At 39.8% G+C, this 57671-nt stretch carries 58 protein-coding genes (2 of these 58 running past the window's edge); 45 read left to right on the top strand and 13 right to left on the bottom strand.

Features of this window, described 5'->3' with window-relative positions; translation table 11 throughout:
* From SULBA_RS10055 to rpsI, 12 genes are all read left to right on the top strand, one after another.
* Window positions 1-333: the 3' end of a response regulator transcription factor gene (locus tag SULBA_RS10055; RefSeq protein ID WP_014770188.1), read on the top strand. The gene continues 348 nt to the left of window position 1, outside the view; only the last 333 of its 681 coding nucleotides appear in the window; its start codon lies beyond the left edge, outside the window; the stop codon is at window positions 331-333.
* 157 nt (window positions 334-490) lie between these two features.
* On the top strand, window positions 491-1957 hold the full coding sequence (gene ccoN, locus SULBA_RS10050; RefSeq protein ID WP_014770187.1) for a cytochrome-c oxidase, cbb3-type subunit I: 1467 nt from the start codon (window positions 491-493) through the stop codon (window positions 1955-1957).
* 15 nt (window positions 1958-1972) lie between these two features.
* The gene (gene ccoO / locus SULBA_RS10045; protein WP_014770186.1) at window positions 1973-2638 is read left to right on the top strand and encodes a cytochrome-c oxidase, cbb3-type subunit II; all 666 of its coding nucleotides are present in this window, start codon (window positions 1973-1975) and stop codon (window positions 2636-2638) included.
* A 10-nt stretch (window positions 2639-2648) separates the two neighbouring features.
* On the top strand, window positions 2649-2864 hold the full coding sequence (locus SULBA_RS10040) for a cytochrome c oxidase, cbb3-type, CcoQ subunit (protein ID WP_014770185.1): 216 nt from the start codon (window positions 2649-2651) through the stop codon (window positions 2862-2864).
* Between the two features lie 13 nt (window positions 2865-2877).
* Window positions 2878-3726 carry a cbb3-type cytochrome c oxidase N-terminal domain-containing protein gene (locus tag SULBA_RS10035; protein ID WP_014770184.1) on the top strand — a complete coding sequence of 283 codons (849 nt, stop codon included), beginning with the start codon at window positions 2878-2880 and terminating at the stop codon, window positions 3724-3726.
* Between the two features lie 9 nt (window positions 3727-3735).
* Window positions 3736-3948 carry a DUF4006 family protein gene (locus tag SULBA_RS10030; RefSeq protein WP_014770183.1) on the top strand — a complete coding sequence of 71 codons (213 nt, stop codon included), beginning with the start codon at window positions 3736-3738 and terminating at the stop codon, window positions 3946-3948.
* 111 nt (window positions 3949-4059) lie between these two features.
* Window positions 4060-4668: a hypothetical protein gene (locus SULBA_RS10025; protein ID WP_014770181.1), complete on the top strand. Its 609-nt coding sequence runs from the start codon at window positions 4060-4062 to the stop codon at window positions 4666-4668.
* The gene (locus SULBA_RS10020) at window positions 4661-5155 is read left to right on the top strand and encodes a FixH family protein (RefSeq protein WP_014770180.1); all 495 of its coding nucleotides are present in this window, start codon (window positions 4661-4663) and stop codon (window positions 5153-5155) included. Before SULBA_RS10025 ends, SULBA_RS10020 begins: the two co-directional genes overlap by 8 nt.
* 80 nt (window positions 5156-5235) lie before the next feature.
* A complete protein-coding gene (locus SULBA_RS10015; protein WP_014770179.1) occupies window positions 5236-7578 on the top strand; it encodes a PD-(D/E)XK nuclease family protein in 2343 nt (780 codons plus the stop codon).
* Complete coding sequence (locus tag SULBA_RS10010; protein ID WP_014770178.1) at window positions 7575-10304, top strand: RecB-like helicase; 2730 nt, start codon at window positions 7575-7577, stop codon at window positions 10302-10304. The genes SULBA_RS10015 and SULBA_RS10010 overlap by 4 nt, the downstream gene beginning before the upstream one ends.
* A gap of 72 nt (window positions 10305-10376) precedes the next feature.
* Window positions 10377-10805 (top strand): 50S ribosomal protein L13, encoded by a 429-nt coding sequence (gene rplM, locus SULBA_RS10005; RefSeq protein ID WP_014770177.1) that lies wholly within the window; start codon window positions 10377-10379, stop codon window positions 10803-10805.
* 1 nt (window position 10806) lies between these two features.
* Window positions 10807-11196: a 30S ribosomal protein S9 gene (gene rpsI / locus SULBA_RS10000; protein ID WP_014770176.1), complete on the top strand. Its 390-nt coding sequence runs from the start codon at window positions 10807-10809 to the stop codon at window positions 11194-11196.
* A 58-nt stretch (window positions 11197-11254) separates the two neighbouring features.
* Here the strand turns inward: rpsI and SULBA_RS09995 are convergent, their stop codons facing one another.
* Complete coding sequence (locus SULBA_RS09995; protein ID WP_014770175.1) at window positions 11255-11539, bottom strand: hypothetical protein; 285 nt, start codon at window positions 11537-11539, stop codon at window positions 11255-11257.
* Between the two features lie 132 nt (window positions 11540-11671).
* Between SULBA_RS09995 and purT the strand changes: the two genes are divergently transcribed.
* The 3 genes from purT (at window position 11672) to SULBA_RS09980 (ending at window position 14769) form a co-directional block, all read left to right on the top strand.
* Window positions 11672-12832, top strand: a complete 1161-nt coding sequence (gene purT, locus SULBA_RS09990; protein WP_014770174.1) for a formate-dependent phosphoribosylglycinamide formyltransferase — start codon at window positions 11672-11674, stop codon at window positions 12830-12832.
* A gap of 69 nt (window positions 12833-12901) precedes the next feature.
* On the top strand, window positions 12902-14299 hold the full coding sequence (locus SULBA_RS09985; RefSeq protein ID WP_014770173.1) for a chloride channel protein: 1398 nt from the start codon (window positions 12902-12904) through the stop codon (window positions 14297-14299).
* Window positions 14296-14769, top strand: coding sequence for a 2-thiouracil desulfurase family protein (locus tag SULBA_RS09980; protein ID WP_014770172.1), 474 nt, complete (start codon window positions 14296-14298; stop codon window positions 14767-14769). The genes SULBA_RS09985 and SULBA_RS09980 overlap by 4 nt, the downstream gene beginning before the upstream one ends.
* On the opposite strand, the gene SULBA_RS09975 is transcribed toward SULBA_RS09980, so the two are convergent.
* Window positions 14766-15122 (bottom strand): MmcQ/YjbR family DNA-binding protein, encoded by a 357-nt coding sequence (locus SULBA_RS09975; protein ID WP_014770171.1) that lies wholly within the window; start codon window positions 15120-15122, stop codon window positions 14766-14768. The two genes, SULBA_RS09980 and SULBA_RS09975, sit on opposite strands and share 4 nt — an antisense overlap.
* Window positions 15123-15373: 251 nt before the next feature.
* Between SULBA_RS09975 and SULBA_RS09970 the strand changes: the two genes are divergently transcribed.
* Window positions 15374-16879 (top strand): peptide-binding protein, encoded by a 1506-nt coding sequence (locus SULBA_RS09970; protein WP_014770170.1) that lies wholly within the window; start codon window positions 15374-15376, stop codon window positions 16877-16879.
* A 65-nt stretch (window positions 16880-16944) separates the two neighbouring features.
* Complete coding sequence (locus tag SULBA_RS09965; RefSeq protein ID WP_014770169.1) at window positions 16945-17952, top strand: OmpA family protein; 1008 nt, start codon at window positions 16945-16947, stop codon at window positions 17950-17952.
* Window positions 17953-17994: 42 nt separating this feature from the next.
* Here SULBA_RS09965 and SULBA_RS09960 read toward each other — a convergent pair whose 3' ends face one another.
* Complete coding sequence (locus tag SULBA_RS09960) at window positions 17995-18795, bottom strand: DUF4197 domain-containing protein (protein ID WP_014770168.1); 801 nt, start codon at window positions 18793-18795, stop codon at window positions 17995-17997.
* Between the two features lie 70 nt (window positions 18796-18865).
* Here SULBA_RS09960 and SULBA_RS09955 point away from each other — a divergent pair, with 70 nt between their 5' ends.
* The 3 genes from SULBA_RS09955 to SULBA_RS09945 all read left to right on the top strand — a co-directional run bounded on the left by SULBA_RS09955 (window position 18866) and on the right by SULBA_RS09945 (window position 24062).
* The gene (locus tag SULBA_RS09955; protein WP_014770167.1) at window positions 18866-19504 is read left to right on the top strand and encodes an HAD family hydrolase; all 639 of its coding nucleotides are present in this window, start codon (window positions 18866-18868) and stop codon (window positions 19502-19504) included.
* Window positions 19505-19623: 119 nt separating this feature from the next.
* Window positions 19624-23187 carry a pyruvate:ferredoxin (flavodoxin) oxidoreductase gene (gene nifJ, locus SULBA_RS09950; RefSeq protein WP_014770166.1) on the top strand — a complete coding sequence of 1188 codons (3564 nt, stop codon included), beginning with the start codon at window positions 19624-19626 and terminating at the stop codon, window positions 23185-23187.
* Window positions 23188-23363: 176 nt separating this feature from the next.
* Window positions 23364-24062, top strand: coding sequence for a superoxide dismutase (locus tag SULBA_RS09945; protein ID WP_014770165.1), 699 nt, complete (start codon window positions 23364-23366; stop codon window positions 24060-24062).
* A gap of 45 nt (window positions 24063-24107) precedes the next feature.
* On the opposite strand, the gene SULBA_RS09940 is transcribed toward SULBA_RS09945, so the two are convergent.
* The 3 genes from SULBA_RS09940 to SULBA_RS09930 form a co-directional block, all read right to left on the bottom strand.
* Entirely contained in the window at window positions 24108-24302 is a 195-nt protein-coding gene (locus SULBA_RS09940; RefSeq protein ID WP_014770164.1) for a hypothetical protein, read from the bottom strand.
* 70 nt (window positions 24303-24372) lie between these two features.
* The gene (locus tag SULBA_RS09935) at window positions 24373-24648 is read right to left on the bottom strand and encodes a DnaJ domain-containing protein (protein ID WP_014770163.1); all 276 of its coding nucleotides are present in this window, start codon (window positions 24646-24648) and stop codon (window positions 24373-24375) included.
* A gap of 2 nt (window positions 24649-24650) precedes the next feature.
* Entirely contained in the window at window positions 24651-25004 is a 354-nt protein-coding gene (locus tag SULBA_RS09930) for a DsrE/DsrF/TusD sulfur relay family protein (protein WP_014770162.1), read from the bottom strand.
* A gap of 185 nt (window positions 25005-25189) precedes the next feature.
* Here SULBA_RS09930 and SULBA_RS09925 point away from each other — a divergent pair, with 185 nt between their 5' ends.
* The 9 genes from SULBA_RS09925 to SULBA_RS09885 all read left to right on the top strand — a co-directional run bounded on the left by SULBA_RS09925 (window position 25190) and on the right by SULBA_RS09885 (window position 35525).
* Window positions 25190-25663, top strand: a complete 474-nt coding sequence (locus SULBA_RS09925; RefSeq protein ID WP_014770161.1) for an RNA polymerase sigma factor — start codon at window positions 25190-25192, stop codon at window positions 25661-25663.
* Complete coding sequence (locus tag SULBA_RS09920) at window positions 25660-26628, top strand: FecR family protein (protein WP_014770160.1); 969 nt, start codon at window positions 25660-25662, stop codon at window positions 26626-26628. The genes SULBA_RS09925 and SULBA_RS09920 overlap by 4 nt, the downstream gene beginning before the upstream one ends.
* Window positions 26629-26744: 116 nt before the next feature.
* Window positions 26745-29096, top strand: a complete 2352-nt coding sequence (fhuE, locus tag SULBA_RS09915) for a ferric-rhodotorulic acid/ferric-coprogen receptor FhuE (RefSeq protein WP_014770159.1) — start codon at window positions 26745-26747, stop codon at window positions 29094-29096.
* Between the two features lie 119 nt (window positions 29097-29215).
* A complete protein-coding gene (locus SULBA_RS09910) occupies window positions 29216-29686 on the top strand; it encodes an RNA polymerase sigma factor (protein ID WP_014770158.1) in 471 nt (156 codons plus the stop codon).
* Window positions 29687-30673 (top strand): FecR family protein, encoded by a 987-nt coding sequence (locus tag SULBA_RS09905; protein WP_014770157.1) that lies wholly within the window; start codon window positions 29687-29689, stop codon window positions 30671-30673.
* 80 nt (window positions 30674-30753) lie between these two features.
* The gene (locus tag SULBA_RS09900) at window positions 30754-33084 is read left to right on the top strand and encodes a TonB-dependent siderophore receptor (protein ID WP_014770156.1); all 2331 of its coding nucleotides are present in this window, start codon (window positions 30754-30756) and stop codon (window positions 33082-33084) included.
* Between the two features lie 47 nt (window positions 33085-33131).
* Complete coding sequence (locus SULBA_RS09895; protein WP_014770155.1) at window positions 33132-33458, top strand: hypothetical protein; 327 nt, start codon at window positions 33132-33134, stop codon at window positions 33456-33458.
* Window positions 33458-35020 carry a PepSY-associated TM helix domain-containing protein gene (locus tag SULBA_RS09890; RefSeq protein WP_014770154.1) on the top strand — a complete coding sequence of 521 codons (1563 nt, stop codon included), beginning with the start codon at window positions 33458-33460 and terminating at the stop codon, window positions 35018-35020. Before SULBA_RS09895 ends, SULBA_RS09890 begins: the two co-directional genes overlap by 1 nt.
* Before the next feature lie 13 nt (window positions 35021-35033).
* A complete protein-coding gene (locus SULBA_RS09885; RefSeq protein ID WP_041671847.1) occupies window positions 35034-35525 on the top strand; it encodes a hypothetical protein in 492 nt (163 codons plus the stop codon).
* 42 nt (window positions 35526-35567) lie between these two features.
* On the opposite strand, the gene SULBA_RS09880 is transcribed toward SULBA_RS09885, so the two are convergent.
* The 3 genes from SULBA_RS09880 to SULBA_RS09870 are packed head-to-tail and all read right to left on the bottom strand — an operon-like array spanning window position 35568 to window position 38390.
* Window positions 35568-36332 (bottom strand): hypothetical protein, encoded by a 765-nt coding sequence (locus SULBA_RS09880; protein WP_014770152.1) that lies wholly within the window; start codon window positions 36330-36332, stop codon window positions 35568-35570.
* On the bottom strand, window positions 36325-36570 hold the full coding sequence (locus SULBA_RS09875; RefSeq protein ID WP_014770151.1) for a hypothetical protein: 246 nt from the start codon (window positions 36568-36570) through the stop codon (window positions 36325-36327). Before SULBA_RS09875 ends, SULBA_RS09880 begins: the two co-directional genes overlap by 8 nt.
* Complete coding sequence (locus SULBA_RS09870; protein ID WP_014770150.1) at window positions 36567-38390, bottom strand: Na/Pi cotransporter family protein; 1824 nt, start codon at window positions 38388-38390, stop codon at window positions 36567-36569. Before SULBA_RS09870 ends, SULBA_RS09875 begins: the two co-directional genes overlap by 4 nt.
* Window positions 38391-38470: 80 nt before the next feature.
* Between SULBA_RS09870 and luxS the strand changes: the two genes are divergently transcribed.
* The gene (luxS, locus tag SULBA_RS09865) at window positions 38471-38977 is read left to right on the top strand and encodes an S-ribosylhomocysteine lyase (RefSeq protein ID WP_014770149.1); all 507 of its coding nucleotides are present in this window, start codon (window positions 38471-38473) and stop codon (window positions 38975-38977) included.
* A 70-nt stretch (window positions 38978-39047) separates the two neighbouring features.
* Window positions 39048-40253 carry a serine/threonine transporter SstT gene (gene sstT, locus SULBA_RS09860; RefSeq protein ID WP_014770148.1) on the top strand — a complete coding sequence of 402 codons (1206 nt, stop codon included), beginning with the start codon at window positions 39048-39050 and terminating at the stop codon, window positions 40251-40253.
* Window positions 40254-40267: 14 nt separating this feature from the next.
* On the opposite strand, the gene SULBA_RS09855 is transcribed toward sstT, so the two are convergent.
* Window positions 40268-40693, bottom strand: coding sequence for a pyridoxamine 5'-phosphate oxidase family protein (locus SULBA_RS09855; RefSeq protein WP_014770147.1), 426 nt, complete (start codon window positions 40691-40693; stop codon window positions 40268-40270).
* 95 nt (window positions 40694-40788) lie between these two features.
* Between SULBA_RS09855 and SULBA_RS09850 the strand changes: the two genes are divergently transcribed.
* Window positions 40789-41463, top strand: a complete 675-nt coding sequence (locus SULBA_RS09850; RefSeq protein ID WP_014770146.1) for a rhodanese-like domain-containing protein — start codon at window positions 40789-40791, stop codon at window positions 41461-41463.
* A 14-nt stretch (window positions 41464-41477) separates the two neighbouring features.
* Here the strand turns inward: SULBA_RS09850 and SULBA_RS09845 are convergent, their stop codons facing one another.
* On the bottom strand, window positions 41478-41906 hold the full coding sequence (locus tag SULBA_RS09845) for a bacteriohemerythrin (protein ID WP_014770145.1): 429 nt from the start codon (window positions 41904-41906) through the stop codon (window positions 41478-41480).
* 115 nt (window positions 41907-42021) lie between these two features.
* Here SULBA_RS09845 and SULBA_RS09840 point away from each other — a divergent pair, with 115 nt between their 5' ends.
* From SULBA_RS09840 to SULBA_RS09830, 3 genes are read left to right on the top strand one after another with little or no spacing between them, the layout of a single operon-like run.
* Entirely contained in the window at window positions 42022-43158 is a 1137-nt protein-coding gene (locus SULBA_RS09840) for an efflux RND transporter periplasmic adaptor subunit (protein WP_014770144.1), read from the top strand.
* A complete protein-coding gene (locus SULBA_RS09835) occupies window positions 43155-46280 on the top strand; it encodes an efflux RND transporter permease subunit (RefSeq protein ID WP_014770143.1) in 3126 nt (1041 codons plus the stop codon). Before SULBA_RS09840 ends, SULBA_RS09835 begins: the two co-directional genes overlap by 4 nt.
* Before the next feature lies 1 nt (window position 46281).
* Entirely contained in the window at window positions 46282-47676 is a 1395-nt protein-coding gene (locus SULBA_RS09830; protein ID WP_014770142.1) for an efflux transporter outer membrane subunit, read from the top strand.
* Window positions 47677-47696: 20 nt separating this feature from the next.
* Here SULBA_RS09830 and SULBA_RS09825 read toward each other — a convergent pair whose 3' ends face one another.
* The gene (locus SULBA_RS09825) at window positions 47697-49205 is read right to left on the bottom strand and encodes an MFS transporter (protein WP_014770141.1); all 1509 of its coding nucleotides are present in this window, start codon (window positions 49203-49205) and stop codon (window positions 47697-47699) included.
* Between the two features lie 250 nt (window positions 49206-49455).
* On the opposite strand from SULBA_RS09825, the gene SULBA_RS09820 reads away from it, so the two are divergent.
* From SULBA_RS09820 to dut, 4 genes are read left to right on the top strand one after another with little or no spacing between them, the layout of a single operon-like run.
* On the top strand, window positions 49456-50853 hold the full coding sequence (locus SULBA_RS09820; RefSeq protein WP_014770140.1) for a PhoH family protein: 1398 nt from the start codon (window positions 49456-49458) through the stop codon (window positions 50851-50853).
* The gene (locus SULBA_RS09815; RefSeq protein WP_014770139.1) at window positions 50850-51617 is read left to right on the top strand and encodes a UDP-2,3-diacylglucosamine diphosphatase; all 768 of its coding nucleotides are present in this window, start codon (window positions 50850-50852) and stop codon (window positions 51615-51617) included. The genes SULBA_RS09820 and SULBA_RS09815 overlap by 4 nt, the downstream gene beginning before the upstream one ends.
* Window positions 51602-52375 carry a patatin-like phospholipase family protein gene (locus SULBA_RS09810; protein ID WP_014770138.1) on the top strand — a complete coding sequence of 258 codons (774 nt, stop codon included), beginning with the start codon at window positions 51602-51604 and terminating at the stop codon, window positions 52373-52375. Before SULBA_RS09815 ends, SULBA_RS09810 begins: the two co-directional genes overlap by 16 nt.
* Window positions 52376-52399: 24 nt before the next feature.
* Entirely contained in the window at window positions 52400-53098 is a 699-nt protein-coding gene (gene dut / locus SULBA_RS09805; protein WP_014770137.1) for a dUTPase, read from the top strand.
* 16 nt (window positions 53099-53114) lie between these two features.
* Here dut and SULBA_RS09800 read toward each other — a convergent pair whose 3' ends face one another.
* Window positions 53115-53657, bottom strand: coding sequence for a 6-carboxytetrahydropterin synthase (locus SULBA_RS09800; protein WP_014770136.1), 543 nt, complete (start codon window positions 53655-53657; stop codon window positions 53115-53117).
* A gap of 121 nt (window positions 53658-53778) precedes the next feature.
* Between SULBA_RS09800 and SULBA_RS09795 the strand changes: the two genes are divergently transcribed.
* From SULBA_RS09795 to SULBA_RS09770, 6 genes are all read left to right on the top strand, one after another.
* Window positions 53779-54357, top strand: a complete 579-nt coding sequence (locus tag SULBA_RS09795) for a 7-carboxy-7-deazaguanine synthase QueE (protein WP_014770135.1) — start codon at window positions 53779-53781, stop codon at window positions 54355-54357.
* On the top strand, window positions 54357-55025 hold the full coding sequence (gene queC / locus SULBA_RS09790; RefSeq protein ID WP_014770134.1) for a 7-cyano-7-deazaguanine synthase QueC: 669 nt from the start codon (window positions 54357-54359) through the stop codon (window positions 55023-55025). Before SULBA_RS09795 ends, queC begins: the two co-directional genes overlap by 1 nt.
* Window positions 55026-55118: 93 nt before the next feature.
* Entirely contained in the window at window positions 55119-55955 is an 837-nt protein-coding gene (gene phnX / locus SULBA_RS09785; protein WP_014770133.1) for a phosphonoacetaldehyde hydrolase, read from the top strand.
* The gene (gene phnW, locus SULBA_RS09780) at window positions 55916-57052 is read left to right on the top strand and encodes a 2-aminoethylphosphonate--pyruvate transaminase (protein WP_014770132.1); all 1137 of its coding nucleotides are present in this window, start codon (window positions 55916-55918) and stop codon (window positions 57050-57052) included. The genes phnX and phnW overlap by 40 nt, the downstream gene beginning before the upstream one ends.
* Complete coding sequence (locus tag SULBA_RS09775) at window positions 57046-57576, top strand: hypothetical protein (protein WP_041671846.1); 531 nt, start codon at window positions 57046-57048, stop codon at window positions 57574-57576. The genes phnW and SULBA_RS09775 overlap by 7 nt, the downstream gene beginning before the upstream one ends.
* A 56-nt stretch (window positions 57577-57632) precedes the next feature.
* Window positions 57633-57671, top strand: the 5' portion of a protein-coding gene (locus SULBA_RS09770) for a putative 2-aminoethylphosphonate ABC transporter substrate-binding protein (RefSeq protein ID WP_014770130.1). It continues 978 nt past the right edge of the window; the window shows 39 of its 1017 coding nt (coding positions 1-39); its start codon is at window positions 57633-57635; its stop codon lies off the right edge, out of view.

Here is a 57671-nt window from a genome sequence, read left to right as displayed (position 1 = left end):
GTGCTTCATTTCCTTTCTGCAGAATTGTTCAATGAGGATGCGTGTGTGGATTTAGGATTTGATTACCAATTTGATAAAAACAGGCGTGTGCTGGTTAAAGAAGGCAATACAATTTTCTTAACAAAAAAAGAACTCCTTTTTATCTCTATCTTAGTTAAAAATTTAGGAGTATTTGTTTTGCACGATGAGATTAAAAAACATGTTTGGACAAACAAAAAAGTAACAGATTCAGCCATTAGAACCTTTATTAAACGAGTTCGTGAGAAAACGGACAAAGATTTTATTAAAAATATTCCAGGACTTGGGTATAAAATTAATACGCAAGAACGATAATTTCATTGTTCTTGCTTTCTTCCTATTTAAAGATTTTCTTCATATTTTCTATTTAACACTAATTTAATCTTCTTAAGCTTTATTGCAGATTCTCTTCACTATAATTTCTCCATTATGTGATATTTTTGTGACATAAAAACACAAACAGGAGGAATTGATGCAGGCTAATCATGCATTGAACTATGATTACTCAGTAGCGAAATGTTTTACATACGCAACGATTCTATTTGGAATTATTGGTATGTTAATAGGCGTAGTTATTGCCTATCAGATGGCTTTCCCTGAGTTGAATTACTTGGCGGGTGAATACGGAACATTTAGTCGTTTACGACCCCTTCACACGTCTGGTGTCATCTTCGGCTTTTTGTTAAGTGGGATTTTTGCGACATGGTACTATATCGGGCAGAGAGTACTAAAGGTTTCCATGGCAGAATCACCGTTTTTGATGATTATTGGAAGGCTTCATTTTTGGATTTACATGTTGACAATTCTTACGGCTGTTGTCACCTTGTTTATGGGTATTGGTACGTCAAAAGAGTATGCAGAACTTGAATGGCCATTGGATATTGCTGTGGTTGTTTTATGGGTACTTTGGGGTATTAGTATTTTTGGACTTATCGGTATTCGCCGTGAAAAAACACTCTATATCTCTATGTGGTATTTTATCGCTACCTTTTTAGGTGTGGCAATGCTGTATTTGTTTAATAATATGGCTGTACCTACGTATTTTGTTGCAGGTGTGGGTAAATGGTATCACTCTGTTTCAATGTATGCAGGAACCAATGATGCGATGGTACAATGGTGGTATGGACACAATGCGGTAGCCTTCGTTTTCACGGTGCCTATTATTGCGATGATTTATTACTTCTTACCAAAAGAATCAGGTCAGCCTGTTTTCTCTTATAAGCTATCACTTCTTTCTTTTTGGGGTTTGATGTTTGTTTACCTTTGGGCAGGTGGTCACCACTTACTTTATTCTACAGTGCCTGATTGGGTTCAAACCATGGGATCTATTTTTTCAGTTATCTTGATTCTTCCATCATGGGGTAGTGCAATTAATATGCTTTTAACCATGAAAGGACAATGGGGCCAACTTAAAGAAAATCCATTGATTAAGTTTATGATTTTTGCTTCAACCTTTTACATGTTAAGTACACTAGAAGGTCCGATTCAAGCAATCAAATCGGTTAATGCGTTAGCACACTTTACAGATTGGATTCCAGGTCACGTTCATGATGGTACATTAGGCTGGGTTGGATTTATGACCATGGCAGCACTCTATCATATGGCACCACGTATGTATAAACGTGAGCTTTACAGTAAAAAATTGATGGAATCACAATTTTGGCTTCAAACCACAGGTATTGTAATGTACTTTACCAGTATGTGGATTGCAGGAATTACACAAGGAATGATGTGGAGAGCCAGTGATCAGTATGGCAATCTTGCGTACTCCTTCATTGATACAGTAACCGTACTTATCCCTTATTATGCCTTACGTGCAACGGGTGGTTTATTGTATTTAATTGGTTTCTTTATGTTTAGTTATAATCTATATAAAACGATGACTGCAAGTAAAGCAATTGAGAGAGAACCTCAAAATGCTTCACCTATGGCAGCGTAAGGGGAGGGTAAAATTATGTTTCATTGGTTAGAAAAAAACCCATTCTTTTTTGCGGTAGGTGTCTTCTTGGTGATTGCGTATGCAGGTGTTGTAACCATTCTTCCAGATTTTATGGAGAGTGCACGTCCTGTTACGGGAACAAAACCGTATACAGTCCTTGAACTTGCAGGTCGTCATGTTTATATCAAAGATAGCTGTAATGCCTGCCATTCACAGCTTGTTCGTCCTTTCAAATCTGAGACAGATCGTTATGGTATGTACTCTTTAAGTGGCGAATATGCGTATGATAGACCATTCCTTTGGGGTTCAAAACGAACAGGCCCTGATTTGATGAGGGTTGGAAATTACCGAACAACGGATTGGCATGAATACCATATGTTAGATCCAATTAGTGTGGTTCCAGGTTCTATTATGCCAGCATACAAGCACATGTTTAAAAACAATGCAGATATTGACACGGCGTATGCTGAAGCATTAACTGTCAAAAAAGTCTTTAATGTTCCTTATGATCAGCCTGACATGCCAACATTGGGTAGTTATGATGAAGCAAAAAAAGCACTGATGGAAGAAGCTGCTTTAATTGTCGCAGACATGAAAGACCCAGGGGTTAAAGAAGCGTTTAAACGTGGTGAGATCAAAGAGATAGTAGCAATCATTGCCTATCTTAATAGCTTAAAATAAGGTGCTTACGGTGGATATGGAAACAATAAGAGAGCTTCAAGCGTATGGGTATATCTTTTTTACAATTTTTTTAGCCGTGATTTTGTACAGCTATTTATACCACTTGTATAAGTCTGAAAAAAACGGTACAAGAAATTACGAGCAATATTCTAATATTGCTCTACATGATAACCTTGATGATGCTCCTGTTGAGTCCCGTACACCGTCAAATAAAGAGAAAGAATAAAGAGGAGCAATAGATGAATTGGCTGAATGACAATGTAAACGTATTGGCATTGCTTGGTGCGGCAGCAATTTTAATTCTGACTGTTGGTGTGTCTTGGAAGTACATTCAACAGATGAAAACCGACAAAAGCAGTGGAGAATTAGCAAAAGAGAATTGGGATGGTATTGGTGAGTATAAAAATCCTCTACCTATTGGTTGGGCACTTTCCTTTTTAGGAACTATTTTATGGGCATTATGGTACTTTTTCATCGGGTATCCGCTTAATTCATATTCTCAAATTGGTGAGTACAATGAAGATGTTAAAAGCCACAGTACACGATTTGAAAGTAAATTTGCCAATCCTGATAAAGCAACATTGATGGCAATGGGCGAGGGTGTCTTTTTGGTTCAGTGTGCACCGTGTCATGGCGTTACGGGAGATGGCATTAATGGTAAAGCAGCGAATTTTGAGAAATGGGGCGATGAAGAAGCCGTTGTTCTTTCTATTTTAAATGGGGCTAAAGGCTCAGAGTATCCTTTGGGTGAAATGCCAGCAGGTTTATTGGATGAGCAAAGCGCTAAAGCGGTTGCTGCTTTTATGATGCAAGAGATTTCAAGCGTGAAAAAGAGCAAAAACTCAGCCCTTGTTGAAGAAGGACGTGCACTTTGGGCAACATGTTCAGCGTGTCATGGTGAAGATGGCAAAGGAATGGAAGGAAGTGCTCCTGATTTAAGTACTTATGGCAGTGCACAATTTGTTGTTAATGTTTTAGGTACAGGCAAGAAGGGTGCTATTGGTAACATGCCAAAATTCAACGATGGTCGTCTAACCAATGTCCAAAAAACTGCAGTTGGCACGTATGTCAGCTCTTTAGCTAAGTAAGGATAGAACATGGAAAATACCAATCGAAATCTATTTGGTTTGCATGGCATTACGGGCATGTTAATTGCTACGGTGTTGTTGTTGTCTATTTTAGCAGGATTGACAGTATGGGGAATTTCTGCACAACAAAATGTGGCAAATAAACCGTATAAAATTACAGACCCACAGGCAATTAAGATGAGAGATACGCAAAATGCGACTCAAAAAGTTATAGAAAAGTAAGGGGCATATTATGGTTGAAAATATGGACAAAATCATTACCGTAGGACTTGTCATCTTAGCTATTGTGAGTGCTTGGGCAGTTGTAACATCCAATCATTTGTTTATTGGTTAATGAAAAGGTTTTTACATGTAAAGGTCAAAGGGGCATTTTTTCTCTGCCTCTTTGCCTTTTTACCGCTTTTTGCATTAGAAAAAGAGTTTGTTATTTACGATACAATTTTGGAAGAAAGAGCTGCTCAAAAGATAGAAGAGATGGGCAGTGAACTTTTTACTAAAAGTGGTATTAAAGTCATACTGGTTGCAAAAGAAAAGGGCGGGGAAGATATAAAAACGTTTCAGCAAACTTTTGCACAAACGCAAGTTACTCCTTTTGTTCTACTCACCCTCTTTCTTACTGAGCAAAAGGTAGATATTTACCATTCAGAAGGCCTTGAAAAGCTGTTTGATAAAGAGGCAATTCTTTCGCCCTTACCGTGGCGTGGGACGATTATTCCTTTATTGACTACAAAGAAAACGGAAGTGGGCGTTAGCCCTGCATTGCTGAATGGTTATGCTGATATTGTGGATCAAATTGCAGCTTCACGTAAAATCGAGTTAGAAAGTTCTATTGGAAGCTCCAATAAAACGACAATGAGTGTTGTCAAAAGTTTAATTTATGGTTTTGTAGCGATCTTAGTGTTACTTGCATTTTATAGAAGGATGAAAAAACGCCATGTCTAAAGTAAAAACAGAGAGAAATTATTATCCACATGCCGTAATTGCAATGATTGTTGGTTGTGTGATAGCGTGTGGGTATACGATTAAAATAGCGCTGGATAATCCTGTCGAGATGGATACGTACTATATGGAAAAATACCAAAAAGTGGATGAGAATATTAACCATATTTTGGAACTTCAAGAAAAATTTAATGCTAAATTTGACCTTTCGTATTCTACTGAGAAGTTTCAGATAGGGGAAAATAGCGTGAGTATCCTGCTTCAAGATAAAGAGGGAAATCGTATTGAGAATGCACATGTAACGATGATGCTCTCACGTCCTGAAACCAATAAAGAAAACCGTACCCTAAGCCCTTCTCGTGTTGAAAATGGCGTGTATAGCTTTGGACCATTTGATATTTCAAAAGAGGGACGATGGCAAATTCTTAGTAAAATTGAAGTGGGTGAATTGAAAGGCTATCATAAAAATGAAGCCTATGCCGTAAAATAAAATCATTTCACTCTGACATAAAAATCTTTCTCATATTTTTGCTTTGTTATAATCCTCCTAATGATTAGGAGGCGGTGTTTATGGTAGAAGTTTTTGCAACGAGTCGTGCGATACGTGTATTTTATGAGACATTTATACAAAGCAATACATTGCTTCCAAAAGCCATGACTATGGCTGAATTAGAACAAAAAGCTATCCTTGTGCCTCATCACTCTTTGGTTGATGAGGATATGCGTGTCCTTTTAATGCAAGAAGCTTCACGCTTTACTCGTTTTGAACTTCTACATATTGATCGTGAATTTTTTACCTTTTTAAAGAACTCCTCATACCTTTTTCGTTTTTTTGAAGAGCTCGCTCATGAACGTGTAAGCTTACAAACACTTAGGGGTGTGGATACCTATGAGCATTACGCAGAGCATTTAGAAATATTGCAAATGCTTTTAAAACAATACCAAGCACTCCTGTCTAAACACGCTTTGTATGACCGCATTACCTTACCTGAATTGTACACCATTAATGAGGACTATGTTCGCTCACTGGGAGCTGTACGTATTCATTTAGAAGGGTTTTTAAGCCAATTTGAATGGGCGATTTTATGCCAAATAGCAAAGCTTATTCCTTTACATGTAAGGGTATGCATAACACCTTACAACCAAAAAATGAAAGATCATTTTCATGACTATGGCATAGCATTAGAGTTCAATAAAAGCTATGAAATTAATTTTTCAACCAAAACTATTTTACATGTAAGCCCACAAATTCCTTTGGATCAAAATATTGAAAGTTATGGCTTTAGCTCTAGGTTACCACAAATAGCGTATGTGCAAAACTCCATTGCACGCTTTGTACACGAAGGACTTTTGCCCAATGAAATAGTGGTGGTTTTACCTGATGAGCATTTTGCACAAAGCCTTTCTCGTTTTGATAGTTGGAAAAATCTCAATTTTGCGATGGGAATCAGCGTTAAACAAAGTTCGTTTTTTCAAAAACTTGGTGCACTTGAAAAAGCCATGCGAAACGATGCGATTGAAGATTATCTTAGGTTGGATCGTTTGGGGATTGATGAGCAGATACGTTTTACATGTAAAGAAATGTGGTATCAAAAACTCAAAGCTCAAGAAGCAATGGCGTTTTATGAACGCTTGCTGAGTGAACAAGAAACAGAAAAAGCACTTTTTAAAGAGGCATTTTTTGCGTTTGAGCATTTTCTAAATCATGCACCTATGTTACGTTTTGAGCAAATCTGTAAACTTTTTTTAAACCGTTTGAGCGTCTTGAGTGAAGACGATGTAAAAGGGGGAAAAGTGACGGTTATGGGCGTTTTGGAAACTCGTGGAGTGGCTTACAAGGGTGTTATCGTTGTTGATTTTAATGATGAATATGTGCCAAAACGCTCTTCCAAAGACCTTTTTCTCTCTTCACATGTTCGTTTTCATGCAGGGCTTCCTACTAAAAAAGATCGAGAGAATTTGCAAAGATATTATTATCATCAGCTTTTTTCCAAAGCAAAAATGATAGCGATTTCTTATGTAAAGAATGAAACCTCAATGCCCTCACGTTTCCTAGATACATTAGGCTTTCAGAGCACTAAAATGGCGGATGAAAAAGCTCTCTATACGCTTTTATTTGAACCAAAGGCATCAAAAATACCTTATTTTGAAGCCTTTATTGATGCCCCGTATGACTTAAAAGCCCATCCGCTCTCTGCTACAAAACTCAAAATATTGTTGAGCTGTAAACGTCAATTTTACTTTCGTTACATCGCAAAATTGAAAGAGGCAAAAATGCCCAGCCATGTTATTAATGAGCAAAGTATTGGTGTCTCTTTGCATAAAGTTTTAGAAGAAGCTATTTGCCATGAAGCGCTTTTGGATGAAAAAAAACTTTTTAGTACCATTGAAAGGCTATTAAAAGAACAAAATACTCACGAAGTATGGGGCTATTTTGTGGACGTGTGGTTGGAAAAATTGCGTCCTTTTATTCGCAATGAGATTCAACGATTTGATGAGAGATTTCGTGTGTTTAAAAAAGAGTTTATACACGCTATTTCGTATGAGGGATTCGTACTCGAGGGACAAATAGATAGGATGGATGAAAAAGAGGGAAATCTTTTTGTGATTGATTATAAAAGCGGAAAAATTCCTACCAGTACTGAAAAAACTTTAGAGGCTACGGTGGATTTTCAATTGGTATTTTATGCGCTCATCGCAGCTACGTTGGGGCGGGTTGCGGGGGTTTATTATTATGACCTTAAAGAGGGTATTTTGGTACCTGAAACGTTTTTAGAAGAGAAAACAGCACGTTTAGGGGATATATTAAAGGAGCTCTCTGCGCCATTAAATGGATATGAACTGTGCGAAGACATTAAGCATTGCAGGCTGTGCCCTTATACACTGCTGTGTGGGAAAGAGGATCTGGTATGAATTTTTCACCTTACTTAGCGCTAGAAGCCAGTGCAGGAAGTGGCAAGACGTTTGCTTTAAGTGTGCGCTATCTCTCTTTACTTTTTATGGGAGCTAATCCTCAAAAAATTGTCGCTCTCACTTTTACGAATAAATCTGCCTCAGAGATGAAAATACGTATTTTTGAGACCTTAAAGCATTTACAGAACAAAGATGAGTTAGAGGCAATTTCGATTCAAACAGGCATGTCTAAAGAAATGTTACTTTATGAAAAAGAGCGTGTGTTGAAGGATTTTTTAGAAGCAGATATTAAAATAGCTACATTGGATTCTTTCTTTTCACTTATTTTACGTCATTTTGCATTACATGTAGGCTTACAACCCGATTTTAAAGTGGGACAAAATACATTGGATGAAGTTTTGGTGGAGCGTTTTATCGCTCAGTGCAAACGTCACAATCTTTATCATGCATTGATTGCTTTTAGTCTTTATGAAGATAAAAAATTGAGCGATATTTTCTCCTTATTAAACATGCTCTACCAAAAGAAATCAGAACTGAATATACGTGCGTTTCATGAGGCGAAATATCCTTCTTTGCAACCGTGTTTAGAGCTTTTGGCACGTATACGAGAGCATTTTGAACGCAGTGGTCTGTCTGAGCGTGGGATGGCAACACTCAAAGCTCAAACGTTGCGTGATTTGTTGGCTAAAAAATATTTGGAAAAAGAAGATTTTGGCTATTGGGATTATAAAAAACATGCCAATGAAGAGGTTAATGCACTTTTAGGTGAACTAAAAGAGGCACTTAGTGCGCATGTTAATGCCAAAGAAGCGTATATTTTAGGAGAGCTTGGAAAACTTTTTAGCGTTTATGATGAGAGTCTTAGTGTACTCATGCGCGAATACGGCGAGTTAGCATTTGATGATGTCAGCAATGTGCTTTACACGCTTTTACGAGAAGAGATTAGTCGAGCGTTTCTCTATTTTCGTTTGGATGGTTCCATTGAGCATCTTTTGATTGATGAATTTCAAGACACAAGTATTGTGCAGTACCAAATTTTGTTACCTATTATTGAGGAAATACGAGCAGGACAGGGTGTGAAAGCATTTAAAACACTCTTTTTCGTTGGCGATGTGAAGCAGTCGATTTATCGTTTTCGAGGGGGTGCTAAAGAGCTGTTTGACTATGCGAAAGAGACATTGCATTTAGACGTAAATTCACTCGATACAAATTATCGAAGTACGTATGAAGTGGTGCAGTTTGTGAATGAAATATTTACAGGCAAGATTAAAGGTTATACTGCTCAAAAGGTGGCAAAAGAGCAGAGGGATGGCTACATTAATGTGCGCATGGATGAGCGCATTGAATCTTTCGTTTTAGAGGCAATCGAGCGTTTGTTAAAAGAGGGTGTTATGCCCAAAGACATTGCTCTTTTAGTGCACACAAATAAAGATGCAAACGTGCTTAAAGGCTTAGTACAAGAGCATTTTCCTTTTTTACATGTAAGGCTAGAAGCCACACTAAAATTAATTGAGGTACGTTCTATTAAAGCACTAATTTCTTTGCTTAAATACCTGTATTTTGGTGATGAACTTTACAAGGCGGCATTTTTTGTTTTATCGGGTAAAAGGTGGGATACCCCTCTTCATCGAAACCTTTGGAACGTGAATGAATCTCCTTATGTTTTGATGGAAAAACTGATTCGAAGTTTCGAACTTTTTGATGGGAGTAGCGATTGTTTAGCGTTTTTAGAGGTCGCTAGCAGGTATGAAGAGATTGAGAGTTTTTTATTTGATTTAGAGACTCTAAGCACTGAAGCTAAGAGTGAAGACACAGATGGGTTACGTATTTTGACGGTTCATAAATCTAAAGGCTTAGAGTTTGAACATGTTATTTTGTGTGATAAATTGGGGCGTGATAATAACCGAAGCGATACCTTGTTGTTCAGTTACGATGAGGTAAATCTTCAAGGGCTTTATGTGAGTATGAGTGGAAGAGAATCGGTAGATACGTTGTATGCCACTGCCAAAGATAAAGAGAACTTGTTAAATGATGAAGACAGACTCAATGCTCTTTATGTAGCGTTTACTAGAGCCAAACATTCCTTATTTGTGTGTGCAAAATCAGAGCATAGTGCGTTTGAAATACTCAATCTTACACCCCTTGAAAGAGGTGTGTTACATGCTTCATTTAAAGAGCTGCCTCAAGCTGTACCTCCCATGAGCCTCTTTTTGCCTGAGCGTTATGGTTCACAAGATATTTATAAGGCAGAAGAGGAAGAACGTGAATGGGAAGTGAGCTCAATGACCTTTGGTATAGCTCAACATTATCTCCTTGAAATGCTTGATGATTTTAATGAAAAAGCATTAGAGCGTGCTTACCTTGCTTTACAAAATCGCTTTGCACCTTTGTTGGATGAAACAGCCTTGAAAAGTCTTTATAAACGAGCACTCAATCTTGTGACATGTAAAGAGTTTTTATCTTTATTAAAGGGAGCAAGAGTCCATAAAGAACAGCCACTCATTTATCAACAAGAACGTAAACAGATTGATCTTTTATTGGAATTTTCCGATAAAATCATCGTTATTGATTATAAAAGTTCTAAAAAACAAAGTGCAAAACACCATGCACAAGTCAAACTCTACCAAGAAGCACTTATGGAGATTTATTCTTTGCCTGTAGAAGGGTATATATGTTATTTGAGCGAGGAAAAAGTCGAGTTGATTAAAAACTTATATAACACTTAATTTAAGCTATATGTAAGCATAGTTTAACTACACTTGCACTTCGTTAAATAAATACGTCAAAGGTTATGACACATGAAAGCTACACAAGCGATAAAGCCTAGCGAAGTTAAACGCGACTGGATCGTAGTGGACGCTGCTGGTAAGAGATTTGGTAAACTCCTTACAGAAGTAGCAACACTGCTCAGAGGCAAACATAAACCTTACTTTACTCCAAACGTTGATTGTGGTGATTTTGTTATCATCATCAATGCGGAAAAAGTAGAGTTTAGTGGAACAAAATTAGACACAAAATTGTATCACAGACACACTGGATATTTCGGTGGTGTTAAAACTGAAAAATTAGGTGATCTTTTGAACAACAACCCAGCGAAATTGTACAGACTTGCGGTAAGAGGCATGTTACCTAAAACAAATCTTGCTAAAGAGATGATCAAAAAGCTAAAAGTTTATGCTGGTAATGAGCATCCACATACAGCGCAAGTTAAAGTAGAGGGAAAGTAATATGGCAAAAGTATACGCAACTGGTAAAAGAAAAACAGCTATCGCTAAAGTATGGGTTGCACCTGGTAAAGGCTCAATCACTGTTAATGGTATTGATTTTGAAGCGTGGTTGGGTGGTCATGAGACCATTAAAAAACGTGTTCGTCAACCTCTTGCTCTTACCAAACAAGAGACAAGCTTTGACATTGTAGCAAGTACATTAGGTGGTGGTTACTCCGCTCAAGCGGACGCACTTCGTCATGGTATTTCTAAAGCGCTTGCTTCTATAGATGCAGACTTTAGAGCAATCTTGAAACCACACGGCTTATTAACACGTGATTCACGTGTTGTTGAGCGTAAAAAATACGGTCGCAAAAAAGCACGTCGTAGTCCACAGTTCTCTAAACGTTAATCGTTTACATGTAAAAGCCTATCAAGGCTTTTACATCTTCCATAATCCCTTTAGAAATTCAATACCCCGCCAACTCTTTCATCAACGCTTGAACATCACTTTTATCAAAAAAGAGGTTAAACTCCAACTCTTTAGCAAATTCTTTAAGCAGAACAATTTTTTTCGCTTGTCGTTCATCTGGATTTTGGATGCGTTCAAGCTCGGCGTGAAGTCGCTGTCGGTACATTTGGCGAATTTCTTCTTGTTTTTGAGGGTTTGGTTTGGGCTTCGTACGTGGTTTGAACCAGAAATAACCAAAGAGAAGAAGGGAGCTTAGCAGGAGAATTTGGGGAAGAAATTCCATAAATAACCTTTACATGTAACGTCAGATTTTGACACACAGTATACCCAACTACAAGCGATAAAATTTAGACTTCTTTCGTTTCTTAAACCACTTTTGTGTAAAATTGCTTAAACTAACACAAAGAGGAATTTCATGAAGTTTACAACTCCCCTTAAAAGCAATAGCACCAAAATCATGCTCATCGGAAGCGGAGAGCTTGGCAAAGAAGTGGTCATTGAAGCCACACGTTTAGGCATTGAAACCGTAGCGGTGGATTCGTATCCGCAAGCACCTGCGCACCTTGTGGCTAATCGTAGCTATGTCATCAACATGAAAAACAAAGAAGAACTTTTAGAAGTGATTCGCCGTGAAAAACCTACCTATATCTTGCCAGAAGTTGAAGCGCTGAGCATCGAGGCACTTATCGAGGCGGAGAAAGAGGGTTTTTGCGTGATTCCCAATGCGGATGCGGTCAAAAAGACGATGAACCGTAAAAATATTCGTGAATTTGCCGCTGAAAAATTGGGGCTTAAAACCAGTGGCTATGTGTTTGTTAAAACGCTTGAAGAGCTACAAGAAGCGACCAAAAAGCTAGGCATTCCGTGTGTGGTTAAGCCTGTGATGAGCTCTTCTGGACACGGTCAAAGTGTTATCAGAAGCGAAGCGGACATCCAAAAATCGTGGGAAATCGCCAAAGAAGCCAGAGGCGATGCGAGCGAACTTATCGTCGAAGAGTTTGTTCCATTTGATTATGAAATTACGTTGCTCACCGTTCGCAATGGCAAAGAGACGGTCTTTTGTGAGCCGATTGGGCATATTCAAGAAAATGGGGATTATGTGCTCAGTTGGCAACCCGTACCGATGAAGCCAGAAGTGTTAGCTAAAGCACAAGTGATGGCCAAAACAGTGACCGATGGCTTAGGTGGGCGAGGACTTTTTGGTGTGGAATTTTTTGTCAAAGACGATGAGGTTTACTTTAGTGAACTAAGCCCTCGTCCGCACGACACGGGAATGGTCACACTCATCACGCAATCTCAGAGCGAATTTGCTTTACATGTAAGAGCCGTTTTAGGTCTACCGCTTGATTTTACCTTTTATGGAGCGGGTGCGAGTGGGGCGTTTAAAAGCTTGAGTGAAGCGCATTTGCCCGCACTTGAAATTCCTGAAAGTGCCTTTTCAAAAAACTCCTTTGTGCGTGTTTTTGGAAAACCCATCAGTCATGTGGGGCGCAGAATGGCGGTTGCACTGGTGCTTGATGAGGTAGAAGCGGCGAAGAAGAGAGCCAAAGAAATCGTGGGTGCAATGGTAGGATGAGTTAAAAGGTTTATATACAATTTATCAAAGAGGGCTATAATAAACGTAGCCCAAATTGAAAGAAATTTTATGAACAAACATGTTGTCGAACAAACGGTCATCTTTTTTAGTGTTTCAAAATGGCTTCTTCTCTCTTCTGTGGTTGGTATTATGATAGGAGGACTGATGTCCATCTTTCTTAATATTCTCTCCCGTGCAGAACACGCACGAGACCTTCTTCCCTTCCCCTTTTATTTTACGCTTCCTTTTGCCTTAATGCTTACCACATGGATTGTACGAACATTTGATCCTAATGCTACGGGGCATGGGACGGAGAAAGTGATTGAGGCGGTGCATAAAAAAGATGGGTATATTAATGCTAAAGTGATTCCTGTCAAATTAGTGGCTACAGTGTTGACGATTTTTTCAGGCGGTTCGGTAGGCAAAGAAGGACCTGGGGCACAAATGGGGGCAGGTGCGGCGTCGTTTGTGGCAACATTGCTTAAATTTTCAAAATCAGATCGTAAAAAACTGGTGATTTGTGGTATTAGTGCAGGGTTTGCTTCGGTGTTTGGTACGCCTATTGCAGGGGCTATTTTTGGTATTGAGGTGTTGATTATTGGGGTGATTATGTACGATGTGCTTTTGCCTTCGTTTATTGCAGGTTTTGCGGCATTTACCACGGCACAATTTTTGGGCGTAACGTATCATTATTATGACATCAATGCCTACAGAGCGTTTAGCTTAGATGTGACATTAATTGTACAAGTGGTGGTTGCGGGTGTTTTTTTTGGTATTGTTTCTGATCTTTTTATTACCACGGTCAATACTTTGGAAAAATGGATTAAAACCATTCCCTACAATCGCTATTTAAAAGCGTTTGTTGCGGGATTGATGATGGTGGTTATCTCTTATTTTCTTTCTGAAAACTATTTAGGATTGGGATTAGGCACTATTCGTGATGCACTGAGTCCCAATGCGCTCATTTCCGATAATGTACATTGGTATGATTTTATTTTTAAAACACTGTTTACGGCTATTACCTTAGCCTCAGGAGGAAGCGGGGGGATTATTACCCCTGTGTTTTATGTGGGTGCAACCAGTGGGGTGGTATTTGGCAATTTGACAGGAGATCATGTAGCCCTTTTTGCAGCCCTTGGATTTGTGAGTGTTTTAGCAGGTACGACAAACTCTCCTATCGCTTCTATCATTATGGCAGTAGAGCTTTTTGGTGTGCATATGGCAAATTATGCCGCACTTAGTGTGGTGATTGCTTTTTTAATTACAGGACATCGAAGTGTGTTTGGGTCTCAAAAGTTGGCATTAAATAAAGCGGATAATATTACGATTAAAGAGGGAGATGATTTAGAAGAGAGTTCGATTAGCATTAATATGAAAGATATAGATAAAGTCAAACGTCTCAAAAATAGGTTACGGTATAAGCAGTTGCGTTGGCAAGTGAAAAATGCAAAGGATGATTTTAAGTGAGCAGCGAAAAAATTTTAATCAGTGCGTGCTTAATGGGTGAAAACGTGAAATACGATGGTGGCAATAATGCTTTACATGTAAAGATTTTGGAACAGTGGAAGGACGAAGGGCGTTTGGTGTTGGTATGCCCTGAAGTCTTAGGGGGACTGAGCACACCTAGGCATCCTTGTGAGGTGGTGCATGGGGAAAATCGCGTGGTAAATACCCAAGGAGAAGATGTGACAGATGCCTTTTTAAAAGGGGCGGGTGAGGCACTGTTGGTGGCACAAAAACAAAGCGTATGCATGGCAATTTTAAAAGCCAGAAGCCCTTCGTGTGGCAAAGATGTTATTTACGATGGGACATTTTCGCATACCCATGTGCGTGATTCTGGGTTTACATGTAAAGCTTTACAAAAAGCAGGAATCACCGTTTTTAGCGAAGAAGAGTTCGTAGAAGCAGAGGCTTTTTTAAGGGCAAAAGAGGCTTAGCTATTGGAAATGAACGCTTTCATTTTTTGAGAAAGACCTTTGTAAACCAGTTCATACGAGTCATCAATCCAGCCTAAAATTAAAGCATCCTCAAGGTTTCTATCGCAAATAATGGTATTCCAATGTTTTTTATTCATGTGATAGCCTGCTGTGACATTCTCGTACAGTTCTCGTAATTCTCTGGCGTAGTAAGGGTCGCATTTAAGATTGATGCGTGGAGGATTGCGCTCTTCATCAATCAGGGCAAAAATTTTGTTGCCCACTTTATACACAGCAGTGGTATCGTCGAAAGGGTACTCTTTTAAGGCCCCTTTAAAACTCAAGCAGTAGTCGTTTAAAATCGTTAATGTCATGGTATTTACCTTTGAGTGAGTGTTAAAAGTATACTCTTAAAGCCTAGAGTTTTAGATAAAAAAAGAGAAAAAAAGTCTTATTAACTTTTTGTTTACGAAAGGTTAATAGAGCGTTTAAACAACTGCTCTATACTTTCACTACCAAGACAATTACCTCCTTTTTGTAAATCACTCAACCTTTTTATAAAGCTTCCAGATTTGCCCGATCTGGAAGCTTTTTTTTTACCCCAAAATTGACTATAATCTCCTTCATGAAAACACTCTTTTTACTCCTTATTTTTTTAACATCGTATGTGTATGCAAGCACCTTGCATTTGGCTATCTCGGCAAATCCTAGCCGTCTTAATCCTCTGCTTGCAACGGATGGGACAAGCTCTGAAGTCTCACGATGGCTTTTTAATGCCTTACTTGCGTACAATAAAGATGCAAAGGTTGTGCCTGAACTTGCGAATGATTACTTTTTTGTGGATGATACAACACTGATTTTTAAACTCAGACAGGATGTCACATGGAGTGATGGTGTTCCTTTTAGTGCGAAGGATGTGCTTTTCACGTATGAGACTATTCTTTCTCCTAAAATTTTCACCCCTTACTCTTCGAGTTTTATGCATGTTTTACATGTAAAGATGTTGGATGAATATACGGTGGAAGTGAAATACAAATATCCCTATTTTAAGGCTCTTGAAATTTGGATGATGGAGGTGCTGCCTGAGCACATCTTACGCCACGATAAGGATTTAATGACCAGTAAATTTAACCAAAATCCTATTGGAACAGGGGCATATACCCTGAAAACATTTGAGCTTTCTAAAAATATTCTCCTGAATGCCAATCCCAATTATTTTATTCATAAACCGTATCTTGATAACATCATCTTTCACTATTTACCTGATCGTGCCAGTGAATTTTTAATGTTAAAATCTAAAAAATTGGATGTAGGAACACTCAGCCCTTTGCAGCTAGAGCGTCAGATTGATGCAGATTTTCGTAACTATTACGCTATTTACGAAGAGATTTCGCATACGTATTCGTATATTGGCTTTAATCTTAAATCAGAAAAATTTAAAGATGCGAGGGTGCGAGAGGCACTCTCGTTAGCAATTGATAGAGAGGAATTGGTCAATATTCTCTCTTTTGGGCATGGTAAAGTGTGTACAGGCCCTTTTTTACCAGGCACAGGAGCATTTAATGCGAGTGTGCAAGCACCTAAAAGAGATATAAATAGAGCAAAAGCCCTTCTAAAAGAGGCAGGATACGATGAAAACCATCCTTTTACTTTTGAGCTCTCAACCAATGCTAGTGGAAGTGGGAGTTATGCTGCGCAAATTATCCAACATCAACTCAAAGATGTGGGGGTGGTGATGAAATTAAAGGTTATGGAGTGGCAAGCTTTTTTAAATACAGTGATTCTACCCCGTCAGTTTGAAGCCGTGTTAATGGGATGGTCTTTGGGCTTAAAATCAGATGCGTACACCATTTGGCACAGTGAGTCCCAGCGTAAGGGGGGATTTAATTTTGTTGGGTACGAAAATAAAAGAGTCGATGCTTTGATTAAAGAGGCAGAACAAACCATACAGCAAGAAAAATTTGATGCACTCTATCAAGAAATTTTTGCTTTGATTGTGGCGGATAATCCTTATTTATTTTTAATTATTCCCAATACCATTACCGCTGTGAATAAAAAAATCAATCCTGTTTCAACGTCCATTATTGGGATTATGCACAACAGTATCGAGTGGATGAAACCTGAATTTTAATCTCCTTTTGTTAGGGAATGTGTTACAATGCATTTTTAAAAACGAATTTTACCAAAGGAAAAATTATGAAAAAATCGCTATTTTCATTGGCAGCGTTGGCAACGCTGGTTTTTGCAGCACCTGTAGCTTATAATTATGAGGTGACACCAACTATTGGCGGTGTTTTACCAGAGGGCAATCTTAACTTAGATGGTCAATTAACCTATGGTTTACGATTTGGCATCAATTTAGATGATTCTATTATCAGTCAAATTGAGCTAGGGTATGACAGAAGTGACAATGTTGATTATAAACACAGTACAAAAGAGACTGATTTTAACCGTTATTATGCCAACCTTGTCAAAGAGTACAAAATGACACCAGAAACAGCTTTGTATGCATTGGTGGGCTTGGGATATGAAGATATTACCAATGAAGCATTTAAAAATGATGACAGTATGTTTGCACAATACGGCGGTGGTGTAAAGTATTGGGTCACAGACACGTTTGCACTTAAAGCTGAAGTACGTCATGCGATTAAATTTGACCATGGCGATAACAACCTATTTTATAGCCTAGGTTTTACCATTCCATTAAGTCCAAAAACAGCACCTGTCGTTGCAAAAGTTGAGCCAAAACCAGCGCCTGTTGCAGCACCTATTGCCCCAAAAGATAGTGATATGGATGGTGTGTATGATGATAAAGATAAATGCCCAAATACACCAGCAGGCACTGTAGTTGACGCTGATGGTTGTACGAAAATTATTCGTTTACATGTAACATTTGATTTTGATAAATCAACCGTAAAATCAGAATTTATGCCTCAGATTCAAAAGGTGGCAGATTTTATGAAACAAAATCCAGGTTATCGTGTTGTTTTAGAGGGTCATACAGACTCTAAAGGCAGTGATGCTTACAATATGAAACTTTCTGATCAACGTGCAAAAGCGGTTGCTAAAGCCCTTTCAAGTTTAGGTGTTGTCGCAGCTAAAGTAAGTACAGAAGCATACGGCGAGAGTAAACCAGTAGCGACAAACGATACAGAAGCAGGTCGTGCTGAAAACAGAAGAGTAGACGCACTCTTTAAAAAATAATACCCATTCCATCTAGCCTAGGGCTAGATGGAATCCCTCTTTTTACTTTCCAAACACTTGTTGAATAATCGAACTACCACTTGCGAGTGGATTACTACGCAACGCTTTTTCTTTTTCTGCTATCATATAAAAAAGACCATCGAGGGTTTTTCGCCCAACGTAGCTCTCAATGTCCTCATCTTCATTTGGAACAACATCGCCCATTCCTAATCCTTTAGCGAGACCTGAAGCTTGCGTGACAAGCGCATGATTACCAATAGCTTGGGTTGCACTACTCTTTCCTGCAAAGTTTTTAAGACTCTGGTATGAGTTCATTACTTGACTCTCACCAATACTCTCTTTAATGATGGGCATAATGGCACTTAAGAGTTTACTGCCTGCTTTATTTTTAAAATAATCCGTTGCGGCGGTATTGCCACCACTGACAATAGCTTGTGCATCTTCAACACTCATCGAAGTGATAGTGTCGCTTAAAATGGAGGCTGTTTTTGGGACGGATTTGGTTGCTGCGGTATTCATCGTTTGAACAAAATCATCGACATACCGTTTGCCTCCCAATTTTTCAGCTGCTGTGGCAACGGGTTGCATGGATGAAGGCAAAGGAATTTTAACCGCACTGTTGTTTAAGTAACCATTCTCTTTTCCTAAAAGAGAAACAGCTTGTTTAGCACCTAAACTAAGCGCTTCTTTCACGCCTGAGGTGGCGGTACTTTGAGAGGTTGTGTTTGCCTTTGTGGTCGTTTGCGTGCTGGAAGCGGCATTGACTGCGGTATTAAGTGTATCTTGCCAATTGGCGGCACAGAGCAAAAGAGGGGTGAGCATGATAAGGCTTTTTTTAAGCATGTGGTTTCCTTTTTAATGGTCTTGAAGCTATAATATAGCTTTACATGTAAAAGCTCTATTAAGGTCAATGATGAAAACAATTTTATTTGATTTGGACGGAACACTGATTGATTCGACCGATGCTATTTTGGAGAGTTTTGGTGTTGCGTATGATACCTTCGGGCACGTAGCACCAGAGGATGATACCATTAAAAAACTCATTGGACATCCTTTGGATGTGATGTTTATGATGCTGGGGGTCTCCGCTTTTGAAGCAAATGATTATGTGGCTGCGTATAAGGAGCATTATCGTTTGATTTCACGTCAAAAAACGACGTTACTTCCTTTGGCACGTGAGGCGATTGAGAGGGCATCTCGCATCGCAACCCTAGGCGTTGTGACGACAAAAACAGCACGTTATTCTGAAGAACTTTTGGAGCATATGGGTGTGATGCATCATTTTAAAGTGCTGATTGGACGGGAGTCTATTACACATCCAAAGCCTCATCCTGAGCCAATTCAAAAGGCTTTGCAGGTGTTGGATAAAGAGGCAATGCATACGTGGATGATTGGTGATACCCCGATGGATTTGATTTCAGCAAAAGAAGCTGGTGTTGAGGGTATTGGTGTTTTGTGTGGATATAGCACACATGCTGAACTTTTAGTACATACGAAAAACATTCTTCCAGATGCGTTTAGTGCCGTAAAATGGATAGAAGAGCATCGTTAAAAATTTATTAAAGAAATTCTATGAGGGTTTCATTTATGAGTTATTAAGAAAATGCTAAGTAGAATCAGGAACTTTTCACATTATACGTCAAAAAATTAAACTAATATAAGGGGATTTTAATGGCTAAAGTCATGAAAACGATGGATGGTAACGAAGCTGCTGCGTATGCGTCGTATGCGTTTACGGAAGTGGCGGGTATCTATCCTATTACACCTTCTTCACCAATGGCGGATTTTACGGATATTTGGGCTTCTCAAGGTAAAAAAAATCTTTTTGGTATGCCTGTTAAAGTGGTCGAAATGCAAAGTGAGGGTGGCGCTGCTGGAACCGTTCATGGTTCACTTCAAGCAGGTGCACTTACCACAACTTACACGGCTTCTCAAGGCTTGTTACTTAAAATCCCAAATATGTACAAAATGGCAGGTCAATTATTACCAAGTGTTATTCATGTGAGCGCACGTACCCTCGCAACCCATGCCCTTTCTATTTTTGGAGACCATCAAGATGTTTATGCCGCACGCCAAACAGGTTATGCGATGCTTTCATCTGGTTCGGTTCAACAGGTTATGGATTTAGCAGGTGTGGCGCATTTATGTGCGATTAAAGGGCGTGTTCCTTTTATGCATTTTTTTGATGGTTTTAGAACATCCCATGAGATTCAAAAAATTGAAGTGATGGATTATGCGGTTTTTGATAGACTCCTCGATAAAGAAGCCGTTCAACGCTTCCGTGATGAGGCGTTAAACCCTGAATCTCCAAAAACACGTGGTACAGCACAAAATGACGATATTTATTTCCAAGGCAGAGAAGCACAAAATAAATTTTATGACGCATTGCCTGATATTGTTGCGCACTACATGGCTGAAATTTCAAAAGAGACAGGACGTGAGTATAAGCCTTTTACCTATTATGGTGCAAAAGATGCTGATAGAATCGTTGTAGCGATGGGTTCAGTGACAGAGTGTTTGAAAGAGACGATTGATTATTTAAATGGCAAAGGTGAAAAAGTAGGTTTAATTACACCCCATCTTTACCGCCCATTTAGCATCAAATATTTAATGGATGTGATGCCAGAGTCCGTTAAAAAGATTTCTGTTTTAGATAGAACCAAAGAGGCTGGCTCTATTGGTGAACCATTGTATCTTGATATGAGAGCAGCGTTTTATGGACATGCTAATGCTCCTATTATTGTGGGTGGTCGTTATGGTCTTTCATCCAAAGATGTTGATCCTGCGCAAATGTTAGCGGTGTTTGAAAATTTAAAACTTGCTGATCCAAAAAATGATTTTACCGTAGGTATTGTAGATGATGTCACGTTTAAATCGTTGAGTGTTGGCGAAAAGATGAGTTTGGGTGAGCCTGAGACAAAAGAGTGTTTATTTTACGGATTGGGTGCGGATGGTACGGTTGGTGCGAACAAAAGTTCAATTAAAATCATCGGTGATGAGACAGACATGTACGCACAAGCCTATTTTGCTTATGACTCTAAAAAGTCAGGTGGATTTACACGTTCTCACCTTCGTTTCGGAAAACATCCGATTCGCTCTACCTATCTTGTTTCCAACCCGCACTTTGTCGCCTGTTCAGTAGCGGCGTACCTTGAGTTGTATGACGTCATCGATGGCATTAGAGAGCATGGTACTTTTCTTCTAAACTCCATTTGGGATGCTGATGAGACGATTAAGCGAATTCCTAATAAGGTCAAGCGCATTTTAGCGACGAAAAAGGTTAATTTTTACATCATCAATGCGACCAAATTAGCACGTGATATTGGTTTGGGAAATCGTAGTAATACTATTATGCAGTCTGCTTTCTTTAAACTTGCCGAAATCATTGATTTTGAAAAAGCCCAAGAATTTATGAAAAAGCAAGCGTATAAAACGTATCACAAAAAAGGGGAGCAAATTGTTGAGCTTAACTACAAAGCGATTGATGTAGGAGCGAATGGTTTGATTAAAGTTGAGGTTGATCCATCATGGGCAAATCTTAAAGACGAAGTAAAAACTCAAGAAATCACGACCTATAAAGGTACCCCATTTGTTGAAGCAATCGCAAAACCAGTCAATGCAGCACGAGGTGATAGCTTACCTGTTTCTGTTTTTAATGGTTATGAAGATGGTACGTTTGAGCATGGAACTACAGAGTATGAAAAACGTGGTGTTGGTGTTATGGTTCCTAAATGGATTGAAGAGAATTGTATTCAATGTAATCAATGTGCATTTGTCTGTCCACATGCTGTTATTCGACCATTTCTTATTAATGATGCAGAGTTTGCAGCTGCACCTGAGGGTGTTAAAACGCATGCCCTTGATGCCAAAGGTAAAGAGTTAAAAGGCTTAAAATACAAAATTCAAGTCTCTTCATTGGATTGTACAGGATGTGATCTGTGTGCAGAGGCATGTCCTACAAAAGAGAAGTCTTTGGTCATGGTTCCATTGCAAGAGAGTCTTGAAGCAGGGGAGCAAATTAACGCAGATTACCTCTTCAAAAAAGTGACCTATAAAGATGATATTCTCTCTAAAAATACGGTAAAAGGTGCTTTATTTGCAAAACCACTTTTTGAGTTTCATGCTGCATGTCCAGGCTGTGGTGAAACGCCATACATTACCCTAGCAACACGTCTTTTTGGTGATAGCATGATGATTGCTAATGCGACAGGTTGTTCTTCAATTTATGGTGGTTCAGCTCCTTCAACACCGTATCGTAAAAATGATGCTGGTCATGGTCCTGCTTGGGCGAACTCACTGTTTGAAGACAATGCAGAGTTTGGTTTGGGTATGCATGTAGCAAATGAGACGATTCGTCATCGTATTCACTCTGTCATGGAAGCTTCTTTAGAAAAAGCACCCAATGCCATTGCAGCACTCTATAAAGATTGGATTGAGTTTAGAGATGATAGAGTAAAATCTGCTGAAATTCGTGATCTTTTGGTTCCTCTTTTACAAGCCAATCCAACAGCACCTGGTGCAGATATTATCTTAAGCCTCAAACAGTACATTGCTAAAAAATCACAATGGATTTTTGGTGGTGATGGTTGGGCGTATGACATTGGTTATGGTGGACTCGACCATGTTATTGCCAGTGGAGAAGATGTAAACATCCTTGTTCTTGATACTGAAGTGTACTCTAACACAGGTGGTCAAAGTTCAAAATCATCACGTGCAGGTTCTATCGCTCAATTTACTGCCGCTGGAAAACCGAGTCAGAAAAAAGATTTGGGGTATATTGCAATGACATATGGCAATGTTTTTGTTGCGCAAATCAACTCAAATGCCTCTGCAGCGCAAACCATTAAAGCGTTTGAAGCAGCAGAAGCGTATCCTGGCGTATCTTTGATTATTGCTTATTCACCGTGTATTGCACATGGTATTAAAGGTGGTCTTGGTAAATCAGGCAATCAAGGAGAACTCGCAACCAAATGTGGTTACTGGCCAATTTATACCTATGATCCACGTTTGGAAAAAGAGGGTAAAAATCCTGTTAAAATTACAGGCAAAGAGCCTGATTGGTCATTGTATGATGAGTTCTTGATGAATGAGGTACGTTATGCGTCCCTTAAAAAATCCAATCCTGAACATGCACAAGCCTTGTTTGATCATAATAAAAAAGATGCACAAAGAAGATGGAGACAACTCAACCGTTTAGCAATGGCTGATTTCTCTAATGAGCTAGAAGAGGCTTAAAAATCTCTTTTCTTAAGGAGCAAAATTTTTTGCTCCTTTTTTCTTCTCTTTTCTTTGACGTTTTTTATCTCCTTTTTTTCTCAGCGTATTTTAATTTCAACCCCTATAAAATGTAGTCAAAGTTGTGATATTTTTGTGATAAAATCAACTTTATTAAATCTTCTAGGAGGCATCATATGTTTCAAAAATCGTTTGTACAGAAGAGTTTGATGGCACTTGTTTTCTCATGGTTTTTTGTTCCTGCACTCATGGCCGCAGATGCGTTTAGTTTAGCACCTTTACCTTATGGTTACGATGCTTTAGAACCTGCTATTGATAAAGAAACGATGCAGATACATCATGGTAAACATCATCAAGCGTATGTCTCAAATCTTAATGCGCAAGTGGCAACGTATCCTGAACTTGCATCTATGAATTTAGAAGCTATCATGGCAAGCATCTCTAAATATAACGCAGCAGTACGTAACAATGGCGGTGGACACTATAACCATGCTCTTTTTTGGAAGTTAATGGCACCTATGGGAAAAGGGGGAATGCCTTCAGCTACGCTTTCCAAAGCAATTGAGCGTGATTTTGGAAGTCTTGAGAAGATGAAAGAGGCGTTTGAAAAAGCAGGAGCTACTCGTTTTGGTTCGGGCTGGGCATGGGTAGTTGTAACGTCCGATAAAAAATTAGCGGTGACATCAACACCCAATCAAGACAATCCTTTAATGGATGTGGCTGACATCAAAGGAACTCCTATCTTAGCGGTGGACGTATGGGAACATGCGTATTATCTCAAGTATCAAAATAAACGAGGTGATTACCTCAAACAGTGGTGGAGTGTGGTGAATTGGAATGAGGTCAATGCACGCTTTGATGCGGCAATGAAATAAAAAGTACCTTTACATGTAAGGAAATTTCCTTACATGTAAATTCGTTTACCTCTGAAGTTCGAGTGAGACTTGAGCATTAGATTTTGCAACATCACCACTTCCGTGAATGATGTGTGGAATACAGCCTGTGCAGACATGAATCTCTTCGCCATTTTTCATCGCTTTAATAAAAACTGCACCACTGTTCTCTTCACTGCTGCGTAGACAGACATTGCATACTTGAATGTTGTTGATTTCCATAAAAACTCCTTCTTGATTTTGGCGTATTATAATCAAAAAGTGTCTTCAAAAGATTGAGATAGATCAAGGATTAAATTTTAGTATGCCAATCAGAGTGAGAATCATCCCAAAAAGGGAACTGTTCTTGAAACTCTTGTTGGCTAAAACGAAAGCGAAAATTTTCCGCATAATCCATCAAGAGTGTGTAGGCTTCATGAATTTCTTGAAATTTTCCACTTTCTTGCGCATGAACATCAGGATGATATTTTTTGGATAAAGCAAGATAACATCGACGAATCTCTTTTTTATCCATTCCTCCAATCACGCCTAAAGTATCGAGGGCTTTTTGAAATGTTTCGTAGCACATGGCTAAAAGCTTAGTACTTTGTCTGCTTCAATGCTCCATTCAGTCAGCATCCCCATAGTGCCTTTAATGGTATCGTTAAAATAGGGTTGATTTTTATAAATACCACAACGTGTTAAACATGTTCCGCACACACCTAATGCTACGCCACTTTCATACAATTCTTTAAGCAATGCGACTAAATCATAGTCGTAAACATCAGGTTTTCGTGCGGCTTCACGTGCCATATCAACCGCATCGCTCATCAAAAATATTTTTACTTTTTCACCTTTTACATGTAAAGATTTTGCAAGGCGTAGAGCGTTGTATGTTTTGTCGCTTCCATCATAGGGTTGGTTGTTAAAAATGAAGAGTATCATCAATTTTCCTTAGCTTTGTGTATCAGAGTTATTTGCTCTCATTATAGTACATATTTTCTTCTGATATAGTAAGCCTTCGAGTGCTTTTTAGGCAAGCTTTTTTAGGCTAAATGTTAATAAAGTTTAAAGTTAAAATAGTTTATAAGTTTCATTATCAAAATAAAATATTTTAAGGTTTTGGTTGAATGTTGGAATATTATGATGAAATTTTGTGCTACACTCAAAGGCTGACAGGCGATAAAGTTTTAGCACAAGATTTAACGCAAGAGACGTATATCAAAGTTTTAGAAGCACGTAAAAAGTCAAATATGATTATTCAAAAAGCGTTTCTTTATAAAGTGGCACGCAATCTTGTGATTGATAAAGTTCGAAAAGATAAGATTGTTCATCAGATGCCTTACGAAGAAGAAAAGCATTGTGGGGAGGTTTTAAGTAACACACAAGAGCGAGTGGATGAACAAATAAGGCAAGAGACCTTAAAAGCGTGCATCAAAAACCTCTCACCTCAAAATAAAAAAGCGTTTGTTTTGTACTATTACAAAGGCTACTCAAGGCAAGAGATCGCTCAGATGATGGGCATTAGTACCAATGCAGTTGAAAAAAATATCACCAGAGCGGTTTTACAGCTTAAAGAACAAATAGCAAAAGAGCATCCATGAAAAAAACAACGATGATGTATGAAATCGCACACCAATGGCATATGCGATCACGTGAAGGGCTAAATATTTTTGAGCAAGAAGCATTTGAGCAATGGATGGAAGATCAAAAACATAAAAGCGCTTATGAAGAAACAGAGCATTTTATAGCATCATGTTTAAAGGTTGATGATGCATTTATTCAAGAACTTGAAGCGGATGTTTTAAATGACGAAGTCGTGGCAACGTCAAAAGCATTGTATCAAAGGCGCTCATTTTTCACTTCTTTGGTTGCTGCCTGTTTGGTTTTATTTTTAGGTGTTGGGCTTAATCAGTACTATTTTCAGCCAATTTTTGATCAACACTATGCTACAACGGATCAAAAACTACTCAATATCACCCTTCCTGATATGACCACCGTAGATTTGGACATCAAATCTACCATAGACATTGCCTATTACAATCACAAACGAACGGTGGCGTTTAGAACAGGCAAGGCACTTTTTAGCGTCGCTAAAGATGTCCATAAACCATTTATCATTAAAGCGGGCGATACGGTCATTGAGGTGGTAGGTACGAAGTTTGAAGTCTTACATGTAAACGACCTGACTACGATTAGTGTGTTAGAAGGTGTTGTGAAAGTGAGCGACAAAACCCAAAGTACTTTTTATCAGCTCAAACAAGCCGATTCGATTACGTTTAACGAGGTGGGCAAAGTGCTCAATTACGGTCAGATTAATCCTCAAAAAATTGCTGATTGGAAAGAGGATGCGCTCTTTTTTGACAAAACAACGCTAGGAGACGCTGCGGCACACTTTGCATATTACACCAACCAAACAATTATCTTTGAAAGTGATGATCTCTCTTTTTTAAAACTTTCAGGAAAATTCTCAACGCAACATTTTCAAGGTTTTATTGAAGCGATGGAGACAATTTATGGGCTAAAAGCTAAAAAAGAAAAAGAGGGCATCACGCTTATTCGAAAATAAATTTTAAAAATTTTAAAATTGATGTCCGTTTTGTGCAGCTTCATTCGTTTTAATGCTAAAGATATTCGTTCTCAAAAAATGAACGTCTCTCTTTGCGCATCTAAAAGGAGTGAACTATGACATTGGCACAAAAAGCACTGGCTACGGTTAGCCTCGCTTTGGTTTTCAACACAAGCTTGTTGGCGCAGGCTTATACGATTCAAAATAAAACCCTCAAGGAAGCTTTAGAAATTATCGCTTCGCAATCTAAACTCTCTTATGCGGGTGATTCCGCTTTGCTTGATTCTAAAAAAGCGAATAACATTAGTAACATTGAAGGGCTTGAAAAAGCGTTGGAGCAGTTACTTAAAGGCACGGGGCTTGAAGCGGTGGTTAAAGATAACACGATCATTATCATAGAATCTAATGACGTTTCGATGCTAAATGCGATTGCGATTAGCGCAAGCCAAGATGCTACCACGGAGGGCACAAGCTCATACACAACAAAAAGTACACATACGGCAACACGAATGAATTTATCGATTAAAGAGACACCTCAATCGGTGGTGGTAGTCACACAGCAACAAATCGAGGATCAAAAGCTAGAAACCATAACCGACGCTATTAAAAACATTACAGGCGTGAGTACAAAAACTTTTGATAGTGAACGTCAAAGTTATGCTGCGCGTGGTTTTGACATAACTAATTATCAGATTGATGGTGTTCCTACCACATGGGAAGCGGGTTGGAGTGGAGGAGAGACAAGTCAAGATTTGGCGATGTATGATCGTGTGGAAGTCATTCGTGGAGCCAATGGTCTCATTAGTGGAGCGGGAAATCCTTCGGCAGCGATTAACATGGTGCGCAAACACGCCACAAGCAATGAGTTTAAAGGAAGCATAGAAGGGGACGTAGGGCGTTGGGATAGATATGGCACGACAGTTGATATGCAATCTCCTGTGAATGAAGACAAGACGATTCGTGCACGTGTGGTGGGAAAATATCAAGAGAGTGATTCATTTATTGATTTTTATGAAAACAAACGCAATCTGTTGTATGGTGTTGTAGACGTGGATGTGACAGATGATACACTCTTTTCTGCAGGATTTAGTTATCAAGAAAACGAGCCAACTGCAAGTATGTGGGGTGGGTTACCTTCATGGTATAGTGATGGTTCCAAAACCAACCTAAGTCGCTCTTCCACCACAGCGCCTAAATGGAGTGCATGGGAAAGCGAAGCTCAGACCTACTTTTCATCACTTGAGCACTATTTTGCCAATAATATTAAGCTTTATGGCGCTTATTCTCATAGTAAAAATACCGCCGATGCAAAATTGTTTTACATGTTTGGGCAATTAGACAAAACAACAGGGCTGGGATTGAGCGGGTCTGCTGGCTGGTACGACGTGACCAGAGAGCAAGATAATGTGGATATTTACACATCCATTCCTTTTGAACTAGGAGGGTTAGCGCATGAACTTGTGGCAGGTATGATGTATAACGAACAAACATTAACATCGTATGCTAGAGCAGGATCAGGTTTGGCGGCTATTGGTAATTTTTACGCATGGGATGGCTCATACGCAGAACCTACATGGGGAAATAGTATCCTTGCGACTAAGGGAAAAACCAAACAACTTGGTGGTTATACCGCAGGTAAACTTTCACTCACAGATCATTTGAAATTGATAGCAGGAACACGCATAAGCAATTGGGAAACAGACGTTTATTCGTATGGCACGACTTACTCTTATGAGCATACCAATGTGATGACTCCTTATGCGGGAGTTGTGTACGATTTGGATGCCAACCATGCGGTGTATGCGAGTTATACGGAGATTTTTCAACCCCAAAACTATCGCAACAAATCAGGAGGCTACCTTGACCCTATTGAGGGCAAAAACTATGAGACGGGTATCAAGGGGGAGTATTTTGATGGTAAACTCAATGCAACGTTATCAGTCTTTCGTATAGAACAAGACAATGTGGCACAACCTGATGGGATTAATATGGTTCCAGGTTCGAGTGATCAAGCGTATTATGGTGCTTCTGGAACCGTTAGCAAGGGGTATGAAATTGATGTGAATGGTGAAATCTCTGAAGGGTGGAGAGTAAGCCTTGGATGGTCTCAGTTTGAAGCCAAAGATGCGGATGGGGTTAACGTAAATACAACCCATCCTCGAAAAATTGCGAAAATCTACTCAACGTATACGCTTGGTAAATTTACCTTAGGGGGCGGTGTCAATTGGGAGAGTGAAACGTATACTGCTGCCACTAACCCTGTCACAGGAGTTTCTGAAAAAATCTCTCAAAGCGCATACACACTTGTAAATCTTATGGGTCGTTATAAAGAGTCTAAAGACCTTACGTTTCAAGTGAATGTTAACAATCTTTTTGATAAAAAATATTACAGCAACGTAGGATTTTACAATCAAGTCTCTTATGGAGAGCCTTTGAATGTTATCGCCTCAGTGAAATACAGCTTTTAGTGCAAAAGAGGTCTTTTGATCTCTTTACATGTAAAAAATAACGTATTTTCTACAAAGAAATTTCTACATGCTTTAAGTATAGTCATGATAATCTATATCAAAAAATTATAGGCCTTTAAATGCTCAAGTATTATAATGAACTTTTATATTTTGCTCAAAAACTCATTGGCAATAAAGAGGATGCACGAGATCTGATTCAAGAGACTTACACTAAAGCAATTGCGATTAAAGATAGAATTGATATTGCCAATGAGAGAGCCTATCTTTATAAAATTGTCAAAAATCTTGCCATCAAAGAGTCTATGGGAAAGCAAAAGTATGAAAGTGTTATTTTTGAAGAGCTGATACATTTTGAAGAGAGTCCGCATCCAGAAGAATTGCTCATGCAAGAAGAGCATGAGGTAGCGTTTTTGAGTGTTGTTCATGCTCTACCATCCAGAGCCAAACAAGCGTTTATTTTACATACCGTTGATGGTTATAGTAGAAAAGAGATCGCTTCAATGATGGGCATTACCACAAATGCTGTTGAAAAACTCATTAAAAGAGCAAGCATTAGTATTGAAGAAGAACTTGCCAAGAAGGGATTTTAAGTGAATATTGACGTTAAAATTAAAGAAGAAGCGACTTTTTGGGTTACCTGTGAGAAGGAGGGGTTGAGTGCTTTTCAAAAAGAGGAATTACACCATTGGTTGGCTCAAAATCCATTACATGTAAAAGCGTATCAGCGCATTAGAACTATTTATTCCATGTCACAATCTCTTTTAAAAGAGAATGCAGAACAACTCAGCATAACGGCTCACAAAGAGGCACAAAAGATAAAACTTTTTGAGAAAACGAAGTATTTTGCCCGTGTTGCCACTATTTTACTTGTTATAAGCGTGGGAACATTTGGTATTTATGACACAGTTTATGCTTTAAAATTCACAGACATATTAAGCTCAGATACGCATCCTCTTCTTACGCATGTGCTTCCTGATGGGAGTCGTATCTCATGTGATGCAAAAACAAACATGCGTGTTGCTTTTTATGCTAACAAAAGGGTTGTTACTTTAGATAAGGGAGCAGCGATGTTTGAAGTCGCTAAAGATGCGAAGAGAGCCTTTATTATTCAAAGTGATAAAATCAACATCGAAGTGGTGGGGACGAAATTTGAAGTGATTCATGCAGATGATTCGACCACCATTAACGTGGAAGAGGGAATTGTGAGAACATACTATGATGCTTCATGGCGTGAGAAAAAGAATGAAGTTCTTCTTTTAAAAGCAGATTCTATTACGTATACTCATGAAGGGGTTGTGCGTCATTATGCAAAGATTAATCCAACAAAAATAGCACTTTGGAGGGATAATCTTATTAATTTCAATCAAGTGACACTCAAACATGCGATGGATGAGTTCGCTAAATATACCACAATCGCATATAGCTTTGGGGAACCTGAGTTGGAAAATTATGTGATTACGGGAGAGTTTTCTTCAAACCAGTTAGATATATTTTTACAAAATCTTACAAAAATATATCCCTTAAAAATCGCAAAAAATGACGAAAAAATAGTAATTTCAAAAAAAAGTCAAAAGTAATGTCCGTTTTTTGTTTTTTTACACTCTTATATAGTTAAGAACAGTTATCAAAATTGTTTTAGAATATATGGGAGAATGAAATGAATCTACTAAAAAAAAGCCTTTTAAGTTCAGCGGTTGCATTACTTATGAGTACACATATGTATGCCGATGAAATCATCTACAGCTTACAAAGCCAGCCACTTAAAGATGCAATTGAGCGAATCTCAAAACAATCTAAAACCCCTTATATTGTGAAAGGCGCACTTTTGGAAGGGAAACAATCTAGGGAAATCAAAGAGGTTAAGGGTACAAAAAACGCTTTAAATAAACTTTTGGAAAACAGTGGTTTAGAGGCGGTGATTGAAGATGGGGCAATCATCATTCAAGAGAAAAAAGATGTCTCTACGCTCAATGCGATTTCGATTAGCGCAAGCCAAGATGCAACGACAGAAGGCACGGGGTTGTACACGACTAAGAGTACGAACACCGCAACGAAACTCAGCCTTTCTATGCGTGAGACCCCCCAATCAGTTACGGTTCTGACACAACAGAAGTTAGAAGATATAGGTGTCACGTCTTATCAGGATGTGTTGGGAAGCATTACAGGCATTACCCTAAACCGATGGGATGAAAGGATTAATTCTAGTGCAAGAGGATTTGATTTAGATTATTACAAAATTGATGGATTGCCAATTTATTCAACGTGGAATGATCGGGATATAGACTTGTCTATGTATGACAGAATAGAAGTGGTAAGGGGTGCAAATGGGTTAACAACAGGGTATGGCAATCCTGCGATGAGTATCAATATGGTTCGTAAAAGGGCAAACAGTAAAGAACCCACGGGGAGTGTTGTTGTAAGTGGAGGTTCGTGGGATGCTTATAGTGCAACCACTGATATTAGTTCAGGTATTAATGAAAGTGGAAGTGTCAGAGGTCGGCTTATTGCTAAGCATGAAGATGAAAAATCATTTATGGATGGATATACAAGAGAGAACAATCTTTTTTATGGAGTTATTGATGCAGATGTAGGAGATTTTACGTACATCTCTGGTGGATTTTCGTATCAAAAATTGGAAAGAGATGGTATCCGTTGGGGTGGTCTACCTGCGTTTTATACAGATGGAACAAGAACACACTTTAGCAGGTCGCTTACGGTATCAGAAGATTGGACATATTGGAATACCGAAGAAAAATCTGTTTTTATGGACTTAGAACACGTCCTGTATAAGGACATAACGCTTAATGCAAGGTACTTATACAGTGAAATAGATACAGATACGGCGTTGTTGTATTTTGCGGGTGCAGTCAATAAAAGCACTGGCGGTGGGTTGCGGTACATGGATTGGGAAGGGCAAACCAAAAAAAAGCAACACACCTTTGATGTAAATGTGAATATCCCGTTTGAATTGGCTGGATTGGCACAGGAAATAATTACTGGTGTTTCGTACAATATCGATAAAACTACCAAATACGATGCACGCTATCCCAATGGGTATTATACGCCATTGGGTAATTTTTACAACTACACGTTAAATCTACCTGCTCCTTCGGGAACGGATGTTCCCTATACATTAAAACCTGAAGAGATAGAACAAAAAGCGGTTTATTTAGCAGGTAATTTTTCGTTGATGGAGGACTTGAAACTTATTACGGGGGCTAGGGTCTCTTCTTGGGAATACTCCAGCGATGATACAACCAAAGAGACGAGAAAATTTGATAACGAACTGACTCCTTATGTGGGCTTAGTGTATGATTTAGATCAGCACCACTCTGTGTATGCAAGTTATACTAACATCTTTAATCCTCAAGATAAAAAAAATGCGAGTGGGAGCTATCTTGATCCCATTGTTGGCAATAATTATGAAGTAGGTATTAAAGGTGAATATTTTGGTGGTCTTTTAAATACGTCTTTTTCATTGTTTAAAATCAAGCAAGACAATGTTGCTCAAGATGATCCGTTAGGTGTTTTTGTACCAGGCACAACGACAGTGGCCAGTGTTGAAGCGAGTGGTGTTACAAGTAAAGGGTTTGAGTTTGATGTCATTGGACAAATTACGGATAATTTTAGTTTAGATTTTGGGGTTGCAAACTTTAAAGCAGAAGATGCTGATGGAGAAACGTATAACACCAAGGCATCTCGAACTACCGCTAATTTATTTGCAAAATATGAGTTTAATGCTTTAACATTAGGTGGCGGATTGAACTACAAAAGCAAATATTATACAGGCAGTGGCGCAACAAAAATTACGCAAGATGCTTATACATTAGCAAGCTTAATGGTTGCCTATGCTATTGACAAAAATATGAAACTTCAACTCAACGTCAACAATCTTTTTGATAAAAAATATTATGAAGGTATTGGAAATAATTCGATGGTTTACGGTGCCCCACGTAATGCTACCCTTAGTTTTAAGTATACCTTCTAACCCAAAAGAGCTCTTTTGAGCTCTTTACATGTAAAGGATGTTTATCTATGTTTTATTTTTTAAAACAGCGTTTTTCTCATCTTGCTATTCCTGAGAAAAATGCTAAGCGTATTGGGATGTTTCGTACACTCTGTGCTATCTTTGGTGGTTTATGTGTGGCGTATTTGGGTATGACATTGCTTCTTTTTATTTTACCCGTAAGCCCTGGGGAGTCTTTAGTGATTCCTTTGTTATTTAACACTTTAGCATGGGCGTTGGCTTCGCTTTGGATTGTGTTAGCACCAACACGCTTGCGTGCCTTATGGCGAAGTGTCCTTCCTACACTTTGTTTTGCTGTGCTGATTGTTTTTTTCTTTTTTAAGGAAAGTATGTGATGGAAGAAGCGAAAAAGATTTTTAAACAACGGCTTCGTCGTATTCACGTTGCTGTAGGGATTAATGTCTCTTTATTACTGTATGTATCGGTGTTTTTTGGTATTTTCGCGATCTTGCTGCCTTTTATTCAGGTCTGGGAAAAACCCTCACGCCATTATGCTATGCCTAATATCGAAAACGTAGATTACTCTGCGATGATTGATTCTGTGCTTGGCGATCCTGATTACCCTCAAATTAATGGCATTACCATTAACCTTCCAGGTTCTATGCACGATCCCGCACTTCGTATTTCAACCATGTTTATGAAGACAAAAGTCTTCAATCCCAACACGACGCAAGAGGTTGAGAATGAAGACGAACAGTCCCAACTTGCCATGTTCTTAAACGGCATGCACTATGGTAGACCTTTTAAGCTCTTTGGTTACATCGTGTTTGGTTTGATGGCTGTTGCGACCATGTTTCTTCTCATTGGTGGATTGATGCTGATTTGGAAAGTGTCTTATAAAAATAGTGGCAAAAATGCGCAGAGTCGGTTTTCCAAATGGCACCGTAAAATTTTCACATGGGTGTTTCCCCCTTTTATTATTATTACGTTGACAGGAGCACTGATGAATATTGGATACACTACGTCTGCACCCATGACATTTCTTGCTTCCAAAGGAGAGACGTTTAATACGTGGAAACTGGTAGGTCCTATACTCTATCCCTCTCTTGAACGCATTGAAAAAAAGCACGATAGGGTTTCAATGCTTTCGATGAATGAAATTTTGGAGCACGCTAAAGCAGCTATGCCTGAAGTATCGATTCAAAAAATAACCCTCAGCAATTGGAAAGATTCACGTGCACAAGCTAAAGTTGAGGGATACAATCCGTACATGCCTTTTTTAAACGGTATATCCAATCTTCCTAGTGTGACACTCAGTGGGGTTGATGGTCGTGTGTTGCATCAGCATAAGGTGATGGATAAGCATTGGTCGGGGCTTTTTTATGAGGCTATGTTTTTTTTACATTTTCTTTTTGGCGTGGATATTTTTACCAGACTTTTGATGGCAATTTTGATGGTGTTTGCTGGAGGTGCTTTAGGATTTGGTGTGCTTCTTTATATGGAAAAAGAGGCTCGAAAGTTTCCACAGAACATACCCGTATACCATTGGTTTGGCAAACTCTCCTTAGCGGTTATGGTAGGTGTCTTCCCTGCAACAGGGCTTTTATTTGCTTTGCAATGGAGTTTGCCCTTTGAGCTGTCTGATCGCTTTTTATGGCAAAAAGGAGCTTTTGCATTGATGTGGTTAGCCACCCTTACATGGGCATTTTATCGCCTTAGTTCGTATCAAGCAGCCAAAGAGTTTTTAAAACTCGGTGGAATATTGTTTTTGATAGCGCCTTTGATGCACTTCTATAACAGTGGCTTTTCTCCTCTTCGCCTTTGGAATGAGGGAATGATAAGCATTTTAAGTGTGGATTGTGGCTTGTTTGTTTTGGGAAGTATTTTACTCTTGATTGGGTTTAAGCTTCCACAAGAGAGAGCAAAAGTCATGGCATTTTGGACGCAAAAATTTTAAGAAAGGTACACGAATGAAAAAAATATGGATACTCATGGCTTTAGGCATCGTAGGAACGTGCCTACAGGCTCATACGCTTTTAATGAATATACTGAATAATGATGACAATACGCTTACCGTTCATGGTGAATTTAGTACTGGGGAGTTGGCATCAGGAGCACTGATTCGACTTGAATCTTTAATCAGTGGTGAGGTTTTGTTTCAACAACGCCTACCCGAATCAAGTGAACTGCTAATAGCTATTCCTAAAGAGCCCTATCAAGTTGTACTTGATGGTGGCCCTGGTCATACCGTGGTTAAGGAAGGATTTGCTCCTAATGAAGGGTTTAGTGTTACGGCAAAGGCATCTCAAAAAGGTACACTTTCGCAAGCTCAAAATGGCAATAAAGAGTGGAGCATGCCTATGATTTTTCTGTTATTAGGCGCAGGTATACTTATGGGTTTAACACTTTATTTTAGTTATAAAAATACCCGTTTGATTTTAATTGAACTGCAAAAACGCTAAAGAAAGAAAAGCTTTTTTGCAGCGTATGTTTTACATGTAACGCTATAAAAAGAGTACCAAGCTGATCATCGCATCAATGCCAATATCCACAGGTTCTTTGCCGATTTGTTTGGCGCTATTTTTCACTTGATCAATGATTTGGGTAAGGATGACTTCAAAGTTAAAGTTAGACGCATCCAAAATGCTTTCACGTTTTGTTCTCAAAGAAGGGAGGTTTTGAATCATCTCCCATGAGAGCATTTCTCCTTTGAGCAGCTTTTGGTGAAGCTCTACTTGCCAGTTATTTTGCCATGTGATAAATAGGAAATTTCCATTAGTATCTTTGGCAGTTTTAACTTTCCATCGAATGACCTCAAGGTAGTAATAGAGCTTTTTAAACTCCTCTTCTTTGTAACTTAGCGTGGTTATTTGATGGCCTTCACCAATTTTGTAACTCTCCCAAAGCAGTTTATGTAAGCCCAAAATAAGAAAATCATTGCGTTCAGGAATGTTGGGATTTTTATCAAAAGCAATGCGAAGGTAGTCATCATATGTTTTAAGCAGGTTTCCATTGTAGTGCATACGAATGCCATTTTGTGCGTATTTAATTTCATGAAAAATGTAGGGTTGTGACGCTTTGTTAAAGGCTTTGGGATTTCGTATGTCAAGTTTTTCTTTGTAAGTGTAGAGGTATTGGGTGATTTTTTTATAATCTTGCGTTAGATTGGTAGCCCCTCTGGATTGTAAAATTTCGCTCACTTTTTCTTGAGGACTTGTTCCACACCCTATGAGCAAAAAAAGAAGTAAGAGGCTGAGTATTTTACCCATGATTGAGGAAGTCCTTCCCTTTTTTCAGTTGTTCTTTAATAATTTTGAGCGTCTCTTTGAGGTTTTCTCTTTGCAGAGGGTCTTCTTCTTTGGTTAAGGAATCTTTTAAAAAGAGGTAGCGTTTTTCCAGCTTTTCCATTAACATTTTAATATTTTCTTTGGTTTGTAGCGTCTCTTGTGTTGGTTCATTAATACCTAAAAGTTCTTTTAGTAGGTGAATAAATTTTCTTTGACTCATCCATGACTCCTTGGTTCATTTTCGTGGGCTAAAACATCGGCTTCCGTCTCGGTTAAAATCAGTGCTTCACGCCCTTCTTGAACCCCTTTTTTCTCATGTACAAAAAGAAGTTGTGCAGCTTTGGAAAGTTCTGAAGCGATGGTATAGGCATAGCTGGTATCGTTCATTAAAGAGGTTGCCATGGCATAATTAATTTTATTGGAGCGAATTAAATTATCCAATGCTTTATTGGAGGCAATATCGTATTTTTGGGTATCCACGTGCAATTTGCTTAGCAATAAAATAGCGACATCTTCTTCATTGGTATTGAAAATAAGTTGCATGGTGCGCAGGTGGCTAATGAGATTTTTACGAATATGGTTGTACTCGGTTTTAATCTCTGTATTGCTTGATTCGAGGTATTTGAGCATGTTTTTTTGCATATGTTTGGCCGCTTTAAAGGCTTCAACAAGGCTCAAATTGGCATTTTTAATGGCAACCAAATCGTACATGCTCTCTTGCGAAAATTTCCCTTGTGCCATAATGGCAAAGGTGATAATTTTTCCGTAAATCTCTTTGATATTGCGTTCATAGTAGGCATCCATATTAAAGGGAAGTGCTTTATTGCGAAGCGCAATAATTTCATCACTCTCCATACCTGAAGTGATATCGTTTTTGGTAATGCTCAAAGAGTGTGCGATACTCTCGGCGATATTTTGATACAGGTGTTTGGTCTCTTTGAAAAGAACCGTATGGGCACTCAGAGGAAAATCAAGCGCACTTTCGTGCAAATAATAAACATCGTCTTTTTGAGGAAGCGCCTTTTCATAGGGGCGAAAAAGCGCATTAAGAAGGGCTACGAGCTGTGTTGTCCATGGAAAAAGTAGTACCACACCTAAAAGATTAAAAAAGGTGTGAAATAAAGCCAATTTTAGGGCGTAATCATCAGGTACGATGCCCAAAAACTGTGCGGTTTTATCAATCAGCATGATAAAAGGCTGAATAAAAGCAATGGCAATTAAAGCGGTAATAAAATTAAACAGTAGGTGCGCAACGGCAAATTTTTTCCCCTCAATGTTGGCACTCAATGAGCCTAAAAGTGCGGTAATCGTCGTTCCAATATTTGAGCCAATAGCAAGGGCGAGCGCATTTTCATAGGTCACTTGCGATGCATACAGTGCTGTAATAATCAGTACCAATGTGGCATGCGAGGATTGCATCACAAGGGTTGCTACAACGCCTAGGAGGGCAAACACTAAAACACCCTCCATGCCTCCCATGGCATACTGTGTGAGGTCTATGTGCGCTTTAAAGGCATCAAAGCCCTCTTTCATATACGCAATACCTAAAAATAAAAACCCTAAGCCCATTAACAAATAGCCCAATGCCTTACTTTTATTTTCATTGTAAAAGAGCAGCAAGGTACCAAAAACAAGTAAAGGCATTGCATAGCTGGCAATGTCGACTTTAAGCCCAAGCCCTGCAATCAACCACGCCCCCGTAGTGGTTCCTAAATTGGCTCCGAAAATAATGCCAATGCCTTGTGCTAAAGAGATCAGCCCTGCACTGATAAAAGAGATGGAGAGAATGGAAACAAGCGAACTTGATTGCATAATACTGGTGCTAAGAACACCAAACAGAAGGCTTTTAAATACGGTGTTGGTCATGGTATGCAATATACGCTCTAAAAAGCCACCTGCAAAGGCATGAAATCCCTCTTCCAGGCAGAACATACCAAATAAAAAAAGCGCAATGCCTGCGCAAATGAGTACAAAATTTTGGCTCAGCGTAAAGATATACGTGAGGAGAACGACTATAAATATAAGCCCAAATCGCTTCACGTCTTTCCTTTACATGTAAGGTGTAATGCCCAATTATTGTACACTTTTTTTGCTATAATCCATTAAAAAAAGGATAAAACATGCCATTATTGGATAGTTTTTGTGTCGATCACGTTAAAATGCCAGCCCCTGCACTAAGGGTTGCTAAAACCATGAAAACACCTAAGGGGGATGACATTAGCGTCTTTGATTTGCGTTTTTGCAAACCCAATCAAGAGATTCTTCCTGAGCGAGGCATTCATACCTTAGAGCATCTTTTTGCAGGCTTTATGCGTAGTCATCTTAATGGCGATGGGGTAGAAATTATTGATATTTCTCCGATGGGATGTCGTACGGGATTTTATATGAGCTTGATTGGAACACCCGAAGCACAAAGGGTTGTTGATGCGTGGATGGCATCTATGGAAGATGTTTTACATGTAAAGGCAGAAAGCGATATTCCAGAGCTTAACGTCTACCAATGTGGAACATACACCATGCACTCTTTGGAAGAAGCCCATGCTATTGCATCCAATATCCTTGAAAAAGGCATTGGGGTGATGGACAATACGGCACTCAAACTAGACCTCAAACATCTTCACGTTTAGTTTAAGAGGCTCTAAGAACTTTTTAACTACAATCTAATTTTTAAGATTCAATTTGAATAAAGGTGTGAGAATGGAGCGTTTGGTTTCACGGTATAAAGAGGGCAATTTGATTGTTCTCATTTTAATGGGTATGGTGCTAGGAGTGGTTATTGCTATGATTTCTCCAAGTGCTGCCATGGCGGTTTCAATTTTAGGTAAATTGTTTGTAGGGGCACTGAAGGCGGTTGCGCCTGTTTTGGTTCTTATTCTGGTTTCAACAGCCATTGCAACCAAAGAAGTAGGGGCTCAAACCAACATTAAGTCCATTATTATCATGTATGCTATTGGTACTTTTTTAGCTGCATTGGCCGCTGTACTTGTTAGTTTTTCGTTTCCTGTAAGTTTGGTTTTAATTAATCCAGAAGCAGGCTTAACCCCACCTCAAAGCATTGTGGGTGTGATTAAAGGATTTGTGGTCAGCATGGTTGATAATCCTATTAATGCATTGGCTAAGGGGAATTATATTGGGGTGCTTACATGGGCAGTAGCCGCTGGTATTGCGTTGCATCATAGCAGCAAACAGACTAAAGCAGTCATGCAAGACATCAGCAATGCCATGACAAAAATCGTTCAAGGTGTGATTCGTTTGGCTCCATTTGGTATTTTAGGCTTAGTGGCTGAAACCTTTGCTGAGACAGGCTTTACCGCTTTGTTAGGGTATGGAAAGCTTTTAGTGCTTTTGGTAGGAACGATGCTTTTTGTGGCATTATTTATCAACCCTTTATTGGTGTTTTTGAAAACCAAAAGCAATCCGTATCCTTTGGTACTTACGTGTTTAAAAGAGAGTGGTGTGACAGCATTTTTTACCAGAAGCTCTGCGGCAAACATTCCTGTGAATATGGCATTGTGTAAAAAATTGGGATTGCATGAAGATACGTATTCCATCTCGATTCCTCTAGGTGCAACGGCTAATATGGCAGGTGCTGCCGTTACCATTACCATTTTAACGCTAGCCACCGTGCATACCTTAGGTATTTCAGTGGATTTACCCACGGCTTTACTCTTAAGTGTGCTTGCGAGTGTTTCCGCCGCAGGTGTTTCAGGTGTTGCGGGTGGTTCTTTGCTTCTGATTCCTTTGGCGTGTGGTCTTTTTGGAATTAGTGATGAGATTGCTATGCAAGTGGTTGCCGTTGGTTTCTTAATTGGTGTGGTTCAAGATTCTACAGAAACAGCGCTTAACAGCTCAACCGATGTTGTCTTTACCGCCGCATGTTCGGATGCACCGATTAAAGTATAATCTTGACATGTAAACTAGTTTGGTGGGGTATTGGGGTTTACAAACTCCAATTTCTTGCCAAACCCTAGGGTATTGTCTGTAAATTTCAGATACGCAATTTCGATGCTCCACAGCTGTGGATTCATCGCAATGGCGTATGGAAAACGTTTTAAATAGGCTTTTTTCTCCGCTTCATTCGCTGCTTTAAAAACACCGCTAAATTGAACCCCTTGAATTTTCCCCACCAGTTTTGTTTCTAATGCAATCACCCCTGCAACCTGTTCATTTTCAAGGGCTTCCCTCCCGTGTCTTGTATTGGCATCGGTGGCGATAACCAACGTCGCACGCTCTGGAATAAAGGCGTAAAAACACGAGGCGCAATAGGGCAGATTTGCTTTACATGTAGCGAGTGTGAGCAGATGATGTTTCTTTAAAAACGCTTCTATTTTGGGATCAAGCATGGTGTTTCCTTTGAAAAAAAGTATAACATATTTTTTTGTTCACTTTTAAATGGCAGCTTCATTATGATAAACCAACACCCTTCAAAGGAGAACGGATGAAGAGAGGGCTTTTATTAAGCGTGTTTGGGGTCTACGCATTTGCACAAAATCCTCAGGTCTTGCAATATACAGGCGTTAAAACCGTACACAATCAACAAGCGGTCACGATTGAGAGACAGATTCCTCGTGAATGTTTGGATGTGCATATCTTGCCAGAAGATATTTTTAGCGGCAATCTCGCAGGCAAAAACGTTCCAGCCCTATGCCAAAAAAGTGTGGTGACAACGGTGGGGAAAATCCAACCGATGCAATTAGATCCTAAAATCATCACCGTAGGTGAAGTGGAGGTGTTGGAGTTTATTCAACATAAATTAACGCCTCACCCTGATCGCTATGTGCTTGTCGATGCGCGCAAACAAGAGTGGTTTGAGCAAATGAGCATCCCTGGAAGTGTGAACCTTCCTTTTGATGAAGTGGCATACGACGCGGATTTTCCCGAAGATTTTGAGCACATGAAAAACGTGCTTGGCATTGTTTCACATGAGGGAAAACTCGACTTTTCCCATGCGAAAACAGCACTTATTTTTTGCAACGCTTCGTGGTGTGCCCAGTCGCATATGATGATCGATCAGTTGGTGAAAATGGGGTATCCTAAAGAGAAAATTCTATGGTATCGTGGTGGTTTGCAAGATTGGCTTTTGTTTGGATTTAGTGTGATTTCAAAAAAATAGCTTACATGTAAAGCTTAAGACAGAGGTGCGTGAAGGTCTTCATCGCTTACGGTGATGCTTTTGCGCCACTTCTCGATCTTAAGATCATTCTCTAAAATATGCTCCACCAGCCACTTCTGCGCAATAAATTTCATCTTCTCTTGCAAGCCTTCCATACTTTTTTCTTCTTGAAGAATTTGATTCATCCCCTCAATGATACTTTGATGCATCTTGTGGTGTTGGATATAAAGAGGATAGTGAATGCTTTGCATGTACGCCTCTTCTTCTTTAAAGTGTTTTGCCATATAGGTGTAAAACTCTTTAAACAGTTTTGAGAGTTCTATTTTACTGGAGGTTTTAGGGTCAAGATTTTGTGCGGCATTGGCAAGGGCAAAAAGTTCTTGATGTTGGGCATCGAGCTTTTCATGGTGTAGGCTAAAGCGTTCACTCCATTCTAAAATCACGGTCGCTACCTTTTGAATTGTTTAGGGATATTTTAGCACGCTTTTGAGATTTTTAGGTAAGGTTTTGTTAACTAAAGTGCGTTAGAATGTCACACATATTTTCTAAGGAATGACCATGGTTTTTCAAACCCTAAAGCCTCTTTTTCTTCTACTGCCATTTCTCTTTTTTGGCTGCGAACAAACACCTCCACCAAACAATGTGACACTAAAAACGGTGGGTGCTTATACACTGAGCACTCAGAGTTTAACCCTGACACAAGAGATGGCAGGTCGTACCAAAGCTTCAATGAGTGCAGAGATTCGCCCACAAGTTGGAGGCATCATTAAAGAAAGGCTTTTTAAAGAAGGCGATTTGGTAAAACAAGGTTCCATCTTATACACAATTGATGATGCAAGTTATCAAGCCGCATACGAAGAGGCAAAAGCAAGCCTTGCAAATGCGCAAGCCAGTGTCGAAGCAAGTCGTCTTAAATACGAACGCTATACAGAGTTACTGAGCATTGAGGGTGTCTCCAAACAAGATGTGGAGGATGCTAAAAGTGCGTATTTGCAAGCGCTCTCAACGGTGGATGTGAAAAAAGCAGCCCTAGAGAGTGCACGTATTAATGTAGCGTATACCAAAATCAAAGCTCCTATTAGTGGGCGTATTGGTATTTCAAGTGTAACAGAGGGCGCTTTGGTTACCACCAATCAAACGTCCGCTTTGGCAACGATAAGAGCGCTTGATCCTATGTATGTGGATATGACACAATCGAGCACACAACTTTTAAAACTTCGTGCTTTATTGGAACAAAAAGGTGTTGAAAAAGGCAGTGTACATCTTTCGTTGAAATTGGAAGATGGTAGCATATATGCCCATAAAGGTGAGTTACAATTTCAAGAAGTAGCGGTGGATGAAAGCACAGGCTCTGTGACACTTCGGGCGATTTTCCCAAACCCAAAAGGACTTTTGCTTCCTGGGATGTATGTTCGTGCAATGATGGATGAAGCCATTTTGACCCAAGCCCTCTTAGCGCCACAGCAAGGTATTTCTCGTGATCCAAAGGGTAATGCAACCGCAATGGTGCTGAGCGCTGAGAATAAAATAGAAGTACGTAAAATTAGGACAGAACGTGCCATTGAAGATAAATGGTTGATTCGTGAGGGGCTTAGTGCTGGAGATCGTTTGGTGGTTGAGGGAATCAATAAGGTGAAAAAAGGTGATAGTGTCATCGTGGTGGATGTCACGCAAAGTTTAGGTAAAGCGCAATGATCGCTCACTTTTTTATTCATCGACCCATTTTTGCATGGGTTATCTCTCTTGTTATTATGCTCACAGGTATTGGTTCGATTTTAAACTTACCTGTGGAGCAATACCCTGATATTGCTCCGCCTACCATTCGTATTGATGCTACCTATAAAGGGGCTTCTGCTGAAACGGTGGAAAACAGTGTGGTGCAGATTATTGAGCAACAGCTCACAGGATTAGATGGTCTTTTATATTTTTCTTCTAGTAGCAGTTCTGCTGGCAGTGCTCGCATGAGTGTTACCTTTGAAAAAGGAACAGACGCCGACACCGCACAAGTACAAGTGCAAAATAAAGTGGCACAAATTACCACACGTCTTCCAAAATCGGTTCAAAATGAAGGGGTGCGTGTCAGTAAGGCACAAAGTGATTTTTTGATGATTCTCTCTTTATACGATAGAAGCAATACACGAACATCTGTGGATGTAGCAGATTATTTGCTGAGTACCTTACAAGACCCTATCGCAAGACTTGAGGGTGTTGGAACGGTTCAGGTGTTTGGTGCACAGTATGCCATGCGTATATGGGTTGATCCCTATAAACTTGCCTCGTATAACTTAATGCCCTCAGATATAAGCAGTGCCATTACAGATCAAAATGTGCAAGTATCAGCAGGAAGTATCGGTGCATCTCCTAGCAATGATGAACAACAACTCAATGCGACGGTCACTGCCAAATCTCAATATCAAACGCCAGAACAGTTTGAAAATATTATTGTCAAAAGCGATAGTAGTGGGGCAATTGTTCGATTGCGTGATGTGGCACGGGTTGAATTAGGCAGTGAGAGTTATACGACCATGACAAAACTCAATGGTTACCCTGCTTCAGGTTTAGCCATTGTTTTAGCACCAGGAGCCAATGCCCTCTCTACAGCCAATCGTGTTAAAAATACGGTTGAAAAGATGCGAGCAAGTATGCCTGAAGGATTTGATGTCGCCTATCCACGGGATAGTACAAAGTTTATTCGAGTTTCCATTGAAGAGGTGGTTAAAACTCTTTTTGAAGCAATTTTACTCGTTGTTGTGGTGATGTTTGTTTTTTTACAAAATTGGCGAGCAACACTCATTCCTGCGATTGCCGTTCCTGTTGTCCTCTTGGGTACCTTTGGTGTTTTGGAAGTATTTGGTTACTCGATCAATACGCTTACCATGTTTGCGATGGTACTTTCCATTGGTCTTTTGGTGGATGATGCGATTGTTGTGGTGGAAAATGTTGAGCGTATTATGCGTGAAGAGAAACTCTCTGCAATGGAAGCGACTGAAAAATCAATGCGGGAGATTACGAGCGCATTGGTGGGTATTGCAACGGTTCTCTCAGCCGTCTTTTTACCGATGGCATTTTTTAGTGGTTCCACAGGGGTTATCTACCGTCAATTTTCCATTACCATCGTCTCTTCGATGGTGCTTTCTGTGATTGTGGCATTAACCTTAACCCCTGCCTTGTGTGCCTCTTTTTTACAACCGCATCAAGAGACTCATCCTCATGGTTTTTTTGGATGGTTTAACCGCACGTTTGATGCCTTTATTGCCCGTTATACACGCAATGTTTCATCGGTGATTGCAAAACCGTTACGATGGATTGTTGTGTATGGAATGATTACTGCTGTGATGGCACTGCTTATTTTACGGCTACCGACAGGCTTTTTACCTGAGGAAGATCAGGGCAATATCATGGTGCAAATGAATTTACCTGAGGGAGCATCCTTTAAGCGTACCAATGCGGTTGCTAATCAAGTAGAGCATTATTTTTTAAACAAAGAGAGCAATAATACCGAAGCTATTTTTACCATTTCAGGCTTTAATTACAGTGGTAATGGACAAAATGCAGGTATGGCGTTTGTTGCATTAAATGATTGGAATGTGCGTAAAGGGGTAGAAAATCGCTCCGATACCATCGCCTCTCGTGCAACAAAAAATTTATCACAGGTACGGGATGCTTCTATTTTCTCACTCAATCCACCTGCTATTAGAGGTTTAGGTCAGAGCAATGGCTTTAATTTTCAGCTTCAAGCGCTTGCGGATACGAATAGGGAAACATTGAAAAATCTTCAAGAGACTTTTTTAGATAAGGTACGTCAAGAGAGCCTTTTTACGGCTGTTCGCTTAGGAAGTTTGGGGGAGACACCCCAGTTACATGTAAAGATTGATGAAGATAAGGCTGTTGCTTTAGGGCTTTCTCTCTCTGCTATTGATGATACACTCAGTTACGCATGGGCAGGCAAGTATGTCAATGATTTTGTGGATCGTGGTCGGGTTAAAAAAGTCTATGTGCAAGGGGATGCGCCTTATCGTTCTAAGCCTGAGGATTTAGATGTATGGTATGTAAAAAGTAAAAATGATGTCATGACGCCTTTCTCTTCATTTGCAACGACGTATTGGAGTTATGGTGCGCAAGTGTTGACCCGTTACAATGGATTGGCATCGTATGAAATTCAAGGAGCACCTGCCAAAGGGGTAAGTTCAGGTGTGGCGATGGATAAGATGGAGGCATTGCAAGAAACATTGCCTATGGGTACAAGTTTTGCGTGGAGTGGGCTTTCGTATCAAGAGCGATTATCCAGTGGTCAAACGGTGACGTTGTATAGCATTTCTATTTTAGTGGTCTTTTTATGTTTGGCTGCTTTGTATGAGAGTTGGGCGGTTCCTTTTTCAGTTTTATTGGTTATTCCTTTAGGGATTTTTGGCGCTGTTTTAGCGGCGTCTTTGAGAGATTTGAACAACGATGTCTATTTTCAAGTGGCACTTCTTACGACCATTGGGCTCTCGTCTAAAAATGCTATTTTGATTGTGGAATTTGCCGAGATGGCATACAATCAAGGCAAAGGATTGGTGGAGGCGGCGATTGAGGGAGCGAAGCTTAGACTTCGACCGATTCTGATGACCTCTTTAGCGTTTATTGCAGGGGTTTTACCTTTGGCACTTTCCAGTGGAGCAGGGGCGAACAGTCGTATTTCCATTGGAACAGGAATTATTGGTGGGACGCTGAGTGCAACCTTTTTAGCCATTTTTCTGGTACCACTCTTTTTCGTTTTGGTGCGTGGTCTTTTTCCAAAGCGTAGCCATCATGCGACCATGATAGGGGAGGTGTAAAATGCAAAAATACAGTCTGGTTTTAATCCCCTTTTTGTTTGTGGGATGTATGAGTATGGCGCCAGAGTATGTGCGTCCCACTGCGCCCATTCCATCAACTTTTGATGTGAATACTTCGGTGCAAAAAAGCAATCCTCAGGATTTAAGCTGGGAAGCGTTTATTCAAGAGCCTTCCTTGCAAGCGGTGGTTGCACAAGCCCTAGAGCAGAGTCGTGATCTTAAAAAAGCAGTAGCCAACATTGAGATGGCACGTGCGACGTATCGTGTGACTCGAAGTGCACAGTTTCCCAGTATTGATGCTTCTGCCACGGGTTCAAAAGCACGTTCTATCTCAGGAGAGAGTACTGCTATCTCAGAAAGTTCTACGGCTACGGTTGGGTTAAGCAGTTATGAGTTGGACTTTTTTGGTAAAGTAAAAAGCCAAAGTGAGGCGTCTCTTGAAAGTTACAAAGGGGTAGAGGAGGCAGAAAAAACCGTACGTATTGCACTCATTGCAGAAACCATCAATGCATGGTTAAGCTATGCCTCGGATACCACGCTTTTACACCTTGCTAAACAGACAGAACAGAGTGCCAAACGCTCTTTAGAAGTGGTGCAAAAAAGGGTAGATTTAGGGGTAGATACGAAGGTTTCCTTGTACAACGCACAGAGTATTTACCAACAAGCCAGAGTAGATGTTGCAAATTATACGACTCAAGTGGCGCACGATAGAAGTGCGTTAGAGCTTTTAGTGGGCGCAAAAGTGGCAGATGTTCATCTGCCTAAAGGCTTAGAAGAGGAGGCTCAAGCGTGGCTTTTAGATGTGCCTGTGGGGCTTTCTTCAGAGATTTTACTGAATCGTCCTGATGTGTTGAGTGCTGAACACAATCTTAAATCAGCCAATGCTAACATTGGGGTGGCACGAGCGGCGTATTTTCCTTCTATTACGCTTACAACCAAAGGTGGTGTTGGGACGAACAGCTTAACAGGGCTTTTTGATGGAGGCACGTCTAAAATTTGGTCGTTTGCTCCCACTGTGACGCTCCCCATTTTTGATATGGGCGAGAGGGATGCGAATTTGGACTATGCCAAAGCCAAAAAAGCGCTGTATCTAGCCACCTATGAAGCCACCATACAAACGGCGTTTAGCGAAGTGGAGCGTGCGCTTTCACGCCGTGCGACCATTTTTGAACAGTACGATGCTCAAAAAGCTTTGGTGGAAGCCAATGCAAACAGTTACGCTATTTATGACGCACGCTATCAAAAAGGGGTCGATACCTACTTAAATGCGCTTCTCTCTCAGCGTTCGTTTTACAGTTCACAAAAAGCGTTCATTAATGTAAGGCTTGAAGAGCTTATAAACCGTGTCACGCTTTACCGTGTTTTGGGCGGTGGAATCACCCAAAATCAACCGTAAAATGCTTTACATGTAAGATGTTATTGCTTTGGCTCTTGCGCATTGTTTGGTAAGAGCCAAATCGCTAAACTACCACTTAGTATCGAGAGAAGACATCCTACAATCATCGTGTGATACATGCCATCAATAAAGGCTTGATTGACAAGGGTTAACAAATGATCATGCGCCGCAACATTAGGAAGTGAGGCTATTGCCTGATGGGCGGATTGAATAGAGTTTTGAAGCGCTTTTAAAAGCGATGGCTCTGCCTCAATCTCTTTTACATGTAAAAGATAAATATGGTTGACATAACTCCCTAAGATGGCAATGCTCATTGCCGCAGAAAGCTCAATGGTGGTGTCATTAAGAGCACTGCCTACACCTGCTTTTTCTTTTGGAATAGAGCTCATAATCGAATGTGTCGAAGGTGGCATAGAAAGACCCATCCCAAATCCTTGAATTAAAAATCCAACCAGAATTGCCCAAAGTGGCATATGTATCGTAATCGTGAACACAAAAAGTACCATGCCTAGGGCTGAGATAATAATGCCGCCACCAATACTCAAAGGCATGCCATAGGCTTTGAGGGCATTGGGTGAAATTTTAGAGCCTATTGCAACGCCTAAGGTCATAGGCATCAGCAATAAACCTGCTTGTAAAGCGCTGTAGCCTTGTACGGTTTGGAAGAGTTGTGAAAAGAAAAACATGGAGCCAACCATCCCAAAAACAATGAGCGCAATTGCAAAAGAGGGAATGGTGAAGGTACGTTTTTTAAAAAGCTCAAAAGGAATCATTGCGTGAGAGCATCGTCTCTCCCAAAAGATAAAAAGAGCACAAACGGTTAGCCCTATGATAAGGCTTATCTGAACCGTTGCATCGCTTAAACTTTTTACCCCTGCTTCGATAATGCCATAGGTGAGCGCAAACAAAAAAATCACACAAAGTAGCATGCCCACAAGGTCTGCTTTCGCATTTTTATTGTGCGATTCAGGCAGAACCCATGAGGCATAGACAAAGGCAATCAACCCAATGGGCAAATTGATAAAAAAGACCCAGTGCCATGAAGTGTATTCGATGATGAAACCGCCAATTAACGGTCCAAAGCCTTGACTGAGTCCAAAGATCATTGACCAAAGTCCGATGGCTTTCATGCGCTCATCAGAATCTGTAAACATATGCGTGATGATGGAGAGCGTGGAGGGCATAATAAATGCCGCACCAAAACCGCTCAGGCTACGAAAGAGAATGAGCTCTGCGGTTGAGGTTGAAAGACCTGCTCCCAACGAGGCAAGACTAAAGAGTACAATGCCAATTTTAAGAAACCTCTTTCGCCCAAACTGATCGCCAAGGGCGCCAATGGTAATTAAAATAGAGGCAAAAAAGAGAATATAAATATCAACAATCCATTGCAGTTCACTCATGCTTGCGGATAAATCGTTGGAAATAGAGGGAAGGGCAACATCAAGGACGGTATTGTCCAGTGTAATGATGGACATAGCAAGGCACAGTGCTCCAAGACCTGCCCATCGTTTTTCATAAGAATACGGCATTAAAACATTCCTAAATTCGTAAAGTGTAATAAATGTTACAAAATGAAATCATACCCAAGCCGAGCTTAGGTGTTACAGGTTTATAGAAGAAGTATATAGGTCTATGCAAAGAAGCACACACTTTTGTAAAAAGAGATGATGCCTCTTTAAGTCTGCGTGTCTGCGCCTATAAAATACGCTTAAAAACAATTTTTTTTGTTACGAAGTTGTTATAATGTTTGCATAGAATTATCGTATGAAAGGAAGTGGGATGTCAGTCAACAAAGTTTATGTGCTTGATACCAACATTATCTTGCACAATACCAATTTCATCAAAGAGTTGTGTGATGGTGGCAACAACATCATTGTGATTCCCGAGACGGTGCTCATAGAACTAGAGGATTTTAAAAAGAACTTTAGTGAGCTAGGCTATCAGGCTAGAAGTTTCGCTCGTATGCTTGCTTCGTGCAAGGTGGAAGAGGTCGATAGCGGTGAGATTTTCCGTGTGGTGAAGATGCGCTATGATGATGATATTGCCATTCACCTCTTCTCCAAAACTCTCTATACTTCCGATATTGACTCCCAATTTATCAACGAGTCCAACGATAAACGTATTCTTGAGGTTGCCTCGGGGGCGCAGGAGTATTATGTAGATTATAAAGTAATTTTTCTCTCTTTGGACGTGTATGCCCGTATGTTTGGGCTTTTTTACAACGTCACGGTGGAGTCTTTAAGAGAAGATCGAAGCGATGTACCTGAGTTTGAGTTTGTCAAACAGCTTCCACTTGATTCAGCACTCTTTAATACCTTAGATAAAAAACTTATCAGCGAATTTGATCCTGAGCATAAAAGCAGTAATTATTGCTATGAGTTTGTCAGTCCTGATGGCAATTCTGAACATGCGATTATCTCGCCTGCGGGGATTATTTATATGCTCAATGAAGAGCTTGACTTTAGAGGTTTAGAGGTTAAACCCATCAACCTCAAACAGAAGTTTTTTATGAAAGCACTGCTTTCTAACATGTACGATATTCATGTCATTGACGCCAGAGCTGGAAGTGGTAAAACCTTGATGGCATTTGTGGCAGCGATGCGCTTAGTCAGCAAAGGGAGTTACGAAAAAATTGTCTATGTGCGCAACTCCATTGAGAGTGTTGATAAGGGTGCAGATGTGGGGTATCTCTCAGGAAATGACGAGAAATTTCGTATTTATAACATGGCACTTTACGATACCTTAGAGTTTATTGCCAAAAAACGTATGAAAAAACGTGACAATACCCAAGAGCCTCAAATGGCAATTGAAAAAAAAGTGCAAGAGCTCATCACCAAATACAACATCGAAAAACTTTGGCCTGGAGAAGCTCGTGGTCGAACACTTTCCAATGCCATTGTTATTTTAGATGAGTGGCAAAACAGCTCTAACAACACGACACAGCTTATTTTATCGAGGCTTGATAACAACTGTAAAGCCATTGTGATTGGCTCAAACCGCCAAATTGACAATATGTACCTTAACCGCTTTAACAATGGCTTGACCTCGCTTTTAAAGCAGACCAAAAAAGAGCAGACGCACATCTCGCTTTTTGCGATTGAGTTGGATAAATCGGTACGTGGTAAGTTTTCGCACTTTGCCGATGAAATTTTTGGGGAGAGTGATAAGAGCACATGAGTTCAATAGCCAATGATGAAGAGGTGTTTGCATTTCGTTCTATTTTTATCTCTGACGTGCATTTAGGCACACGCTTTTGCCAAGCGCATGAGTTGTTGGAGTTTTTAAGACGCAGCGAGTGTGAGCACCTTTTTTTAGTGGGCGATATTATTGATGGGTGGGCGATTAAGCGTAAGATGAAATGGGCGCAATCGCACTCAGATGTCATTCAAAAAGTGTTGCGAAAGGCACGAAAAGGGACAAAGGTCACTTACATTACAGGCAATCACGATGAGTTTTTACGCTCTTTTTTGCCTTTAGCATTGGGCGATAGCATTGAAATTCGGGATGAGTATGCGTATGTAAGTCTTCGCAATGAGCGGTATTACATCGCACATGGTGATTTTTTTGACAGTGTCACAATGACCAAACGCTGGTTAGCCCTTTTGGGGGATGTTGGGTACGATATGCTGTTACATGTAAACCAAGTTTTAACGTGGTGTCGTAAAAGATTGCGCTACCAACGTCACTGGTCACTCTCCAAGTATGTCAAAGACCATGTGAAAAGTTCGGTTTCGTTTATTACCGATTTTGAAGCGATTTTAAGTGAACATGCCAGACGTAATCACTACGATGGAGTCATTTGTGGGCATATTCACAAGGCGGAGATGCGAGAAATTGAGGGTATAAAGTACCTAAACTGTGGCGATTGGGTGGAGTCGTGTACCGCTATTGTCGAGACGTATGATGGGGAGTTTAAGATTATTTCATGGCTGGAACACTAAAAATTTCACTCGCCCTCTCAGGCGGTGCGGCTAGGGGTGCCTTTCATCTGGGTGTCATCGCCGCGTGTGAGCGCCATGGCATTGAAATAGGCGCTATTTCAGGAACAAGCATTGGAGCGGTCATTGCCACAGGCGTGGGCTCAGGCGTGAGTGCTTTTGATATGATACGTCTGTTTAAGAGTGAAGCCCTTCGCAAGGTGATTGGGTTTAATTATTTTCAAAAAGGCTTGTTTCGCATTGATGAGACAGCGGCGATTTTAAGGGAAATTGCACCTATCTCACGACTGGAGGAGATGCGCATTCCTACTTTTATCACCTGTGTGGATATGAACAGGGGTGAGTTGGTACGTTTTTGCAAGGGCGATGCTATTAAGCTAGCCATTGCAAGCTCAGCGCTCATTCCTATTTTTCGCCCTATTGTTTATGAAAACTATCTTTTAATTGATGGAGGATTTATGGATAATCTTCCTATTTCTCCCCTCTTAGATTTTGATGATCCTATTGTGAGTGTCAATCTTCACCCTTTACATGTAACGACAAAACACACCCTCACTTCCATGGTAAAACGCTCGTTGTTTTTGCTCTTTATGGCATCGTCTCAGTTGCAAATTTCTAAAAGCGATCTTTACATTAGCGATCCTGAACTCTCCACCTTTGGATTGTTTACTTTTGGTGAATTGATGCGCTGTTTTGAGCTAGGATACGCTAAAGGGAGTGAGTCTCTTTTGACTTTTATGGCGCAAAAAAGTATAATCTAGGGTTTTTATAAACGAAGGAAAGCGATGACTAGTAGAGATTATTTAACACAAATGTTTGCCCTGCAACAAAAACTCAACGATGAAACCAATGGAATTGGTTGGGAAAATGGGTACACCAAAAATAACCGCATGATTAACTGGAAGCGATGTATTTACATGGAGTGTGCGGAGCTCATTGATAGTTTTAGTTGGAAACATTGGAAGAGTATTAACAAAGCGACGGATTGGGACAATGTCACCGTTGAGATTGTGGATATTTGGCATTTTATTATGAGTTTGTTGTTGGAAGATTATAAAACCAATGGAAAAGGTGATTTGGAAAAATTGGTGCATGATGTCTTAGACGTTCAAGGTTTTGAAGCCTTCACCAAAGAGCCTCTTTCTTTCTCTTCGGCAGATCCAATGGAGCTCATTAATGACATTGAGGGGATTATCCACGATATGACAGGTTTTGAAGCGGATTTGTTTGATGGGCTCTTAAAAGAGTACTTTGCACTCTCTCGTAAGTGTGGCATTAATCTTAAAGTGCTTTACAAATTTTACGTGGCAAAAAATGTCCTCAACCAATTTAGACAAGACCACGGTTATAAAGAGGGGCACTATAAAAAAGTGTGGAATGGTAAAGAGGACAACGAGGTAATGCTCTCATTCCTTTCAGGCGAAAATGCCCCAACGATTGAGGCACTCTATAAAAAACTTGAGGGTGCTTACGCTAAAGCGTAAACAGTAGGGCGTCCCCCTACTGTTGATTGTAGACGATACTTCTGCTTTTTGGGGTTTCTAAAAACTCCACATGCGATACTTTGACCCCTAAACGACTCATTTTCTTTTGAATAATGCCTAAAAGCCATGTTGAGATATTTTCACTGGTAGGAACAAAATCAACGATAATGTAGCCCTCATACATCTCAATCAAATGGGTTGCTTCCTGTACGACTTTACTTAAATCAGGCGTTTGGTAGCCTGCCTCATGGCTTAGGAGATTTTGTTTGTCCGAAAAGTGCGGTAAAAGCGTTTCAAAGAGTGGGTCGTGGATGTCGATGATAAATTTGTGATCGAGCGTGGCGTCTAAAAATTGTTTGAACCAATTAAGATGGTGAAAATCTGTGACCATACCGTTTTTGAGTTCATTGCTTTGCAAATAAACGACAATTTTACCCTGATGCCCGTGCAAATGACGGCACGCTAAACAGCCTGTGAGCGAAAATTCTGAGTCGAGTTGTTGTGACCAGACACGGTGCCCGTAACAAAAATCGAACTCTTTACTGATTTGCCATAGCATGAGATATACCTTAATATGTGATGCTTAAATGATACCTAAAAAGAGATGTAAAGAAGATTTTTGACGTGCTTTTTAGCCTAAAAATACTACTATATCGGTATAAAAATATAAGAAGAGTGTTATGTTAAAAGTTGTAGAAATATTTTATTCCATTCAAGGTGAGGGAACGCAAGTGGGGGTTCCTTCTATTTTTATTCGTCTTCATGGGTGCAATTTGAGTTGTTCCTTTTGCGATGAGGAGCTGCATAAAGGTGCGTATGAGGAGCTTTCGTTTGAAGCGGTGTTAGAGCGCATTCAAACCTATCTTTCGATGAATGTGATTATCACAGGTGGTGAGCCTACGTTGTATGACCTTCGTGATTTTATTGCGTTTTTGCAGGGACATGGTTACTTTGTAGCGGTGGAGACCAATGGATTTAGGTTTTCGCATATTGCCAATGCCAATTGGATCACCTACAGTCCAAAAGAGTGGAATCATATCGCTCAAGAGGGATTTCATGAGGTGAAGTTTGTGGTGGGGAAAAATGCCCCTTTAGAGAAAATTTTGGAGTTTAAAAGCGATAAGCCTATTTTCATTCAGCCTCAAAATGAGAGCGATAAGCCCAATTTTGAAAATGTCGCCTTTTGCGTGGAGTTTGTCAAAAAATATCCACGTTTTATCTTAAGTGTACAGTTGCATAAGTTTTTAGGAGTGGAGTAATGCGTAAAGCCCTTGTTGTTTTTAGTGGTGGACAAGACAGTACCACCTGCCTTGGTTGGGCAAAAAACCGTTTTGATGAGGTGGAAACCATTACCTTTGATTACGGTCAGAAGCATCGTGTTGAAATCGCTCAGGCACAAAAGATAGCGCATGTCTTACATGTAAAAAACACCTTGCTCAGTCTGGATGCCTTTTCTCAGCTCAATGACTCTGCACTCATTGATGGTACGCAAGATATTGGAGCGCATCATGTGACGCATACCAACTTGCCAGCTTCGTTTGTGCCTAATCGCAATGCGATTTTCTTTACTCTAGCACACGCCTTTGCGCAAAAGCAAGGTATAGAGCATATCATCATTGGGGTCAATCAGACCGATTATTCAGGCTATCCTGATTGCAGAGAGCCGTTTGTTAAAGCCTTAGAATTAGCGCTCAATTTGGGGAGTGAAGCCAACATTACCTTTCACTATCCGCTTATGCATCTCACCAAAGCGCAAACCTTTGAGCTCTCACGGGTTGAGGGCGTTTTGGATTTGGTCATTGACGAGTCGCATACCTGTTACAACGGAGTACATACGCACAAACACGCTTGGGGGTATGGGTGTGGAGAATGCCCTGCATGTGTGTTGCGAAAAATAGGCTGGGAGGCATACACGCAGGGGGTGTAGGTGTTTTACATGTAAACTGTTTGAATTCTTTTTTGTAATGTTCTTGTGATTCTTTTGATGTAGGATAATTTGAAGAATCAAGGAGGTGCGAGCATGCAAAAAGGTCTTCAAGGGGTTATTTGTGATTGGGCGGGAACCATGGTTGATTTTGGTTCTCTCTCTCCTGTGGCGGCATTTAAGGAGGCGTTTAAGCTTTATAATTTTGAGGTGAGTTTTGAGGAGATCCGTAGCTTTATGGGAATGCTCAAATTTGACCACACGAAAGCGATTTTAGAATTAACGAAAGAGCGTTTTTTTAATCAGTTTGGGCGATACCCAGATGAGCATGATGCTAAGACTATTTATAAACATTTTGAACCTGCGTTACTTCACTCTTTGGAACACTACTCTAAGCCCATACGAGGGGCTGTTGATTTTGCTCAAATACTCAAACAACGTAATATTAAATTAGGCTCAACCACAGGCTATACAGCTGCTATGCTAGAGGTTGTGATGCATGAGGCGTCTAAGGGAGGGTATACAACAGATTGTTATGTTACCCCATCGGTGTATCTTCCTGGTCGTCCTCATCCCTTTATGGTTTATAAAAATGCTATTGAACTTGAGATATATCCGCTTAGCTCTATTCTAAAAATTGGTGATACCATCAGTGACATTCATGAGGGTTTAAATGCGGGTTGTTGGAGTGTGGGTGTGGCAATGAGTGGCAACGAGCTTGGTCTTTCATACGAAGAAATGCAAACATTGCCTAAAGAATTTTTAGAAGAGAAACGCTTAAATGCGTATAAACGCTTATACGATGCTGGAGCGCATTATGTACTTGATGGTATTTGGGAGGCTTTACCTCTTTTGGAAATTATCAATGAAAAAATTATGCAAGGAGAGAAACCATGCCGCGTCGGTTTTGTACAAGCTTCACATCAGAAATGATTCCTGAAAATCCTTATCTTTTATTGACACCAGGTCCTTTAAGTACGACCAAAGGGGTGCGAGCATCTATGCTTCAAGATTGGTGTACGTGGGATCATGAGTACAACCAAATCGTTCAAGAAATTCGCTCAGAATTGGTCACTTTAGCCTCAAAGACCAATCAATATACGAGCGTTTTGATGCAAGGAAGTGGTACCTTTAGCATGGAAGCTGCCCTTGGAACTATGATGCCTCGAGATGAAAGTCTGTTATTGGTTTTAAGCAATGGGGCTTATGGGGAGCGTATGGTACGTATTGCGGAGTATATGGGTATTGATGTTATCAAACAAACGGAATTAGAGATGCAGACCTTTTGCCTTGAAGATTTGGAGCAAATCTTACAGGTGAACCCTGCTATTCGTGCCGTATCCGTGGCCCATTGTGAGACGACCACAGGTATTTTAAATCCCATTGAGGCGATTGGGCGTATTGTAAAACAGTACAATAAACTTTTTATTGTTGATGCGATGAGTAGCTTTGGTGGCATTCCCATTGACATGGATGCTTTAGAAATTGATGTGTTAATTTCAAGTGCTAATAAATGCATTCAAGGTGTGCCAGGTTTTGGGTTTATAATCTTTAAAAAAGAGCTCATTAAACAGTGTCAAGGCAATGCAAGATCTTTAAGCCTCGATGCATATGATCAATGGGAGGTGATGGAAAAAAACGAAGGCAAATGGCGTTTTACATCTCCTACGCATGTTGTAAGAGCTTTTGGTGAGGCCTTGTATGAACTTCAATTAGAAGGAGGCATTGCCATGCGTCATGCACGCTATGTGGAAAATCAGCAATGCTTAGTCAAAGGAATGGAAGCCTTAGGCTTTACATGCGTGGTTAAGCAATCGCTTCAAAGTCCTATTATTACAAGTTTTTATTCTCCTTTATCCAACGCTTATGATTTTCAAACATTTTACGACAGGCTCAAAGAGAGTGGTTTTGTCATTTATCCTGGCAAGGTGTCTTGTATTGATAGTTTTCGTATTGGGACCATTGGGGATGTTTACCCCAAAGATATTACCAACTTATTAGAAGCAATCAAAGAGGCAATGTTTTGGTGATACCCTATGCTTTAGAGAGTGGTTTTGCGTTGGTTTTTATGGCGTATCTTTTTCAATTGTATAAAACATTTAAAACCAAAAGAGGGGATGGAATAGCGCTTAATGGTTATTTGGTTACGTTCATTACACTATTGGGTTACATTTTTTGGAGTAAAGGGAACATCGGTACTGTGAAGATTTTAGAGCTTTTTGTCCATACGTTAACCTTTGGGTATATTTTTAGCAAAAGCAAACGAGTGCGATTTTCAAAAAAAGATACGGGTGTGTTTTTGGTGGCACTCTTTGGTTCGCTCAACCTCATAGGCGGTATCGCACAAGCCTATAAAAGTTTTCAAAATATTGCCCCTCAAGATGTTAGTTTTATGCACTATCTGCTTATTTTTAGCGCCAATTTTCTTTTTTTACATGTAGCCTTTCTTGAGCATGATCGTTTGGCTATTTTTGTAGGTTTAATAATGACCAATACGGTTTATATGTACATACTTTTTAAAACAGCCCAAGGTATTACAAAGCGGTTACCGTAATCAAATTGTGGTTATCTATGAGTAAGCTTTGAAAAATTTTGTTCCAAGGAGAGCGTATGTTTCAAAAAGGATTGTGTGTGGTGGCAAGTATGCTA

Origin of the sequence: Sulfurospirillum barnesii SES-3, from assembly GCF_000265295.1 — a bacterium.
In the GTDB taxonomy this organism is placed as follows: Bacteria; Campylobacterota; Campylobacteria; order Campylobacterales; family Sulfurospirillaceae; genus Sulfurospirillum; species Sulfurospirillum barnesii.
This window is presented reverse-complemented; position numbering and strand designations above follow the sequence as displayed.

Bases quoted from the DNA above. Each gene is read 5' to 3' on its own strand.
- SULBA_RS10015 (WP_014770179.1), top strand. From the start codon at position 5,236: ATGGTAGAAGTTTTTGCAACGAGTCGTGCGATACGTGTATTTTATGAG.
- SULBA_RS09975 (WP_014770171.1), bottom strand. From the start codon at position 15,122: ATGACATTAACGATTTTAAACGACTACTGCTTGAGTTTTAAAGGGGCC.
- SULBA_RS09820 (WP_014770140.1), top strand. From the start codon at position 49,456: ATGTCAGTCAACAAAGTTTATGTGCTTGATACCAACATTATCTTGCAC.
- SULBA_RS09835 (WP_014770143.1), top strand. From the start codon at position 43,155: ATGATCGCTCACTTTTTTATTCATCGACCCATTTTTGCATGGGTTATC.
- luxS (WP_014770149.1), top strand. From the start codon at position 38,471: ATGCCATTATTGGATAGTTTTTGTGTCGATCACGTTAAAATGCCAGCC.
- SULBA_RS09840 (WP_014770144.1), top strand. From the start codon at position 42,022: ATGGTTTTTCAAACCCTAAAGCCTCTTTTTCTTCTACTGCCATTTCTC.
- ccoN (WP_014770187.1), top strand. From the start codon at position 491: ATGCAGGCTAATCATGCATTGAACTATGATTACTCAGTAGCGAAATGT.
- SULBA_RS09810 (WP_014770138.1), top strand. From the start codon at position 51,602: ATGGCTGGAACACTAAAAATTTCACTCGCCCTCTCAGGCGGTGCGGCT.
- SULBA_RS09900 (WP_014770156.1), top strand. From the start codon at position 30,754: ATGAATCTACTAAAAAAAAGCCTTTTAAGTTCAGCGGTTGCATTACTT.
- fhuE (WP_014770159.1), top strand. From the start codon at position 26,745: ATGACATTGGCACAAAAAGCACTGGCTACGGTTAGCCTCGCTTTGGTT.
- SULBA_RS09945 (WP_014770165.1), top strand. From the start codon at position 23,364: ATGTTTCAAAAATCGTTTGTACAGAAGAGTTTGATGGCACTTGTTTTC.
- SULBA_RS09920 (WP_014770160.1), top strand. From the start codon at position 25,660: ATGAAAAAAACAACGATGATGTATGAAATCGCACACCAATGGCATATG.
- SULBA_RS09830 (WP_014770142.1), top strand. From the start codon at position 46,282: ATGCAAAAATACAGTCTGGTTTTAATCCCCTTTTTGTTTGTGGGATGT.
- SULBA_RS09985 (WP_014770173.1), top strand. From the start codon at position 12,902: ATGAACAAACATGTTGTCGAACAAACGGTCATCTTTTTTAGTGTTTCA.
- SULBA_RS09910 (WP_014770158.1), top strand. From the start codon at position 29,216: ATGCTCAAGTATTATAATGAACTTTTATATTTTGCTCAAAAACTCATT.
- SULBA_RS09795 (WP_014770135.1), top strand. From the start codon at position 53,779: ATGTTAAAAGTTGTAGAAATATTTTATTCCATTCAAGGTGAGGGAACG.
- SULBA_RS09970 (WP_014770170.1), top strand. From the start codon at position 15,374: ATGAAAACACTCTTTTTACTCCTTATTTTTTTAACATCGTATGTGTAT.
- nifJ (WP_014770166.1), top strand. From the start codon at position 19,624: ATGGCTAAAGTCATGAAAACGATGGATGGTAACGAAGCTGCTGCGTAT.
- SULBA_RS09940 (WP_014770164.1), bottom strand. From the start codon at position 24,302: ATGGAAATCAACAACATTCAAGTATGCAATGTCTGTCTACGCAGCAGT.
- SULBA_RS09800 (WP_014770136.1), bottom strand. From the start codon at position 53,657: ATGCTATGGCAAATCAGTAAAGAGTTCGATTTTTGTTACGGGCACCGT.
- phnX (WP_014770133.1), top strand. From the start codon at position 55,119: ATGCAAAAAGGTCTTCAAGGGGTTATTTGTGATTGGGCGGGAACCATG.
- SULBA_RS09995 (WP_014770175.1), bottom strand. From the start codon at position 11,539: ATGGAATTTCTTCCCCAAATTCTCCTGCTAAGCTCCCTTCTTCTCTTT.
- purT (WP_014770174.1), top strand. From the start codon at position 11,672: ATGAAGTTTACAACTCCCCTTAAAAGCAATAGCACCAAAATCATGCTC.
- dut (WP_014770137.1), top strand. From the start codon at position 52,400: ATGACTAGTAGAGATTATTTAACACAAATGTTTGCCCTGCAACAAAAA.
- phnW (WP_014770132.1), top strand. From the start codon at position 55,916: ATGCCGCGTCGGTTTTGTACAAGCTTCACATCAGAAATGATTCCTGAA.
- SULBA_RS09955 (WP_014770167.1), top strand. From the start codon at position 18,866: ATGAAAACAATTTTATTTGATTTGGACGGAACACTGATTGATTCGACC.
- rpsI (WP_014770176.1), top strand. From the start codon at position 10,807: ATGGCAAAAGTATACGCAACTGGTAAAAGAAAAACAGCTATCGCTAAA.
- queC (WP_014770134.1), top strand. From the start codon at position 54,357: ATGCGTAAAGCCCTTGTTGTTTTTAGTGGTGGACAAGACAGTACCACC.
- SULBA_RS10030 (WP_014770183.1), top strand. From the start codon at position 3,736: ATGGAAAATACCAATCGAAATCTATTTGGTTTGCATGGCATTACGGGC.
- rplM (WP_014770177.1), top strand. From the start codon at position 10,377: ATGAAAGCTACACAAGCGATAAAGCCTAGCGAAGTTAAACGCGACTGG.
- SULBA_RS09935 (WP_014770163.1), bottom strand. From the start codon at position 24,648: ATGTGCTACGAAACATTTCAAAAAGCCCTCGATACTTTAGGCGTGATT.
- SULBA_RS10020 (WP_014770180.1), top strand. From the start codon at position 4,661: ATGTCTAAAGTAAAAACAGAGAGAAATTATTATCCACATGCCGTAATT.
- SULBA_RS09880 (WP_014770152.1), bottom strand. From the start codon at position 36,332: ATGGGTAAAATACTCAGCCTCTTACTTCTTTTTTTGCTCATAGGGTGT.
- SULBA_RS10025 (WP_014770181.1), top strand. From the start codon at position 4,060: ATGAAAAGGTTTTTACATGTAAAGGTCAAAGGGGCATTTTTTCTCTGC.
- SULBA_RS09960 (WP_014770168.1), bottom strand. From the start codon at position 18,795: ATGCTTAAAAAAAGCCTTATCATGCTCACCCCTCTTTTGCTCTGTGCC.
- ccoO (WP_014770186.1), top strand. From the start codon at position 1,973: ATGTTTCATTGGTTAGAAAAAAACCCATTCTTTTTTGCGGTAGGTGTC.
- SULBA_RS09890 (WP_014770154.1), top strand. From the start codon at position 33,458: ATGGAAGAAGCGAAAAAGATTTTTAAACAACGGCTTCGTCGTATTCAC.
- SULBA_RS10035 (WP_014770184.1), top strand. From the start codon at position 2,878: ATGAATTGGCTGAATGACAATGTAAACGTATTGGCATTGCTTGGTGCG.
- SULBA_RS09925 (WP_014770161.1), top strand. From the start codon at position 25,190: ATGTTGGAATATTATGATGAAATTTTGTGCTACACTCAAAGGCTGACA.
- SULBA_RS09850 (WP_014770146.1), top strand. From the start codon at position 40,789: ATGAAGAGAGGGCTTTTATTAAGCGTGTTTGGGGTCTACGCATTTGCA.
- SULBA_RS10010 (WP_014770178.1), top strand. From the start codon at position 7,575: ATGAATTTTTCACCTTACTTAGCGCTAGAAGCCAGTGCAGGAAGTGGC.
- sstT (WP_014770148.1), top strand. From the start codon at position 39,048: ATGGAGCGTTTGGTTTCACGGTATAAAGAGGGCAATTTGATTGTTCTC.
- SULBA_RS09895 (WP_014770155.1), top strand. From the start codon at position 33,132: ATGTTTTATTTTTTAAAACAGCGTTTTTCTCATCTTGCTATTCCTGAG.
- SULBA_RS09930 (WP_014770162.1), bottom strand. From the start codon at position 25,004: ATGATACTCTTCATTTTTAACAACCAACCCTATGATGGAAGCGACAAA.
- SULBA_RS09855 (WP_014770147.1), bottom strand. From the start codon at position 40,693: ATGCTTGATCCCAAAATAGAAGCGTTTTTAAAGAAACATCATCTGCTC.
- SULBA_RS09965 (WP_014770169.1), top strand. From the start codon at position 16,945: ATGAAAAAATCGCTATTTTCATTGGCAGCGTTGGCAACGCTGGTTTTT.
- SULBA_RS09825 (WP_014770141.1), bottom strand. From the start codon at position 49,205: ATGCCGTATTCTTATGAAAAACGATGGGCAGGTCTTGGAGCACTGTGC.
- SULBA_RS09885 (WP_041671847.1), top strand. From the start codon at position 35,034: ATGAAAAAAATATGGATACTCATGGCTTTAGGCATCGTAGGAACGTGC.
- SULBA_RS09815 (WP_014770139.1), top strand. From the start codon at position 50,850: ATGAGTTCAATAGCCAATGATGAAGAGGTGTTTGCATTTCGTTCTATT.
- SULBA_RS09875 (WP_014770151.1), bottom strand. From the start codon at position 36,570: ATGAGTCAAAGAAAATTTATTCACCTACTAAAAGAACTTTTAGGTATT.